Genomic DNA, 57,671 nt, shown 5'->3' with positions numbered 1-57,671 from the left:
AACCATAACGACAGGTGTCAATAAATACGCAGAAGGATCGGTTCTCATCGAGGTTGGAGAGACGAAGGTCATTTGTACAGCGAGCGTGGAGGATAGAGTACCTCCATTTATGAAAGGGCAAGGCAAAGGCTGGATTACAGCTGAATATGCAATGCTGCCTCGCGCAACACATACACGCAATATTCGTGAAGCGGCTAAAGGTAAGCTGACAGGACGGACGATGGAAATTCAGCGCCTCATTGGCCGTGCTTTGCGTTCGGTCATTGATTTGCAAGCACTAGGCGAGCGGACTATTACGCTTGATTGCGATGTCATTCAAGCCGATGGCGGTACTCGTACGACATCTATTACGGGTGCGTTTATCGCGCTTTCCATTGCAATTAACAAAATTTCCGAGAAGGTTCAATTTGCAAAATATCCGATTACAGATTTTTTGGCGTCGGTAAGTGTAGGCGTCATCCAAGAGAGAGCGCTGCTGGATCTGAACTACGAGGAAGATTCCAAAGCTAAGGTAGATATGAACGTTGTTATGACGGGCAGCGGCAAGTTTGTTGAGGTGCAAGGAACTGGCGAGGAAGCACCATTTTCGCGCGATGAGCTTAACCAATTGCTACAACTTGGAGAAGAGGGTATTCACGAGTTGATCAGCAAGCAAAAGGATGTTCTCGGTCCTTTGGCGGCGCGAATCGGAGGTTAGTATTCTGATGAAGCATTCCATATTAAATCATGCTGTTATTGTTGTAGCTACAAAAAATGCAGGTAAGGTGAAGGAATTCGCGCATGCGCTTCAGAAGCTTGATAAATCAGTAGAAAGCTTGCTGGATTATCCGCAAATTCCGGATATCGTGGAAGATGGCGATACGTTTGCCGCCAATGCTCGCATCAAAGCTAAGACGACGGGAGACATCCTTGGCGTTCCTGTACTGGCTGATGATTCAGGTTTGCGCGTTGCAGCGCTGAATGGTGATCCAGGCGTCTATTCCGCTCGTTATGCAGGTGAGAATGCGACTGATGGTGAAAACAATGCCAAGCTCATTCAGGAGCTTCATCAACTAGCTGAACATGCAGAACGAGAAGAATTGCAAGACGGGTCCAAAATACTGAGCAAAGCGCAGTTCGTATGCGCGTTAGCGCTGTATGATCCTGCGACCGGTTTGTTTCTGGAATCGGAGGGTACAGTGGATGGCGTTATCACGGATAATCCTCACGGCAATGGAGGCTTCGGTTATGATCCGCTGTTTTGGCTTCCTAGCTTGAATCGCGGGATGGCCGAGCTGTCTAAGGAAGAGAAGCAGCAGATCAGCCATCGCGGCGATGCATTAAGAAAGCTCCTTCCCTTGCTTGAGCAAGCATAATAAGTGAAAAAGCAACCCTATCCACGAGCAGCTGAATGCAGCGGCTTTTAGCGGATGGGGTTGCTTTTTTTGTGATGAGAACAAAAACAATAAGCCTTGTCACCTTATGATATGACGACCTTATATTCCTTCAACCATAAATTCACCTGATACAAATAAGCGAATAGCTGCGGACCGGACATCAATTGACCAAACCAAGGGGTATTCGAGCTTGCAGATTCCGACTCGGTTAGCGCTCTAACCTTTTCTACATTTATTAATGGAAGGATCGGAGAGCTGGAATCGTTCAGTACATCTAACAAAAGCCCTTTGACTGCGGCCAAATAGTTCGGATTATGCGTTTTAGGATAAGGGCTTTTTTTACGAGTCAATACGTCCTCTGGCAATACACCGCGCAGCGCCTTGCGCAATATTCCTTTTTCGCGATCGCCGGATGTTTTGATCTCCCATGGGATATTCCAAACATATTCAACTAACCGATGATCACAGAAAGGGACACGGACCTCAAGGCCCGCTGCCATGCTCATTCGATCCTTGCGGTCTAGAAGCGTTGGCATGAAGCGGGTAATGTTCAAATACGACATTTGCCGCATCTTACGCAGCTGCTCAGATTCGCCATCTAGATGAGGAACCTCTGCTATCGCTTGGGAATAACGATCCCCAATGTAGTCAAGCGGTTTAATCCAAGCGGCAACGTCAGGTGCGAGCAGATCAGCACGCATAACTGAAGCAAGCGACCAAGGGAAGGTATTGGCATTTAAAGCCTCTTCGCGATGAAACCAAGGATAGCCGCCAAAAATTTCATCGGCAGCTTCGCCTGATATTGCTACGGTTGCATCTTTTTTTATTTCATGGCAAAAGAGCAGCAACGAAGCATCAACATCGGCCATGCCCGGAAGATCGCGAGCGAAGGTGGCTGCTTTTAATGCGCCGACCAAATCAGGTGTATCAAACTGTATAGGATGATGAATTGTGCCTAGATGCGTCGTCATTCTTTCGATCCATGGCGCATCACTATTAGGCTGGAAGGCATGTGCCTTAAAATGTTTATCGTTGTCCGCATAATCAACAGAGTACGTGTGGACATTCCCTTGCCCGTTCTCGTTGTAATAATTGACAGCGAGTGTAGTTAGCGCACTGGAATCAAGGCCGCCAGACAGCAGGGTACATACTGGAACGTCTGAAACGAGCTGCCGCTCAACGGTATCTTTTAGCAGCGCTCCTACTTGTTCAGCTGTTTCTTCAATATTTTGCCCATGGGGGCTGCTCTCAAGCTGCCAGTACGTAATCGTCTTCACGCCAGCGTGATTGACAGTCATACACTTGCCAGGTTTAAGCTCATTGATTTGCTTATATACACCATGGCCTGGAGTGCGTGCTGGTCCTAAAATAAAAATCTCAGCAAGCCCTTCCGCTCCAACCTCCGGCTTCACGGCAGGGTGTGCCAATATACATTTTTGTTCGGAGCCAAAAATAAACAAACCGTCCTGTGTGCTATAGAACAGCGGTTTGACGCCAAGCCGATCACGCGCCAGAAATAGTTCTTGCTCTAATACGTTCCATATGGCAAAAGCAAATATTCCGTTAAAACGCTCTACGCAAGACTTGCCCCACTCCATAAAAGCGACCAGCAGCACTTCTGTATCACAATTTGTCGTAAAGATTCTGCCCCTGCTTTCAAGCTCCTTGCGAAGTTCTGGTGCATTATACAATTCCCCGTTATAGACAACGACATATTTGTCGTCGCCGGTATGGCGAATCATTGGCTGTGCCCCGTTCTCCGGATCAATGACGGATAAACGTCGATGGCCTAAAGCGCAATGAGCTGATATCCACGTACCGGAAGCGTCGGGACCGCGCGGTGCAAGGGTGTCTGTCATCTTCTCTAAGCTTTCACTTTGCTTAGTCAGATCACGGTTCCAGTCGATCCAGCCGGTAATTCCACACATTGATCTCATTCCTCTCTTTTGCTGGTCTCAAAGTAGCGATAATATCAGTTATATGCAGAATAAGGGATAAAATGTCTGTCCGACGGGGGATGCTAGAAGTGGCTGTGAAAAGTAATAAATGCAGGAAGGAGTGTGCGATTGATGGCAGAGCAAGAAGCAGGCAGTGAAGAACGTAAGCATTATTTCGTTTCTGTTCAGGCGGGACAAATATTAGAGGATCCGCAGGCAGCAGCGTATGAGCTTGAGATTATAATGAACGAAAATGAGCATACGAAGCTTAGAGAGCTGTTTGATGAGCTGTCCAGCATGGATGAAGCGGAGATGTTTCATTTCTCGTACAGTCCGTTTGGCTCAGCAAGCGATGGCGAAATCAATGCTGGCTACGATCAGTTGATTGAGCGTATTTACAGGCAATTGTATGAGTTAGGAACGGACACGACGAAGCAGCATATCGAATCGATGCAGTTTTTTTAATAAGCGGATAAGTAAGCATGAACAGGGTGTTGCAGAAGCTGAATAACAGCGGCAACATCTTGTTTTTTTTATAAAACAATAAATAAATATAAGATGATTGATACTATAAAAATGAATATGAGTGTTTTTTCTAAATAATATCGCTGCTTTTACGTAATCATTTCTATTATATTGCTGCAAAAAATGATATACTTCTACAAAAAATAGTGGAGGGTTTTCGTTTTGCAAAAGTTAGTTTTTTTTGTCGGAGTAGCGGGGACGGGCAAAACAACGGTAGCTAGAAAGTTGTCTGCTCGCATTCCAGCTGCTTTTCTTGACCGGGATACGATAGGCGGTCGTTTTGTTGAGGCTATATTGGAGTTAAACGGCCTGGATAAAAGAGATCGGGATTCTGATTATTACAAAAAGCATTTGCGTGATTTGGAATATGATACGGCGAAGGACGTATGTATTGAAAATTTGGCTGCTGGTCAAAACGTATTTATGATTTCACCTTTTACGGCAGAACTGAAAAATAAACAGTGGATTGAAGAGGTTGTTGAAGCAGCAGGCCTCACGATGAGTGAGGTAGACGTTAAAGTGGTTGTTGTCACGCTGCTGGATATGGAGCTGCAAAAAAATCGGATCATCGGGCGTCAAACAGAGCGCGATCAGTGGAAACTGGACAACTGGGGCGACTTTGAGAAGCGGATTGAGTTTGTTCCGCAAATCAACTGGGATATTCCTAACTCATCCATCCTCGTGTTTGATAATAGTGGAGAGCTAACGGAAGAGAAAGCCGAGCAATTATTCCAATTTGTTAATGAAAAGCAGGCAACATTATCCGTTTAGTATAATAAGAAAAGGCGGCTTCATTTGGGGAATTTCCCTATGAAGCCGCCTTTTTATTTGTGGTTTTGTGATTCAACGGTTTTCAAAAATGATTTCAAACGCTGGATAAAGGCTTGTGCTGCAGCTTTAGGCTCACGTGCTTTATGTGTAATAATGCCATGCGTTAATAGAAGCTCTTGGTTCAAAGGCAATGACAGCAGCGTACCTGCGGCCACCTCTTTAGCTACATTTGATTCTGGTACGAATGAGATGCCCATTCCGCAAGCAACCGTCTGTTTAATGAGCTCAACACTAGAGAAAGACAAATGATCAGCAAGCTCAACATCAACTTCTCTCAGCATATCGCGTCCATAAGTGTGGTAGATACACTGATCCCCGAAGCTAATGAAGGCGTTGTCGTGCAACGCTTGCCATCCGAGCTGCGCGAAGCGCTCTTCCAGCGCAGGAGCACAGATCAGCAAGAGCTTCTCTTCTATTAAAGGTGCAAATAGAAGGTCGTCACGTTCCGGAGCCTTGGGGACGATGCCGAGGTCAGCGCGATGGTTTACGACTTGTGCGGTAATATCATGCTGCAGACCAGGCGTTAAATGCAGCTTGATCTTGGTGTATTGCTGGAGAAAGCCGGTTAAAAAATGCGGTAGATGAGAGATGGCAMACGACTCTAGAGCTCCAATTCGAACGATACCAGACGGCATGCCAGGCTCCGAGAACGCATCCTGAAGCGAATGTCCAAGCTGGATAAATTGATACGCATAGGGAGCTAGCCGCAAGCCTGCTTCTGTTGGCTCTACGCCGCGAGGCAAACGGTGAAAGAGCTTTTTGCCGCTTGCTGTTTCCAAATGTCGAATATGTGAGGTTACCGTCGATTGAACGTAACCGAGACGATCAGCGGCACCGCTGAAGCTTTTTTCCTCCAGCACAGCAGTAAATGTAATAAAAAAACGTCCTTCCCAAGACTCCAGCATGTTAACTCCCCTTAGGTATCGGAATTTGAAATAGGTTCAATTGTAAACATTCAATTCTCGAATGATTTCTCTTATGATAGCATGATGTCATAATAAGAGAAACGGGGAATGAGAAATGCTGAGAAATAAAAATTGGAAGACGCTGGCGGCAGCGGTTGTTGGCACCATTGTTATCGCACTGCTGCTGACCATGGGCGATTTAATGTCGATTACGCTGATGATGGCTCCATTTGGGGCCAGCTGTGTTATCGTGTTTGTGTTGCCAGATAGTCCGCTTGCCAAAGCCAGAAATGTTGTAGGAGGCCATTTGATCAGCACTGGAGCAGGTCTTGTGATGCTGCATCTCTTCGGAGATTCAACATGGTTCATTGCACTATCTGTTGGATTGTCCATCCTTCTGATGCAGCTCACAAGAACCGTTCATCCACCCGCAGGTGCTGATCCGCTTGTTGTCATGCTAAGCCATGCGGGTTGGTCCTATCTGTTTACTCCGGTCCTATTCGGAGCGGTGCTGATCGCGCTTGCCGCTTATGGTTATAGGAAATTATTAGCGACAAAGTCAGCAGCTTTGAAGTCATAGAAATAAAAAAAGGGCTGATCCAGTTGGTAAATACCGGGATCAGCCTCTTTTAAATAGTTCAGTATATAATAAAAAAACCACCTGAATAGGCGGCGTTAATGGATAATAATATGGCGTCCCGGAAGAGATTCGAACTCCCGACCGACGCCTTAGAAGGGCGTTGCTCTATCCAGCTGAGCTACCGGGACACAAGAAATAATATAGCACACATCATTAAATTATTGCAAGCACTTTTTTGAATTTATATTCTTTTTATTATAAAATAAGATTTATGAGTTGTCGGAATACTACATTTGTTTTTTCTTTTGATTGTACATGGTATAATCGTACGCAAGATTGTCCGAATGAACAAAAGGCGCGACCATAAGGCGGTGTTATCATTACAACTCCCAATGACACACAAGGCGACAACAAGGATAACGTTTACTTGTTCCCTAGCATGCTGGACCATTATCAGGTACAGTTAACCCGTATGCTGGAAGCGGAACAATACGGGGAGGCCAAGGAGTTGCTGCGCTTTTTGCTGCAATGCCAGGGCGAGGATGCTCGCCATTATGAAGAGTGGGACAGCTTACTTACGTGGCTTGACATGGCTTTTCCTGGAGAAGGAAATGATGGAGAAGATTCGGGATTCCTATCGGCCAAGCGAGAGAAGGAAGAGGACGAGGCGACTATGCGCGAGCAGCTTCTTAATCCTCCTGATCAAGATGAAGCTTATGTGAACCAAGTGCTCTACATCATGCAAAATCATCCGATGATCGATCAGCAAATTCTTGCTCTTGAACGCGCTGCTTATATTCAGACTCCAGAAGTGGATGATTCCATTAAAAATTGGCTGGTAACCCAGCAGGTTCACCCTGTCGTTCAGTTTAAGGCACTGCAATGCTTGCGCAAGCGAGGAGCTGCCGGTTTACTGACACTGGAGAGACTTGGTGAAACCGTAGAGCTTGATTTGGAAGCGACGCCTCTTTCTATGGATGAATTCCCTTCACCAATTATTAGGATATTGGAGCGAACAGAGCAGGTTGCCGAGGTCGATGATCCCACATTGCCGCATTTTGCTAGAGAGCTTTGGAAGGAAAGTTTACAGTTTTTGTATGGTACGGCTGCTTATCATTGGATGTTGAGAGAAGACGAGGATACAGTTGATTATTTTGCAGCTGCGCTGCATTTGACGCTGCTTCTTACCGTTTACGGCTCGGCAAACGATGACGATATTCGTGATACATACGGCATTACCGAAGGTTTAAGGTTCCGTTATGAGCAAGCATGCAAGGCGCTTAGACAGGTTGCCGTTTTGCAGCAATCGGGAGAAGATGAGCCAGAGTCTTGATAATCTGGGCTAGCTTGTTTATAATAGAATGGTTTATGAAACGTGATAACTACTGATGCATGAGCATTTTCGGAGGGGAAGGCATAAAATGAAAGCAACTTGGGAAAAAATAGACAAGAACATCGTGTCGATCGACGTGGAGGTAGGGGCGGAGAAAGTCACTGTTGCTCTTGATCAAGCATTTAAGAAAGTCGTTCAAAAAGTAAACGTACCTGGATTCCGTAAAGGTAAAGTGCCTCGCGGCATGTTCGAATCCCGTTTCGGTATTGAGAGCCTGTACCAGGATGCAATTGACATTCTGTTGCCAGATGCTTATTCCGATGCGATCAAAGAAACTAATCTTGAGCCGGTTGACCGTCCTGAGATTGAAGTTGAGCAATTCGCAAAAGGCGAAACATTCAAATTCAAAGCAAAAGTTATCGTTAAGCCAGAAGTTACACTTGGTGAATACAAAGGCTTGGAAGTTGAATCCGTTGTTTCTGAAGTTACAGAAGAGGAAATCGCAGCTGAACTTGAGCGTTTGCAACAGCGTCATGCTGAGCTTACTGTTGTTGAAGAGGGCGCAGCGGCTAACGGCGACATCACAGTTATCGATTTCGACGGTTATGTAGACGGCGAAGCGTTTGAAGGCGGAGCAAGCGAGCGTTATTCACTAGAGCTTGGTTCGAATTCCTTTATTCCAGGTTTCGAAGAGCAAGTGGTTGGCATGCAAATCGGAGATTTCAAGGACATTGAAGTTAATTTCCCTGAGAGCTACCATGCAGAGCACCTTGCAGGCAAACCAGCTGTTTTCAAAGTGAAGCTTCACGAAATCAAACGCAAAAGCTTGCCAACGCTAGACGATGAGTTTGCAAAAGACGTAAGCGAGTTCGATACGCTTGAAGAGTACAAGCAGGATCTCGTTAGCAAACTAAAAGAGCGCAAAGATCAAGAAGGCGAACAAGCTCGCGAAACAGCAGTTGTTGACAAAGCTACGGCTGCAGCAGATGTTGAAATTCCAGAGCCAATGATCGTGACTGAAACGGATTACATGATCAAAGATTTCGAAAACCGTCTTAAAATGCAAGGCATGAACATGGACCTATACTTCCAATTCTCCGGTCAAAACGAATCTGTTCTTCGCGATCAAATGCGCGCAGATGCTGAGAAACGCGTTCGCAACAACCTTGTGCTTGATGCAATTGCTAAAGCAGAAAACATCGTTGCTGACGACGAAGATTTGAACGAAGAGCTTGAGAAGCTGTCCAAATCATACAACCGTCCTTCTGCTGAGCTTCGCGACATTTTTGAGAAAAACGGAAATCTTAGCAACTTGCAGGAAGATATTGCACTTCGCAAAACAATTAAGTTCTTGCTTGAAAACAGCAAAGCTGTTTAATAGCCACATACGAATAATTGAATAAATGCTTCACTCAGGATAAGGCACGTCGTTGATACGTGCCTTATTTTGACCCTACATATGGAAATGTGCTTGTTTTGGAGGCTAAACTCCGTACATATCGAACGGCCGGCGTCGTATAATGTATTAGTGGAAAAATGACATGAATACGATGACGTGTTACAATAAGTAAGTAACCAAAGTCATAAACGAAAAGAGGTTGGTCGCATGAATCTAGTACCGATCGTAGTCGAACAAACGAATCGCGGGGAACGTTCTTACGATATTTACTCCCGTTTGCTGAAGGACCGTATCATTTTCCTTGGGAGCGCAATCGATGATGATGTTGCAAACTCCATCATTGCACAGCTGCTGTTTCTGGCGGCCGACGACCCAGAGAAAGACATTCATCTATACATTAACTCTCCCGGCGGCTCCGTGACTGCGGGAATGGGTATTTTTGATACGATGCAATATATTAAGCCTGAGGTGTCCACGATTTGTATGGGCATGGCAGCAAGCATGGGTTCGCTGCTTCTTACAGCGGGCGCGAAGGGCAAGCGTTTTGCGCTTCCTAACGCTGAGGTTATGATCCATCAACCACTTGGCGGCGTACGCGGTCAAGCATCTGATATCAAAATCCATGCTGATTGGATTTTGAAAACGAAACAAAAGCTAAACCAAATTTACGTAGACCGCACCGGACAGCCTTATGAAAAAATCGACCGAGATACCGACCGTGACAACTTCATGAGCGCGGAAGAGGCTCTTGCCTACGGTTTGATTGACAAGGTGATTACAGCACCGGTATCGACGATTTAATCGAAGGGGTGATTACATGTTTAAATTCAACGACGAAAAAGGCCAGTTGAAATGTTCTTTCTGCGGCAAATCGCAGGATCAAGTACGTAAATTGGTTGCCGGTCCTGGCGTCTATATATGCGATGAGTGCATTGAGCTTTGTACCGAAATTGTTGAGGAAGAACTCGGCAATGAGGAAGAGCTTGATCTTAAGGATATTCCGAAACCGAAAGATATCCGGGCTATTCTGGATTCTTATGTCATCGGTCAAGAGTTTGCGAAAAAATCGTTGTCTGTAGCGGTTTATAACCATTACAAACGGATTAATTCCGGAAGCAAAATCGAAGACGTAGAATTGCAAAAGAGTAACATTTTGCTGCTAGGTCCTACGGGCTCAGGTAAAACGCTGCTAGCTCAAACGATGGCTAAAATTTTGAATGTTCCATTTGCAATTGCAGATGCAACTTCGCTAACAGAAGCAGGTTATGTGGGCGAAGACGTTGAGAACATTTTGCTTAAGCTCATTCAAGCTGCCGATTATGATGTGGAAAAAGCGGAACGCGGCATTATTTATATCGATGAGATCGATAAAGTAGCTCGCAAATCGGAAAACCCATCCATTACGCGCGATGTTTCTGGCGAAGGTGTTCAGCAAGCATTGCTCAAAATATTGGAAGGTACAGTTGCATCCGTTCCTCCGCAAGGTGGACGCAAGCATCCGCATCAAGAATTCATTCAAATCGATACAACGAATATTTTGTTCATTTGCGGCGGCGCATTCGATGGCCTCGAATCATTGATCAAACGTCGTATCGGTAAGAAAGTAATCGGCTTTAGCTCTACAGGCGAATTGCAGAAGGATCTTAAAGCTGGTGAATACCTCACGATGGTATTGCCAGAGGATCTGCTCAAATTCGGTTTGATTCCGGAGTTTGTAGGCCGTCTGCCTATCATTTCGACGCTTGAGCCGCTTGATGAGCCTGCACTCGTTCGGATTTTATCCGAGCCGAAGAATGCGCTTGTGAAGCAATACCAGAAGCTGCTTGAAATGGACAATGTGAAGCTTGATTTCGAACCGGCTGCACTTGATGCAATCGCGAAAGAAGCAATCAAGCGCAACACCGGAGCTCGCGGCTTGCGTGCGATTATTGAAAGCATTATGCTGGAAGTTATGTACGAGGTACCATCACGCGATGATCTAAGTACATGTCTAATCACAGAGCAAACCGTTCAAGAAAAAATCATGCCTGAGCTTACCGCTAAGAAAAGCAAGAAGAAAGAAGAGAGTGCGTAAGCCAGCACTCCAATATAAGAAGCTATAAGTTCAGGCTTATAACTAAACTTATATATGACCGCGAAACGAGCTGTTTCCGCTACATTGTAATGGAATGGAAGCAGCCGTTTTCGCTTGACTACCGTCATTGTTTCCACCCAGCCGCGCGGTTTCAAAAACCGCCAGTCAAAGGGTGGACTTTGCCGTTCATGGGAGAGATAAGCTTATGTACTTACGTCAAGATACGGTACCGGTTAAAGTCGGCAATCTAACGATTGGCGGCAGTAACGAAGTGATTATTCAAAGTATGTGTACGACGAAGACTGCTGATGTCGAAGCTACTGTTGCGGAAATACTAGGGCTTGAAGAAGCTGGCTGCCAGCTTGTCCGGGTTACTGTCAACAACAAGGAAGCGGCGGAAGCGATTAAGGAAATCAAGAAACGCATTCATATTCCGCTAGTTGCGGATATTCATTTTGACTATCGCTTGGCACTGCTAGCTATCGAGAACGGCATCGACAAAGTACGGATTAATCCGGGCAATATCGGTCGCCGCGAACGTGTAGAAGCGGTTGTTAAGGCTTGTAAGGAAAAAGGCATTCCGATCCGAATTGGCGTCAACGCCGGTTCATTAGAAAATCATCTGTTAGAAAAGTACGGTTACCCGACGCCGGAAGCAATGGTAGAGAGCGCGTTGTTCCATATCGGTATTTTGGAGGAGCTCGATTTCCACGATATTATCGTATCTCTCAAAGCATCGGATGTTCCGATGGCCATTGCTGCGTACTCGATGGCGGCAAAAGTCATTAAGTATCCGCTCCACCTAGGCATTACAGAAGCTGGAACGCTGCACACAGGCACGATAAAGAGCTCCGCTGGTATTGGTGCTTTGCTCGCACTTGGCATTGGCAACACGCTGCGTATCAGCCTTAGCGCTGACACAGTAGAGGAAGTCAAGGTTGCCCGTGAGCTTCTTAAAACCTTTGGTCTAATTACAAATGCTGCAACACTCGTTTCCTGTCCTACTTGCGGTCGTCTAGATATCGATCTGTTTTCGATTGCAAATGAGGTAGAAGATTATATTTCAAAAATTAAAGTGCCAATCAAAGTTTCTGTGCTTGGTTGTGCGGTCAATGGTCCAGGCGAGGCTCGTGAAGCGGATATCGGTATCGCTGGCGCTAGAGGCGAGGGCATGCTTTTCCGTTACGGGGAGCTTATTCGCAAGGTGCCAGAAGCTGAATTGCTGTCTGAGCTAAAGAAGGAAATTGACGAAATCGTACGCGTTTTTGAAGCGACGGGTGAAATACCTGGCCGCAAGCATCATACACCTGCATAATCATTTATGAAAAGGTTTATTTACGTCAATTGCAGACGTGAGTAAGCCTTTTTTTGTTGATAAAAAGGAGGGAAGTTTTGTTTAACGCTTCCTATGATGAATGTGATGGTAGGCTTATATTGTACTTTATACATTACGTGATAATAGGATATTCCTCTAAGTAACGAGCTTCGCTAAAGTAATTTCCCCTTTCCCAACCCGAGGTTTCAAAATAAAGAGAATTGCTTGTGAAAAATAACAGCATTTACGGTTATTACCACATCGTAGAGGCAATACTATTTTATACGCATGTTTATAAAGGTTAGCTATGTACATTGAAATCAACGAAGCAGGTCTAAGTTCTTCTCTTAAGCCTTCATGTAGTTGCATGATTAGCTAGAAAGGTATGAAAATGAAGCAAGATAATTAATTATTATTTCCATTTAAGGATTATATTCCTGCGGAAATGATCGTCACTATTCAAATGGATACAGCCGTTTACGCTTGAAATATAAGAATGAAAATAGCTGATCATTTTCATAAAAAGCTTATATTTCTACGCGAAACGAGCTTTCACCATTTCATCGGCTACAGCCGTTTACGCTTGAAATATAAGGATGAAAATAGATGATTATTTTCATAAGAATCTTATATTTCTACGCGAAACGAGCTTTCACCATTTCATCGGCTACAGCCGTTTACGCTTGAAAGGAGCGGATTACTAATGAGTTTAAGTGTTGTATTAATGTTGATTCAAGTGTTTTTTGCAGTTGTTATCGGCTTGTATTTCTGGAATTTGCTGCGCAATCAGAAGACGAACCGCTCGGCCGTTGATCGCGAGTCTCGCAAAGAGATGGACAAGCTCAGAAAGCTTAGGAGTGTATCGCTTACGAAGCCCTTATCGGAGAAGACAAGGCCGCAAGCGATGCAGGACATCGTTGGCCAGCGTGACGGTCTGCGTGCCTTAAAGGCTGCGCTGTGCAGCGCAAACCCGCAGCATGTTATCATTTATGGTCCTCCAGGTGTCGGGAAGACCGCTGCGGCGCGTGTCGTGCTGGAGGAAGCCAAAAAAAATCCTTCCTCGCCGTTTTTGCCTGAGGCAAAATTTACAGAGATCGATGCGACAACCGCTAGGTTTGATGAGCGCGGAATAGCTGATCCGTTAATCGGCTCGGTTCATGATCCAATTTATCAAGGTGCAGGTGCGATGGGTGTAGCAGGTATCCCTCAACCTAAGCCAGGCGCTGTGACGAAGGCGCATGGCGGGATCTTGTTTATTGACGAAATAGGTGAATTGCATCCGATTCAAATGAATAAATTGTTAAAGGTACTGGAAGATCGCAAAGTGTTTCTGGAGAGCGCGTATTATAATTCGGAGGATTCGAATATACCGGTGTATATTCATGATATTTTCCAAAACGGCCTGCCTGCAGATTTCCGTCTAGTCGGTGCAACAACGCGGTCGCCGCAGGAAATTCCGCCAGCAATCCGTTCGCGCTGCATGGAGGTGTTTTTTCGTCCGCTGCTTGCTGAAGAAATTGGTTTAGTGGCTGAAAACGCAGTGAAAAAAATCGGCTTTGCACCTTGTCCTGAAGCGATCGATGTCGTCAAGCGATATGCGACGAACGGACGTGAAGCTGTTAACGTCATTCAACTGGCTGCGGGTGTAGCTCTATCCGAAAAAAGGGACAGCATCGCTGCAGGCGATATTGAATGGGTTGTAAACAGCAGTCAAATTCCACCGCGCCCTGATCGCAAGGTGCCGGATGTGCCGCAAATCGGTTTCGTAAATGGCCTTGCTGTATATGGTCCAAATATGGGCACGCTGCTCGAAATCGAAGTAAGCGCAATTCCTGCTGCTTCTGGCAAAGGTTTGTTTACAATTACAGGCGTTGTAGACGAGGAGGAGCTTGGCGGAGGATCGCGGACGCTTAGAAGAAAAAGTATGGCAAAGGGTTCAGTCGAAAACGTAATTACGGTTTTGAGACGTATCGGGCTTAATCCGCAGGATTTTGACTTGCATATCAACTTCCCTGGCGGTACGCCGATTGATGGCCCTTCTGCCGGTATTGCGATGGCAACAGCTATTACATCAGCAATAAAAGGCATTCCAATTGACAATAAACTGGCCATGACAGGTGAAGTTGGCATACATGGAAACGTAAAACCTGTTGGCGGCGTATTAGCTAAAGTTGAGGCAGCTTTCCAAGCTGGTGCTAAAACAGTCATTATCCCAAGGGAGAACTGGCAAGCGATTTTTGCAGACTTGGAAGGTCTTAAGGTCATTCCTGTCGAAAAGGTGGAAGAAGTGTTCAAGTTTGTGTTCCCAAATACTGAAGTGTCCCCTGTACGGGTCGAAGCTCCGCTTGGAACCGATCTTTTTATCGCTTCAGCCGTTCCGTATTTGCAGGCTGATTCCGTAGAATGATAAACTAGGGTAGACGTTAACAATTGGAGGTGCTGGTGTGGGACCTAGTAAATCGAAAGGTCGTCGGCTGCCCTTGCTTCCGCTTAGAGGGCTACTCGTTTATCCCAGCATGGTGCTCCACCTTGATGTGGGTAGGGACAAATCGGTTCGAGCGTTAGAACGCTCGATGGTCGAAGATCATATGATATTGCTTTGTTCACAGTCTGAAGTGAACATTGAGGAGCCGACTGAGGAAGATATATATAAAGTTGGCACCATAGCAAAAGTAAGGCAAATGCTGAAGCTGCCTAACGGCACGATCCGTGTGCTGGTGGAAGGCGTATCGCGTGCTGAGATTTTGGATTATTTGCCGAACGACGAGTTTTATGAAGTATCTGTAAAAGAATTGCCGGAGCAGGAGACGGATGATCCAGAAGTCGATGCGCTTATGCGCTCGGTCTTGAACCAATTCGAGCATTATATTTCATTATCGAAGAAGGTTACGCCTGAAACCTATGCGGCGGTTTCCGACATTGATGATCCGGGCCGCCTTGCGGATGTCATTACGAGCCATCTTTCGCTGAAAATCAAGGATAAGCAGGATATTCTTGAAACCGTAGATGTCGGAGCTCGACTAGAGAAGCTGCTCGACATCTTGAACAACGAGCGCGAAGTGCTGGAGCTTGAGCGCAAAATAAACCAACGCGTCAAGAAACAGATGGAAAAGACGCAAAAGGAATATTATTTGCGCGAGCAAATGAAGGCGATCCAGAAAGAGCTCGGAGAGAAGGAAGGCCGTGCTGGCGAGGTCGAGGAGTTGCGTGCGCAGCTGGCCGAGGCAGGCGTGCCTGATCTCGTGAAAGAGAAGATCGAGAAGGAAATTGATCGACTCGAGAAAATGCCGTCCACCTCTGCAGAAGGCGGCGTCATTCGCAATTATATCGATTGGCTGCTTTCTTTGCCTTGGAGCAAAACGACCGAAGATGATTTAAGCCTAAGCAAAGCAGAAGCGATTCTGAATGATGACCATTATGGCCTAGAAAAGCCGAAAGAGCGGGTGCTTGAATATTTGGCGGTTCAGAAGCTAGTCAAGCAGCTAAAGGGTCCAATCCTTTGCTTGGTAGGCCCGCCGGGTGTTGGTAAAACTTCGCTTGCCCGTTCGATTGCCAAATCGCTTGGTCGTAAGTTTGTGCGTATCTCGCTTGGCGGGGTGCGAGACGAAGCGGAGATCCGCGGTCACAGGCGGACTTATGTTGGTGCTATGCCAGGAAGAATTATTCAAGGCATGAAGACAGCAGGTTCTTCAAACCCTGTATTTTTGCTGGATGAGATTGACAAAATGGCGATGGATTTCCGTGGAGATCCAGCTTCAGCGCTTCTTGAAGTGCTCGATCCGGAACAAAACAACACGTTCAGCGATCATTATGTAGAAGTGCCATTTGATCTATCTAATGTGATGTTCGTAACGACCGCGAATGCGATGCACAATATTCCTCGTCCGCTGCTCGATAGGATGGAGGTCTTGTATATTCCAGGATATACGGAGCTTGAGAAGCTGCAAATCGGAAATCGCTATCTGTTGCCGAAGCAGAAAAAGGAACATGGCTTGACCGAGGAACAGCTCATTATTTCGGAAGAGGTATTGCTCCAGCTGATTAGGGAATATACGAGAGAATCCGGCGTTCGTAATTTAGAGCAGCAAATTGCAGCAGTGTGCCGTAAGGCAGCGAAACGATTTGTTGCAAATGAGCAGACAGAATCCACCGAGCCATTTGAAGTTACGAGTGAGGAGCTCAAGGAATTGCTGGGGCCTTCGAAGTTCCGTTATGGCCTAGCTGAGAGCGAGAATCAGATCGGAGCGGTGACTGGTCTTGCGTGGACTGAGGTAGGTGGAGATACGCTTGTCATTGAAGTCACAGTCATGCCGGGTAGCGGAAAACTAACGTTAACTGGTAAACTAGGTGATGTCATGAAGGAATCTGCTCAAGCGGCATTCAGTTACACTCGCTCGAAAGCGATTGAGCTGGGCATTGACCCAAGCTTTCATGAGAAAAATGATATTCATATTCATATTCCGGAGGGTGCGATTCCAAAGGATGGTCCATCAGCCGGCATTACGATTGCAACAGCGCTTATCTCCGCGCTTACAAACCGCTATGTGGATAAGGAAGTAGCGATGACGGGCGAAATTACGCTCAGAGGCCGCGTGCTTCCGATTGGCGGTTTGAAGGAAAAATCGCTGGCAGCGCATCGTGCAGGCATTCGCAAAATATTGTTGCCGAAAGAAAATGAACGGGATTTAGGGGATATTCCCGATAGCGTACGACATGATATGCAATTTTTTCCTGTCAGTCATATGGATGAAGTGCTGCAGCATGCGTTGCTTCCGGTTCAAACGGAAGAGAAAGCAGGTACAACGATTTTATGAAAATTACACAAGCAGAATTCATCATCAGCGCAGTAAAACCACATCAATACCCAGAGGACGCCTTGCCAGAGATAGCTCTGGCAGGGCGTTCGAATGTCGGAAAATCTTCATTGATTAATAAACTTATTTTACGCAAAAACTTAGCTAGAACGAGCTCGCAGCCCGGCAAAACGCAGCAGCTTAATTACTACCGCGTAAATGACCTTATTTATTTGGTTGATTTTCCGGGGTATGGCTATGCTAAGGTTTCCAAAACTCAGCGCTTGCAGTTTGGCGAAATGATCGAACGTTATATCCGTGACCGTGAGCCGCTTAAGCTTCAGCTGCTGGTCATCGATATTCGTCATGAGCCGTCTCTGCTCGATCAGCAAATGTACAAATGGCTGAAGCATTATGAAATCCCAACATGCGTCGTTGCGACCAAGGCGGATAAAATTCCAAAGTCAAAATGGGACAAGCATATTAAAATGATCAAAAAAACGCTTGAAGTCGACCCAAGCGATTCCGTCGTATTATTCTCGTCTGAATTAGGACTTGGACGCGAGCAACTATGGGACATCATAACCGAAGCGATTGCTACATGAGGTAGCAAGACCAGCAAGTTAATCTATAAAGCAGAGGATTTAGTGAAATAGTCGGCTTTCCTCGTGAATTCTTCCGTTATTTTGTGGAATATGCGAGAATATCGGGGATGAACGACAGGAATAAAATGATAAGATCACGTATAATATACTTAAGCAACAAGACCAAAGTTAAAGACCAAAGCGTGCAAGTTCAAAGAATTGAGGAGATTTTTATGGCTAAGCGGCTAGCCACAGAGTATGTAAATGCCAAACTGCAATTGACGAATGAAGAGATGGCTGAGTTTATCCGTTCATTTGAAGAGCAACAAATACACCTTCAGGTGTTGGTGCTTGACAATGGGAATCAGGAGCTCGTTCTCGAAGATGTAGCAGGGAGGGAAGAAGTCCGACTGACCTTTGAACGTCAACAAGACTATTACGTGTGCGTATTATCTTGCCGTCTTGTGCAACCGAGGCTGACCAATGCTATGCGAAAAGCTCTTTCAGCTTTCCGCGGCAACGCGATCGTCAACCGAATCTACAGTCATTATACGATGATCTATCATTATAAGAATGGTTCCGTTCACCAAATTGTCGAAAGCTCGAGCACAGGGGAGCGCATTGTATTCGAATTCAAGGATACACTTGGCCAACTGGAGCGTGTGTTCCAAAGTCGTTTGATCGAGCGGGAAATCGGATTGTTAAGCAATGCAGTCAATGAATTGCTAGATCTTCGCAACCAAACGAAGGATGCTGAAGAAATTAGCAAAATCGATGAGCGTTTAACCGATCTGACTCGCAAGCTCTTCATCCTTGAAGCTTAATACAAGTAGGAAATCTTGATGAAAGAGGCTGCTTTTGCAGCCTCTTTTTTTTGTTTTCAAAATATTGCATCTATGAATTTTGCAACATTTTGCGTGTTTAAGCAGTTAGTATTAGGGTAAGGCAAGTGAATGGCATCTTAGTATTTTTATACAACAAGGGGATGAATAGGAATGAATCAAACCAAACGATTTAAACAGTTTGCTATCGGAATATCATTTGCGATCGCCTTATCTTTAACAGCGTGCAGCAATAAGGATACAGGAGCAGATCTAGTGCCGCCGCCGGCAACAGAGATGCCGAGCAATCAGCCAGAGACAAGTACACCGGCCTCACCGGACACGAAGCCAAGCGTCCCTCCTTCTGAACAGCCTAATGAGCAACCAGGCGGCAAAGGCGCTGAGGAGCCGTCTAGCGGCTCTGAGGCCGGAGAAACGATCAGCTCAGTCTATGCGCTTGCGAAGGAAGGCAAAGTTCCAGGCTCCGATTATGCTGCCCATATCGCATTATATGATGATATAGAGAAAAAATGGGGCAAGCCTGATACCAACGAATCCGCTGGGAAAGGGATGTATGCTGCCTACAAAGATAAAGGGATTACATTTGGATACAACAAAGGCATGCTTGTTTATGATGTAAGATCTTATTCGAAAAAGCTTCAAGGCATTACATTGAAAGACATAGAGATCGCGCTTGGGTCTGCTGATCAAAAAACGGTTAACGGTACGGATGACATTTATACGTATGAGGTCAATAAACAATATCAGCTTAAATTTATTTTGGCTGAAGCAACCGGCAAGGTGGATCACATCTCGGTATACAGTCCGCAGGACGCAAAAAATAATATGGCGGGATGATCGCACAGCCCATTGCGAGATAAGCTTCAACGTCATACATTGAAAACGGGGCTGGCAATGAAAGGTTATTTCCATCCTTTAGAAAAAAAGTATTGCAATTATCCCGGATAGATGTTATTTTTATTCTCGTTGAAAAGATTGTTGAAGTTAATAATAGGAACCAGGATTCACTCAGGACATTGTTATGTTGCGAGAGATTAATCCCTCGAGAAGTGAATGACGTAGGTCCTAGCGGATGAAATTTTTCAAACATTTTATTCCTAGGAAGGGGGAACCGGAAGATGGAATACTCAACTTTCGGAAGACACGTTGCTGTTGATACTTGGGGTGTAGACTTTGATCTACTGAACAGCGCTGAATTTTTGCAATCACACATGGTAGAGGCTGCAGAGGCTTGTGGTGCTACTGTATTGTCGGTTCAAGCCAAACAATTCGATCCTCAAGGCGCAACTGTGCTCGTGCTGCTGTCGGAGAGTCACCTCTCGATTCATACGTATCCTGAGAGAGGTTTTGCTGCGCTTGATTGTTATACTTGCGGCGAAACTGTAGATCCTCAGCTTGCGATCGACTACATGCTCGCTGTACTGAAGCCAAAAGCGACGTATGCGAAGAAGCTTGTACGCGGTATGGGCGAACTGCAAGTAGAAGAGCCAAAAATGAAACAAACTGAGCTCGTTTAAGAGCTTTAAAACTTATTGCTCATAGCGAAATAACCATGGATGGTATCCATGGTTATTTCTTTGTAGTAAAAGGGAATAATGAGTCTGTACTTTTCAAATATTATTCATAAATGAACATTATCTGAATGTTTTACTATGCTATAATTATCGATAACATCAATGCTTGATCGCTTAAAGAGAAGGAGGCAGGTGACCGCGCATGCACATTATCGCAGTAGGACTGAATTACCGAACGGCTCCCGTAGAAGTAAGAGAACAATTTGCGTTCGCAGAACGGGATTTGCCGGAAGCATTAATACAGCTCATTCAGACACAAAGCATAATGGAATGTGTCATTGTAGCGACCTGCAATCGGACGGAGCTTTATGCAGTTGTAGACAGGCACCATCTATGCGGGCATTACATTCGAAGCTTTATGGAGAAGTGGTTTAAGCTGCCTAGGCAGAACTTCACCAACCATTTATATATGTATGAGGACGAGAAAGCGATTGATCATTTATTCCGTGTAACGAGCGGACTTGATTCCATGGTCATCGGCGAGACTCAAATTTTGGGACAAGTAAAAACAGCTTTTCAGCTCGCGCAGCAGCAGAAGACGACGGGAACTGTTTTTAATATGCTGTTTAAACAGGCAGTTACAATGGCCAAGCGTGCTCATTCCGAAACGTCAATTGGTGAATCTGCAGTTTCTGTGAGCTATGCTGCCGTTGAGCTTGGGAAACGGATTTTCGGACAATTCAACAAAAAAACAGTTATGGTCATTGGTGCGGGTGAAACGGGCGAACTGACTGCCAAGCATCTGTACACGAATGGCGCAGATCGCGTCGTTGTTGTAAATCGCACCTATGAGCGGGCAACACAGCTGGCAGACAAGTTTAACGGAATCGCATGGTCGATGGAAGAAGCAGTGGATAAGCTTCATGAAGCAGACATTATTATCAGCTCCACTGGCTCGAAAGAATATGTGTTAACGCGCAAACAGGTTGCAGAAGCTATGCAGCGTAGAAAAGCGAAGCCGCTCTTTATGATTGATATTGCGGTACCGCGTGATTTGGACCCTTCGATTGCTGCCGTTGATAATGTATTCTTGTATGATATTGATGATTTAGAGGGCATCGTGGAAAGCAATCTCGCGCATAGGCGTCAAGAGGCTGCCAAAATTGAAGCGATGATTACCGAAGAAATTGAAGTGTTCGAGCAGTGGTACAAAACGCTTGGCGTTGTTCCCCTTATTCGTACTTTGCAATCCAAAGCAGCAGGCATTCACGAGGAAACGATGAACAGCTTGACGAATAAATTGCCTGATCTCGGCGAGCATGAGCTTAAAGTCATCCGTAAGCTTACAAAAAGCATCGTTAACCAAATGATGCAGGATCCTATTTTACGAATTAAAGAAATGGCTGGCGAGAAGCGGGCAGACGAAGCGATGGATATGTTCGTTAAGCTGTTTGCACTCGAGGAAGATCTTGCTAAAGCGCGTCAAGCGGAGCTTGAAGCGGCAACAGATACTGTCGCTGCTGCAAAAAAGAAAAATGTTCAACCCCATGCAGCTGCGGCGGTATTAGCACCTATTACAAGGTAGAGGGCTGCTAGGTGGAGGAGCTATGGAGACGCAAAACTTTTTATATGATGCGATACTTTATATTTACGCCCTGAGCCTGCTGTTTTATTTCTCCGACTTCATGAATGCAAGTCGGAGAGCGAAACGGATGGGTACAGGGCTGCTTATTTTTGTTTGGGTATTACAGACTGGTTACCTTGTTACTCGCATCGTATCTCATTTGCAAATGACGGAAGTATCAACCTTTGAATACTGGTTAGGCTTTTCTTGGCTTTTAGTTACCATTTCGCTAGTGATCAGTCGATTTATTAAAATTGATTTCATTGTGTTTTTTGTAAATGTTGTTGGTTTTGCGGTGTTGGCGCTTAACCTGTATAGTGACCCTGGAAATGGCGAGTCGCTTAAAGTTTGGGAAACAACAAGAGAGCTATTATACATTCATATCAGTCTCGTTTTGCTTGCGTATGCTGCATTAACCATAGGCGCTTTGTTCGCCGGCATGTATTTGTTTTTGCATAATCAGCTGAAACGAAAGCGCTGGTCAAACTTTGTGCGCAGATTGCCTAGCCTCGATATGATTGAGCGTTATGGAGATCGAGCAGTCATTGTTGGCGTTCCATTGTTTGCAATGTCGCTTGCGATTGCGGTGACGTCTATACTTGTCGAAAGACGGTTTGCGTTGTTGATTGACTGGAAGGTACTGTCTTCCTTTGGAACCTTGGTCATGTACATTATTTATGTGTACCAGAGAGCGATGCTCAAACGTCCCGGATTGCAATTGGCCCGCTTTTATATTATTTCGTTTGGTTTGCTGCTTCTGAATTTGTTTACTAATTATTTCTCCTCCTTTCATTAACGAGAATTGACTGCTGGAGGCAAAGACGGCAATGAATGGTTTATATCCAATTTTCATGCAGCTTAAAGGCAGACGCTGCGTTATTATCGGCGGCGGAAGCGTGGCGCAGCGAAAGCTGCAAGGGCTGCTGGCTGCTGGAGCGGATGAAATATGGGTCATCAGCCCGTCATTAACTCCTCAAATCGTGTGTTTGGCTTCCGAAGGGAAAATCCGCTGGTTTCAGCGAGAGTACAATGATGGCGATCTTGCTGGTGCATCGTTGGTATTTGCGGCAACAAACGATAAACGTTTAAATGCGGAGATTGCGGCTGCCGCCGATCGGCTTCGTATTTTAGTAAACGCGGTGGATAATGCGGACAAAGGCTCGTTTATTTCACCTTCGATTGTCAGGCGTGGAGATTTGCTGCTGGCGGTTACTGCTTCAGGCGCAAGCCCGGCATTGTCTCAGCAAATAAAGAAAGAGCTTGCAGCGCTTTATGGCCCGGAATACGAAGAAATAACGATAGTATTGCGTCGCTTCCGGGAGAAAGTGTTAAACAGCTTGCATGATGAACAGGAGAGACAATCCGTGCTGAAGCTTGCGGCCGAAGAGGCAGCGTCGCTAAAGCGGATCAATATTGATATGGATGAATGGCTGCAAAGCCTGCTTCATCGGATAGACAGGGGGCTTACATAATGGCAACAACTAACCAAGGACAACGAATTATCGTCGTAGGAACAAGGCAAAGCGCACTTGCGCTTACACAAACGGGTCAAGTGATCGATGAACTGACACGCATAAGTGAGAAGCATGGGTTTGATTATAAGTTTGAAGTGAAAAAAATAGTAACAAAAGGTGATCGCATACTTGATGTTACGCTGTCTAAAGTAGGTGGAAAAGGGCTGTTCGTTAAGGAAATCGAACAAGCACTTGCAGACGGTGTAATTGATTTGGCCGTTCACAGCATGAAGGACATGCCTTATGAGCTTCCGGAAGGGTTAATAAATGGAGCGATTCCAAGGCGCGTCGATCCGAGAGATTGCCTTATCACTCGTGAAGGCGGCGGATTGTCTGAATTGCCTCTAGGAGCGAGAGTGGGAACGAGCAGCCTGCGCAGATCCTGCCAGCTTAAAAACGCGAGACCTGATCTTCAGCTTGAGTCTATAAGGGGCAATATAGATTCCCGTATTCGCAAATTAGAAACCGAAGGTTTCGATGCGGTTGTACTTGCTGCAGCTGGTCTGAAGCGCATGGGATGGGAAGATCGCATATCTGCGAACATTCCTGTTGATGTATGTTTGCCTGCTGTAGGACAAGGCGCACTCGGCATTGAATGCCGGGAGAATGATGAACAAGTTCGAGAGCTGCTTTCCCTTCTTAACGATGATGAAACCGAGGTTACGGTACGAGCTGAGCGAAGCTTCCTTGGTTCACTAAATGGTGGATGCCAGGTGCCGATAGGCGCATATTGCACATTAGGTGATGAGCTCCCGGGCCAAAGCGGGAAACATGAGCTTATCCTGACGGGCATGGTCGGATCGCCGGACGGAGCTACGCTGTTGAAAGAAGTGATGAAGGGAATTGATCCTGAACAGCTTGGCCGTGATGTTGCAGATGCACTCATTGCACGCGGCGCAGACCGTATTTTAGCTGAAATTGGGGGATGACGGGCTTGGACAAGGGGAAGGTATATTTAGTTGGCGCCGGACCGGGAGATCCGAAGCTGATTACGGTGCGCGGACTGCAATGCTTGGAGGAATGTGAGGTTGTCGTTTACGATCGCTTGGCAAGCCCGAGATTACTCCGGTATGTGAAGCCGGGTGCGGAGAGAATCTACGTCGGCAAGCTGCCGGACCGTCATACGATGAAGCAGGAGGAAATCAATCAGCTTCTTGTCGATTTGGCGCTGCAAGGCAAGATCGTTACTCGTCTGAAAGGCGGAGACCCTACGATTTTTGGACGAGTTGGAGAAGAAGCCGAGCTTCTTTATGATAACGGAATCGAGTTCGAAATCGTGCCAGGCATTACCTCGGCAATCGCTGTTCCCGCTTACGCAGGCATTCCAGTCACACATCGTGATATGGCATCATCCTTGTCCATTATTACGGGTCATGAGAGTCCGGATAAGCTTGACCGCTCCATTCATTGGGATAAAGTAACGAATGCTACGGGAACCCTTATTTTTCTAATGGGTGTCGCCAAAATAGGATATATTTCTGATCAGCTCATGAAGCATGGCAAGCCGCCGCAAACGCCAGTTGCACTTATTCGCTGGGGAACGAGAGTTGAACAGCGTACCATTGTTGGCACGCTGGAAACCATTGAGGGGATTGTCAAAGCAGCGAATTTTCAGCCGCCTGCCGTCATTGTGGTAGGCGACGTTGTACTGCAGAGAGAGAAGCTGAAATGGTATGAGAACAAGCCGCTATTTGGCTTGCGTATACTCGTTACACGAGCTAGAGCACAGGCAAGCGAGCTAGTTGAACAGATTGAAACGCTTGGCGGGGAGCCTTGCGAGTTTCCAGTCATTGAAACGATTGAACCAACGGACCCCGTTGTTGTTGCTAACTTGAAGGAACAGTTGGAGCAGGCAGAACAATATGAATGGCTAATGTTTACGAGTGTAAACGGCGTGGAGTACTTTTTTGGATGGCTGCGTAAATTTAATATCGATATTAGGAGATTTTTTGGTGCGAGAATTGCAGCAGTTGGTCCTAAGACAGCTGAGGCGCTTGCAAAGCGCGGCTTAGTGGTTGATGAGCTCCCTGTGAAGTTCCATGCGGAAGGCTTGCTGGACAAGCTGGCGCCGCAGCTGAAGGCTGGAGAGCGAGTGCTGCTGCCTCGAGGAGATCTTGCACGCGAGGTATTGCCCCGTGAGCTGAAGGCAATGGGACTTGTGCCAACGGAAATCGATGTTTATGAAACGGTCATTGTCGATGAGCAGGATGAGCTTGCCCTCGAATGGATTCGCGAAAAAGAAATTCACATGATTACATTCACTAGTTCATCGACGGTGACCAATTTGCTTGAGGTATTGAGACGCAAGGGCATTTCAGATCCAGTACAACTATTAGCAGACATTCCCATTGCGAGTATTGGCCCGCTTACAACGAAGACTGCACTAGAAGCAGGCTTGAAGGTTGCAATTGAGCCAGAAGATTCAACGCTGGATAGCATGCTTAAAGCGATCGTTGATTATCAGCAAAAACAACTTGCTAAGCTAGTCGAGGAGGAATACTAAGTGATGAGTTTCCCAACAGTAAGAAATCGCAGATTACGCAAAACGTCTGCTCTTCGGAGCATGGTAAGAGAAACCGTGCTGAGTGTAAATGATTTTATATATCCGATCTTCGTTACGCATGGTGTAAATATAAAAGAAGAAATTCCATCTATGCCGGGTGTATACCATCTGTCGATGGATCTTTTGGAGCAGGAGATTCGTGAAGTGGTTGCTTGCGGCATTCAATCGGTGCTGCTGTTCGGCCTTCCGGAATATAAAGATGCTTTAGGGTCTTCGGCTTATGATGCGAACGGTATCGTTCAACAAGCGATAAAAGCAGTGAAGAAGTGGGCGCCGGAGCTTGTTGTTGTCGCTGATACTTGTTTATGCCAATTTACCGACCACGGTCATTGCGGCATCGTACATTTGCATGAGGAAACAGGCGTAGCGGAAGTGGATAATGACTCCTCGCTTGATCTGCTCGTACAAACGGCGGTATCGCAAGCGGAAGCAGGAGCAGACATTATCGCACCTTCCAATATGATGGACGGCTTTGTGCTTGCTATTCGTGAAGGGCTAGATGATGCTGGCTTTAGTGACGTTCCAATTATGTCTTACTCTGTTAAATTTTCTTCGGCTTACTACGGCCCTTTCCGTGATGCCGCACATTCGGCTCCGCAATTCGGCGACCGCAAAACATACCAGATGGATCCAGCTAACGTACGCGAGGCGCTTCGCGAAGCAGAGTCAGATATTGCTGAGGGCGCCGATATGCTAATGGTCAAGCCTGCTCTAGCTTACTTGGATATTTTGAGACTGCTTAAGGATAAATATAATTTACCGGTTGTCGCTTATAACGTAAGCGCAGAATACTCGATGGTGAAAGCCGCTGCAGCTAATGGCTGGATTGATGAGCAATCGATCGTTCTTGAAACCTTGCTAGGCATGAAGCGTGCTGGTGCTGATCTTATTATTACGTACCATGCAAAGGATGCGGCACGTTGGTTGAAGGGAGAGGGGTAAGCAGATGAGTGAACAGTCGAACCTTAGAAATGATGCGCGCTCAGTAGAAGCTTTCGAAAGAGCGAAAAAAGTAATGCCAGGCGGTGTAAACAGCCCGGTTAGAGCATTCAAATCAGTGGGCTTGAACCCTGTCTATATGGAGCGGGGAGAAGGCAGTCGCATTTATGATATCGATGGCAACAGCTATATCGATTATGTAGCATCATGGGGCCCTCTCATTATGGGTCATGCCCATCCTGAAGTTATCGAAGCGATTAAACGTACAGCAGAGAAGGGGACAAGCTTCGGCGCCCCAACAGAGCTTGAAACATTGATGGCTGAGCTTGTTTGCGAGCGAGTACCTTCAGTTGATATCGTTCGCATGGTTAACTCCGGTACGGAAGCGACGATGAGCGCCATTCGGCTTGCTCGCGGTTATACGAAACGAAGCAGGATTTTGAAATTCGAAGGCTCATATCATGGTCATGCGGATAGCTTGCTCATTAAAGCAGGCTCAGGTGTTGCGACGCTTGGCCTGCCTGACAGCCCGGGTGTACCGGAGCATGTAGCTTCGCATACGATTACGGTACCATACAACGATATTGAATCGGTAAAGCTTGCTTTCGAAAAATTTGGTGAGGAAATTGCTTGTGTCATCGTTGAACCGGTAGCTGGCAACATGGGCGTTGTTCCGCCATTGCCTGGTTTCTTGCAAGGATTGCGCGACATTACAACGCAGTACGGTACGGTTCTTATTTTTGACGAGGTAATGACGGGCTTCCGTGTTGGTTATAACTGCGCGCAGGGACTTTACGGTATTACGCCAGACCTTACTTGCTTCGGCAAAGTAATTGGCGGCGGATTGCCAGTCGGTGCATACGGCGGCAAACGGGAGCTTATGGAGATGATTGCACCGAGCGGACCTATCTATCAAGCGGGAACCTTATCAGGCAATCCGCTTGCGATGGCGGCAGGTTATGCAACATTGAATCTGCTAACCCCTGAAGTGTATGAGAATATGGAGCGTCAAGCAGTTAGGCTGCAGCTTGGTTTTGAAGCGAATGCGCGCAAACATGGCATTGCAAATACGATTAACCGTGTTGGATCGATGGTTTGTCCGTTCTTCACGGATACGTTTGTCATCAATTTCGAAACGGCAAAAACATCCGATCTAGAGCGCTTTAAGGCTTATTTTGCGGCGATGCTTGATTTGGGTGTAAGCATTGCTCCTTCACAATTTGAAGGCATGTTTGTTTCCGGGGTTCATTCGAATGAGGACATAGATGCGACAATCGAAGCGCATGATATTGCGTTTAGCCGCTTGTAATATCGCTGTATTTTGAAATGAAGGCAAGAGGCTCGTAAGGAAGCGAAGTTGTTTTTGCTTCGTTTACGATTGGGAGGAACGTTATATGATTGATGGTCAGATGAAGAGGAATGGACAATGGCTGGAGCTAGACTGGCTTGCTCTTGGCGCTGCGTCCTCTGATACCATTAATCCTGAATCGGAAAAGGATCCGGCGGCAACGCCGGAGCTTGCGCAGCCGCGGGCTGGCAGTCATCCGCACCTTGTGCGTCAGTGGCTGCTGGCCCGTTCCTTTTTTCCGCAGAAGTGGATTAATCGGTTGTTTTCAATTGGAGGCATTCAGTGGAACGGGGAGCAGCTGCAGCTGCTTGCTTTCCCGCCAGTAGATCCGCGCAGTGATGCTTCATATCGTCACCTGCGCAGGGATACTAAACTAAAAATGCCAGATGTGTTGTATGAAGACGATTTCTGCGTTGTATTTGACAAGCCTGCTGGCATGGCAGTGCATGGGTCATCTCCCGGTCAAAGCGGAACGCTGGATGAGGCGGCGGCATGGCATCTTTTGAGCCAAGGCGATCCGCTGAATATACGTCATATCCACAGGCTGGATGATGATACGTCTGGTCCCGTTTTATATGCAAAAAATGATTTGGCCCAGTGGAAGCTTGATGAGGCGATGAGAGCGAAAGCGATAGACAGACAATATATGGCTGTCGTTCAAGGCCGAATGTCAAAGCTTTCGGGTACAATCAATATGCCAATAGGGAAGGATCGACATCACCCGGCAAGGCGCAGAGTTTCAGAAAACGGCGATCTAGCAATTAGCCATTACGAGGTTGTGGCAGCAAATTCTCGATCGTCACTAATACGTGTAAAGCTTGAGACGGGACGAACGCATCAAATTCGGGTTCACTTAAGTCATATTGGACATCCGCTGCTTGGAGACGGTCTGTATGGAGGCAGCACAGCACAGTTGAAGCATCAAGCGCTGCATGGGGAAAAGCTTGTTTTTCCTCATCCTCTGACCGACTCGCTAATAGAAGCAGCCTCGCCTTGGCCTGATTGGCTGATGCAGCTTTCAGAAGAGATGGAGTTCCGTTCAAAATGATAGTCATGCTCCTGCCCAACCTACCATATAGATAAGTAGTGAATGTAACGTTAGACCAAGCATTCAGTATGAGAGGGGAGGATTTAGGCGTGTCGGATCAAACGAACGGATTACGTTTTGATGTGTATGAGCGCGTCCACTTGCCCGATGATGTTGCGGCAATTGACGAGTTGGAGGAAATTGAGCTTGTTCCTCGTATTCAAGTTATCGATCAAGGGGACCATGCCGTGCTTAGAGGGCAGCTTCTGCTTAGCGGGGTATATAGGAGTCAAACTGATTCCGAAAACTCCCTGACGCTGGAGCACTGGATACCGGTCGAAATAACGCTGCCAATGAACCGCATATCACGGCTGGATGATATTTCGATTGAAATTGACAATTTTGACGTCGATCTTTTGTCTGCTCGCACATTGAACATTACGGGTGTTCTTTCTTTGCGCGGTATTTCTGCTCAGCCTATTCAGGAGCCGGAGGACATTTGGCGAGAAGAACCTTTTACTGTCATTCATCAACGGGAAGTTTATGATGAACGAGCCGTGGAAGCTTTTAATGGTCAAAATACCGCTAATGAACAATCGTACATAGCGGAAGAACTTGAGCTTGCTGCGCAAGAGGAGATTTCAAACGAGCAAAAAGCCGATGCATCGGATGAGCCTGAGGAAGCAACCGTAACCATCTCTTCCTCATCTTCAGGCGGAGGCTGGTCATCTTCGCAGTTATTCGCATCTCCTGCTCCGCAGGAAGAGGATGTGGAGAGCCAAGAAGATGAGAGAGAAATTCCACTATCTTCTCAGCAAACAAGCAACGAGGGCTGGTTAGCAACATCCTCGCCGTTTGCAAATGATTCCGCAGTGATTCCACCAGTTGAAGCAGCAAGCGAGCAAGTACTGGCGGAGGAACGTGAAGAGCCGGTACAAATCGATGTTCCAATAACTCCAATAGCTCCAATAGCTCCAGTAGCAGAGGCTTTCCCGCAGCAGAGTCCTGTTCCAGAGCAGGAAAAGCAGGAGCCGCGTATCGCAATTACAAACAAGCAGCCGCAAGAGGGTTCTGGTTTGGCAGGAGATGTCGGCATTCTCACGCTGCTTCAGACAAGTCGGCGTGAACAAGCAGCACGTCAGGCGGCAGAACAGGTAGTCGCTCAGCAGCGGGCAGATGAGGAAGCTAGAGTACAGGCTTCCGGCGATGAGATTGAGTGGAAAAACTTATTTCTGGGCAAACGCTCGGAAGATAAGGAATTTAAGAAAATTCGGATGTGTATTGTGCAGCGGGACGAGACGCTTGATGTCATCGCTACACGCTATAGCATGAATCCGAGAGAAATTGTAATGTATAACCGTTTGGACGACTCAAGTGTGTCGGAAGGACAGCTGTTATACATTCCATAGAGGCTTCTGTAACGAAAATGCCCTTATTGCTCATTAATTTGAGCGATAGGGGCATTTCTTGCTTCTGCCGAGGTTGACTCAAGTGAGCAACAAAGGTATGATAAAAGTATATATGTGTTATAACGACATTGATGGGGAATAGTAGGCAGCAAAGCCTTCAGAGAGTGGAACCGTTACGCTGAGAGGTTCTGCAGGAAGTGACTGCTACGAGTCGCCCCGGAGTTGCCTGAGCCAAGTAGGAGCAACCTGTGCTCTACCGAAGTCAGGCCGGCCGCAGCCGTTATCTGTTTGAGTGCCATGCGGATACATTTCGCGTGGAACAAAGGTGGTACCACGGAAGCTTAACCTTTCGTCCTTTATGATAAGGGCGGCAGGTTTTTTTTGTTTTTGTAGATCGATTTATGGAGGATGGACGAATGTCAGAAAATCAAACGACAACTGCAATGCCGACAACTTATGATCCTAAGGCAGCTGAGCAGAAATGGTACGATTACTGGATGCAGGGAAAATTTTTCGAGGCAGGCAAACGACCGGATGCACAGACGTATACGATTGTTATTCCGCCTCCTAACGTTACCGGAATGCTGCATATCGGGCATGCGTTAGATTTTACCCTACAAGATATTTTAATTAGAACGAAGCGTATGCAAGGATTCGACACGCTATGGGTGCCAGGAACTGACCATGCGGGCATCGCGACGCAAACAAGAGTTGAGCAGAAGCTGCGTGAGCAAGGAATTTCGCGCTACGACCTAGGTCGTGAAGCATTCCTAGAGAAAGTATGGGAGTGGAAGGATGAGTACGCAAGTACGATTCGCGATCAATGGTCGAAGATGGGACTTTCCCTCGATTATTCGAGAGAGCGGTTCACTTTGGATGAAGGCCTCTCCAAGGCTGTACGCGAGGTTTTTGTTAAGCTCTATGATAAGGGCTTGATCTATCGCGGCAAAAAAATCATCAACTGGGACCCTGCTGCCCGCACAGCTCTTTCAGATATTGAGGTAGAGCACAAGGAAATCAATGGTCATTTGTATCACTTGAAATATCCTCTTAAGGACGGTTCAGGCTTTATAACGGTTGCAACGACACGTCCAGAAACGATGCTCGGCGATACAGCTGTAGCGGTTCATCCAGAGGATGATCGTTACAAGCACTTGATTGGGCAAATGATCGTGCTTCCAGTCGTTGGGCGCGAAATTCCGATTATTGCAGATGAGTACGTCGATAAGGAATTTGGTTCAGGTGCCGTAAAAATTACGCCTGCACATGATCCAAATGACTTTGAAGTTGGCGAGCGCCACAGTCTGCCGCAAATCATTGTGATGGATGAGACAGGTACAATGAACGCTGAAGCTGGTCCTTATCAAGGTCTCGACCGTGCGGATTGCCGCAAGCAGCTCGTTAAGGATTTGCAGGAGCAAGGCGTATGCGTGGAAATCGAAGATCATGTGCATCAAGTTGGTCACAGTGAGCGCAGCGGCGCCGTTGTTGAGCCCTATTTGTCTACACAATGGTTCGTTGCTATGAAACCTCTAGCTGAGGCTGCAATCGCAGCTCAAAAGGCTGGCAAAGGTGTCAACTTCGTACCTGAGAGATTCGAGAAAATATATTTGCACTGGATCGAGAACGTACGCGATTGGTGTATTTCTAGGCAGCTATGGTGGGGTCACCGCATACCGGCTTGGTATGATGAGACGACAGGTGAAACACATGTATCCCGTGAGAATATGGAAGGCGATCACCTTACTCAAGATAATGACGTGCTTGATACGTGGTTCAGCTCCGCATTATGGCCGTTCTCAACACTAGGCTGGCCGGATGAAACGAATGACCTGAAACGTTATTACCCAACGGATGTACTCGTAACGGGTTATGACATCATTTATTTCTGGGTATCCCGAATGATCTTCACAGCTCTTGAGTTTACAGAGCAATCTCCGTTCAAGGATGTGCTGATGCACGGACTTGTTCGTGACTCCGAAGGACAAAAGATGTCCAAGTCGAAGGGCAATGGTGTCGATCCGCTTGAGGTTATCGAGAAATATGGTGCAGATGCTATGCGTTATATGATCTCGACAAGCAGCACGCCGGGGCAGGATTTGCGTTTCCGCTGGGAGAAGGTTGAGCAATCGCGCAACTTTGCGAACAAAATTTGGAATGCATCACGCTTCGCGCTGATGAATCTTGAAGGGGTTGAAGCAGCTGATATTGATATCACTGTTAATCTCGGAACAGCGGATCGCTGGATTTTGCATCGCCTGAATGAAACGGTTCGTGATGTAACTCGATTAATTGACAGCTATGAGTTCGGTGAAACTGGACGTCTATTGTATAATTTCATTTGGGACGATCTTTGCGACTGGTACATTGAATTCGCTAAGCTTAGCCTTTACAGCACGGATGAAGCAGCTAAAAAAGCTACGCAATCGGTACTTGCTTATGTGCTAGACCGTACGCAGCGTCTTATTCACCCGTTCATGCCATATATCAGCGAAGAGATTTGGCAGCATCTGCCTCATGTTGGCGATACGATCACTTTGGCAGAATGGCCGGTTTATGATACTGCGCTTGAAGCGCCGGACGCTGTGAAAGAGATGGAGCTTCTGATGGAGATGATCCGTTCAGTTCGTAATATCCGAGCAGAAGTAAATGTTCCGATGAGCAAAAAGATTGAAATGCTAATTAAGCCTGCTAGCGAGGCTGAAGCTGCTATTATGTCCCGCAACGAAGAATTTATTAAACGTTTCTGCGGTACGTCAAGTTTGGAGACTGGCCTCCACATTAGTGCGCCGGACAAAGCAATGACTGCGATTTTAACTGGTGCTGAGATTTATTTGCCGCTTGCCGGCTTAATCGATATTGCTCAGGAGATTGCTCGTTTAGAGAAGGAACATCAGCATTTGAATACCGAGGTAGAGCGGATTGAGAAGAAGCTCAGCAATGAAGGCTTTGTGGCAAAAGCGCCAGCTAAGGTTATCGATGAAGAACGCGCCAAAATGAACGATTATGCAGACAAACGCGACAAGGTACTAGCTAGAATTGCGGAATTGCGCGGATAACGCTGCAAAACGGAAGAAGGACGATTAGTATGACAGATCAACAAATAGAGCAGCGGCCTGCAGGGCCGCTGCAATCCTACCGGGAAGCGGTAGATTGGATTACTGGGCTAATTCCATTCGGTATTCGTCCAGGTCTTGATCGGATCGAGCAATTGATGGAACGGCTGGATAACCCGCATCGCAGATTAAAGTTTATCCACATTGCCGGGACAAATGGGAAAGGGTCTACTTGTGCCTATTTGACGAGCGTTTTGCTGCGCGGCGGATATGATGTAGGCACATTTACATCGCCATATATAACGAAGTTTACGAATCGTTTTCAATATAACGGGATCGATATCGAAGAAGAGACGCTGCTTAGACTTGCCAATGAGCTAAAACCTCATGTTGATGAGCTTGCTCAGACAGAACTTGGCTCGCCTACGATGTTTGAAGTATCAACAGCGCTGGCTATTCTTTTTTATGCGAAGGTCACTTACCCCGATTATGTCGTGTGGGAGACAGGACTTGGCGGCAGGCTTGATGTGACGAATATCGTTCAACCGGTTGTTTCCGTCATTACGAATATTGGCCATGACCATATGGATAAACTCGGTGATACGATTGCTGCAGTTGCGAGCGAAAAAGCTGGCATTATTAAAGCAGGAATACCGGTCATTAGTGCGGTTACTCAGCCAGAGGCAATTGAGGTTATTAAGCAAGCAGCTGAAGGCAAAAAAAGCACGCTTTATTTGTTAGGCGAACAGTTCCATGAAACGGCAATCTCGGTTCGCGAGAATGAGCAAACTTTCCGCTTCGACAATTTATTCCGCAGCATCGAGCCTTTGACAATCACGCTTAATGGTGCCCATCAACGGACGAATGCAGCGGTTGCCGTCATGACGCTTGAGATACTTCGCCAATATAATGCACTGGTCATCGAAGATGATGTACTGGCGGAAGGACTTCAAAAGGCAGCGTGGCCGGGACGACTTGAGATGGTTTCTGATCAGCCTCGTATTTTGGTCGATGGCGCACATAATCCAGAAGGTGCAGAGTCACTCGTGGACGCTTTGAAAAATACTTACAAATATGATCGGTTACATCTTATGATGGGTATGCTGGAGAATAAGAATCATCAGGATGTTCTTAAGCATATACTACCAATAGTGGATACGCTTATTGTGACCGAGCCTGACTATCGAATGAAAAAAGATGCCTCTGCTTTGGCTGATTTGGTACGTGAAATGCGTCAGCAACAGCCAGATCAGTACGCTTTCGAGCTTGTAGTGGAATCAAACTGGCAAGCAGCATTACAAAAACTACAACAGTTAACCGGGGAAACAGACCTTGGAGTCGTGACAGGCACGCTATATTTAATTGCTGACGTTCGCTCCCGCATTTTGTATGACTCGGATTCTGAAAAAGGTTGGTGAACCGTCTTTGAATACGGCAGAACACGTTCATTTCATCGGAATCGGCGGTTACGGAATGAGTGCCATTGCCCGCGTTATGCTGGAAATGGGCTATAAGGTGACCGGGTCCGATGTCGCACGTCAAGAATTAACAGAGAAGCTTGCAGCAAATGGTGCCAGCATTTATATCGGTCATCAGCCCGAGCATGTGAATGGAGCGGATTTGGTCGTATACTCTACGGCACTTTCCAAAGATAATGTTGAACGGAAAGCAGCTGAAGAGCTCAACATCCCAGTTTTGCATCGGTCGCAAATGCTGGCTAGATTGATGAACGCAGGCAAAGGAATCGCAGTAGCCGGCGCACATGGCAAGACGACGACCTCTTCAATGATCGCGCTTGTTATGGAATCTTGCGGTGCGGATCCAACCTATATTATCGGTGGCGAAATCGTTAATGTAGGTACAAACGCAAAAGCGGGCAAAGGTGAATACGTCGTAGCGGAAGCGGACGAGAGTGATGGTTCATTCCTTCATTATCACCCTACGCTTGCTATCGTGACGAATATTGAGCCGGATCATCTTGAAAATTATGATGGCGATTTCGGCAAGCTGAAGGCTGCTTATGTGCAGTTTTTGCAGCAGGTGAAAGCGGACGGCAAGGCGATTGTATGCGCAGATGACGAGACGGTTAACGAATTGATACCGCAAGTATATCAAGGCAATATGAATTCATCGCAGCTAGTGACTTATGGCATTGACGGCGATGCAGACTATAAAGCTCAAAATGTTGTACTCGGAGACCGGAAGGTAACCTTTACAATGACGCATAAAGGGGCATTGCTTGGAGATGTGGAGCTGTCCGTTCCAGGTCTTCATAATGTGTACAATGCAATGGCTACTGTTATTACTTGTCTCGAAGCAGGCTTGTCCTTTGACAAAATTGCTGTTGCGATTCAATCATTTAGAGGCGCGAAACGCCGCTTCCAGGTGCTTGGGGAAGTTAATGACATATTGGTCATTGATGACTATGCGCATCATCCAACGGAGATCAGAGCGACAATCAGCGCTGCAAAAGCAACAGGTAAGCGTATTATTGCTGTGTTTCAACCACAGCGTTATACGCGGACGTTTTTCTTATTCGAGCAATTCAGCCGCGCATTCCCAGAGGCCGATGAGGTAATCATTACCGACATCTACTCGCCGGCAGGCGAACTGCAAATCGAAGGAGTAACATCCCGCAAGCTGGTGGAGCTGATCAAAAGCAACAGCAACGCGAACTCCGAGTATATTCCAACCAAAGAAGAAGTGATCGCATACTTGACTGAGCGGGTCGCACCAGGCGATCTTGTTATCACCATGGGAGCAGGCGACATTTGGAAGGTAGCGGATTCGTTAGCGAAATCGTTAAAATCAAACCAATAAGCAGCTAATGCCCGGGATTCCATATCAGAATCACCGGGCATTTTGTATAAGCACGGGACTTTTCGTATGAAAGGCTCTAAATAAGCCTACATAAAATTAATTTCAATACTCGATGTAGGTAAATCCCACTAGCCCAACTCACAGTCCCCCAATTCAATGGCTTGTACTCACTACCTAATAAACCTCTCACTCTATACCTCACTTACTCACTCACTGATCTAATCAACCCACTTAAACTAGCACTAGCTCAATATCCTCATAATTCAACAACCCAATAACCTATGCTTTAAAAAGCCTCCACAGCCTCCCAGCGGGACGGAGTGCACTAAACCTCATAATCTACAATCAAAATTTACGGACCCTTAATAATCCGCGTACGGGTCTCAGAATACGCATCAAGATTTTATGAAACGCCGAGCATGTCAAAGCGGGACAGGCTTTTGTTAGTCCAATTGCGAGTCTTAGTGGATGCAGCAAGGTATGAAGAAACTTCCAGCGGGTCCCAGAGGGACAAAGCGCTCCTACGCCGCATGAATAGATGGACGTCTGTTGTGGTTATACGTTAGTTGAGTTGCGGGTGTCCAGAGGGTGCAACCCTTGGGGCCCTCCCTTGGAAGGGAGGGTTTGGGTGGGTTCGAAAATCATTTAATCTTTAATTTTGAAATGGTAATCTCTTTAATTTAAAACCTTTGAAGGTTTTGGTAGACAACCCTCTAAGGGCATGGGTCTAAATCTCTCAAATGTCTCATAGATTAATACTAGATGAAAGGGACAAGGAGTGGATCAAATGACTCAGAAAAACCGTATTACTTATCGTTTTGACCGTAATGGCAATGGACAGTCCGTTAACGAAGAAAGCCGCAGCAATGACAATCAACAAGAGGCTCTCGATCATAAAGCAGCATCACCCAACAACTCTAATAACAATGCGAATAAAATGATTTCCAAGAAAGTTGTTCCTCTATACCCATCTACAGATAAGCATTCCGTCAGCGAAGTGAGTCCATGGAACAGTCCGTTCCAAGAGGATATTGGCGCATTGGAGCAGCTTATTAGAGATGCTGATTCGAAGCCAGTATCCGCTCCAAAGCAGGCTCAGCCCAATCCTCCAAAAGAGAAGAAAAAAACGATAAAACCAACTTTTATGGATGATCCCTATGAGCAGCCTGAGGATCAACAGACATATGCGGAAAGGTATTCAGATAGGGAATACATGCAGGAGCCGATTCAAGCGTATGAGGAAGAGTTCGTAGAAGACGAAATCAGTATAAAAAGAGTGAACTATGCACGAATGAAACGTAAGGCGGGAGCGCCATCATGGTTTAATGTGTTTTTGTCAGTGACAGCTGCGCTAGCTACTGGAGCGCTGTTTGGTTATTTATTGTTGTCATTGTTTACGGGGGCAAGCATTTGGCCTGGAGGAGGAACTGGCAATAAGCCTGAATCAGTACCCGTAATTGGTGATTCTGTCCAAGGAGGAACAGGGAAAGAACCGGTTGCAGGTGTTGGTGAGGAAAGCAAGGAAGCGGGAGTTGAAAATAAAAATGACCCTGCAGCAAAACCAGATTCAAATACTGCGATGGCTGCACTTAAGGGGCTGGATCGTTCTTATTATTTGCTGCAATTTGGCGTGTTTAGCAATACAGAGGGCAGGGATGCCGCAATGGCGCAATTGGCCGAGAAAGGGCTTGCTGGCGCTGCTATGACAAGTGCTGCTGATTATCGCGTATATGTTGGCATGGGTACAGATCGAAAAGGAGCTCAGGTTATTCGGAATATGATGCCGGAAATCGATCTTTATATCAAAGAAGTAAATATAGTAAATCCAGGAAAAATACCGTTTAAAGGCGATCAAAAAGCAGCACAATCTTTCTTCAATCAAACGGCTGTAGTCGTCCAAATGTTGGATGAATTAACATTAGCCCAATTGGAACAGCCGACCTTATCGCCGCTTGGCGATGCTGCAGCAAATTCGTGGAAAGCCGAGCATCAAAAATGGACAGAAAACGCAGAAACGCTGCGAATAGGTATAGTAGATGCGGAAGGTAAGGCATATTTGGATAAAATCAATCAAGCGATGAATGCGGCAGCAAAGACGATGGCAGAGTACGATAAAAAGCCTTCTCAAGCACAATTGTGGAAGACACAAGCGGAAGTTATGGAAGTGATCATTACGCAAAAAGAATGGTTTGAGAAGATCAGCGCATTGTAAACGAATAGGTTCATGCGTATAATAGTCTTAGGTGTCATTTCATGGCGAGAGGCGTTGAAAGATGAAGAAAAACGGCTGGATTCTTCTCATTTTTATCATATTTGGATTGTTGGCTGGTGCTCTAGTAGCGCGATGGCTGACTCCAGTTCCAGGCATCTCTTTTTTAACGAAACCAATCGAAACATCATGGTCACCTGCTGTCGATCTATATGTGCTCAGTTTCAACCTAACGCTTCATCTGCAATTCAGCTTGTTTAGCTTGATTGGAGCCGTAATTGCAATATGGTTATACCGCAAAATGTAGAGCAGCAGACATTGACGCATGAAGGAAAGCATGAAGGAGCGCAGCATTCAATTTATGGAATATAAAAAATTACGCAACGAAGCGATTAGCCAGCTCGTACTGGCCTCTTCGTCACCGCGCCGGAAGGAACTGGTCGCATCGCTGGACCTTTCTTTGCCGGTTTATATTTTGTCTACTGATACGGATGAAACGATTGAAGCAGGCTGGTCGCCATCGGAAGTTGTAGAGCAGCTCAGCCTGCGCAAAGCAAAAGCAGCTATACCCCTGCTGCAACAAAAGCAGGAGGTACCAACGTCTTTAATTATTGGTGCGGACACCATTGTCGTGCTTGACGGAGATGTGCTTGGAAAGCCTGCTGACGACGAAGAGGCAAAGTCTATGCTTAGACGCCTTCAAGGCCGCTCCCATGAAGTGTATTCAGGAGTTGCTTGTGTTCTCTCTGCAAGCGGGGAAGCATTGGTTGCCCATCGCAAAACGAAGGTAATGATGAAGCCGCTTAGCGAGGATCAAATTGCTAGGTACGTTGCTACCGGCGAGCCGAGGGACAAGGCGGGCTCTTATGGCATACAAGGACTTGGAGCGACGATTGTAGAGCAAATTGACGGCTGTTATTTTAATGTCGTTGGCTTGCCGTTATCGCTTCTCTCAGACATGCTCGCTTCCTATGACATTGCTGTTTTTTAAAAGGCAACTTAATTGATTTCAATCGGATTTTTTTTCATGAATGTGGCAGGATATGAATAATTCATTTTTTCGAAGAGGCGGGATTGGGACATGTTGCCGCAACCTATGATTTTGCGTGAAGTCCCCCATGAAGAACGTCCAAGAGAGCGCATGATGAAATATGGGGCAGAAGCACTTAGCCATACCGAATTGTTAGCCATACTGCTGCGCACAGGTACGAAGCGGCAATCCGCCGTACATTTGGCAGGAACGGTTCTTAAGCAATGCGGCAGCCTGCGTAATTTAATGGATATGAGCATGGAACAATTAACAGCCATTCGAGGAATTGGACCAGCAAAGGCGATTCAGCTTCGTGCTGGCATTGAACTGGGAAGAAGAATTTCCCGGAGTCAGCTTGGTGAGACGGTTATTGTGCGCAAGCCGCAGGATGCTGCGGAATATGTGATGGAAGAGCTCCGCTATTTGAAGAAGGAGCACTTCGTATGTTTGTTTTTAAACACAAAAAACCATATTATTGCCCGCGAAACCTTATCTGTCGGTACGCTTAATGCATCGCTAGTACATCCTCGAGAAGTATTTCGTGCAGCTATTTCACGTAACAGCGCATCTATCATTTGTGTTCATAATCACCCAAGCGGCGATCCTACGCCAAGCCCGGAAGACATTGCGTTAACGGGACGTCTAGCGGAAGCTGGACAGCTAGTCGGAATAGAAGTTCTTGACCATTTGGTAATCGGTGACGGAAGATTCGTAAGTTTGAAGGAACAAGGTCATATGTAATATAATAAAGTGATGTGGCAATTAGAAGGGAGCAAGAACATGTTTGGTGGTTTTTCGAAAGATTTGGGTATTGATTTAGGAACAGCGAATACGTTGGTATTCGTCAAGGGAAAAGGAATTGTGGTAAGGGAGCCTTCCGTGGTGGCCCTTCGTACAGATACAAAAACAATTGAAGCAGTAGGCGAGCAAGCCAAAAAAATGATCGGTAGAACGCCTGGCAACATTCGTGCTGTTCGTCCGATGAAAGATGGCGTTATCGCTGATTTTGAAACAACTGCTACGATGATTAAATATTTTATTCGCCAAGCCCAGAAGCAGCGTTCTTTATTTCCTCGTCATCCAAACGTTATGGTTTGTGTGCCGTCAGGCATTACAGCGGTTGAGAAACGCGCAGTTGAGGATGCGACTAAGCAAGCTGGAGCTCGTGAGGCCTATACGATTGAAGAACCATTCGCAGCAGCGATTGGCGCTGATTTGCCTGTATGGGAGCCGACAGGCAGCATGGTAGTTGATATTGGCGGAGGTACAACAGAGGTTGCTGTTATTTCATTAGGCGGAATCGTTACGGCGAGATCCATTCGTGTAGCTGGCGACGAGATGGATGAAGCGGTTATTCAATATATTAAAAGACAATACAATCTCATGATCGGGGAACGTACATCCGAGCAGCTGAAGATGGAAATTGGTTCAGCGCTTCCACTGGATCGTCCGGAAACGATTGAAATTCGTGGACGCGATCTCGTATCGGGATTGCCTAAGACACTAGCGATTACATCCGATGAGATTACAGAAGCATTAGCAGATACCGTTAATGCCATTGTTGACGCGGTGAAAGTAACGCTGGAGAAATGCCCGCCGGAGTTGTCTGCGGACATTATGGACCGGGGTATCGTCCTCACAGGCGGCGGCGCCTTGCTGCGCAACCTGGACAAGCTGCTTCAAAGAGAGACAGGCATGCCGGTTATTGTTGCCGACAATCCGCTTGATTGTGTTGCGATCGGTACTGGCCGCTCGCTCGATAATATTCATTTATTTAAAGCAAGAAGCTCATCTCGTTCGAGACGCTAAGTTAGGTCCGATGGGGAAACGGATATGAAATGGGCAGGTGGTCGAGCTGTTTAAGCTAATGAGAAATAAGCGAATGTTTATGCTTATGATCGGGTTTATTTTATTCATAGCGGTCATCGGCTTCTCGCTAAGCGACCGCAAGGAATTATCGTGGCCGGAGAAATTTTTGAAGGATTCGGCAGCATACGTGCAGCAATGGTTCTACAAGCCCGCTGGTTATATAGCGGGCTTCTTCGAGGATATTAGTAATTTACGTACGATTTATGAAGAAAATGAGCAGCTGCGCCTTACAGCTGCAGCTTATTCTCGTGACAAGATTAATTACAATTTCGTAGAAAAAGAGAATGAACGTTTAAAGGCAGAACTCTCGTTCACACAGCGTCAGAAAGAGATGTACAATTATAATTATTTGATCGCACAGGTTATATCGATCAGCAACGATGCGAATAACCGCACGATGACGATTAACTTAGGCTCCAATAATGGTATAAAACCAAATATGGCTGTGACGACCATTGACGGTTTAATCGGTATTGTCAGCTCGGTAACTTCTTTTACAGCAGCGGTTACGCCGATTACAGAGCTTAATGAAGCATCTCCAACCTTCAACTTAATATCGGCTACTGTCATGGGACGCGAAAATGACTCATTTGGTATTTTAAGCAGCTACAACAAGGAAACATCCAGAGTTATTATGACGAAAATTGCAGAAGACGATAAAATGGATATTCAAGATACAGTTATTACATCTGGCCTAGGCGGAATTTATCCAAGAGGACTCGTTGTCGGAACGGTTGAAAACAAGCAGCTTGGCGACTTCGGCCTTACATACACGGCATCGGTCAAGCTATCAGCAAGTTTTGATCATCTGACTGAGGTATTCGTTGTTCAGGTCCCTGAAATGGAGGAAGCCGAGAAATGAGCTTGAACCGAATCATCCTGCTCATGTTGCTCTTGTTTGTTGTCGAGGGAGCAGTGATGCCGTGGATTATTCCAGCCGGCTTCGGTCAACGGATCATTCCTCACTTTGTATTTGTAATGGTCATCTTCTCAGGCCTATATAGCAGAAGGCATCTTGCACTCATGCTTGGTATAAGCTTCGGATTGCTTCAGGATATTGTATACTTTGGTCATCTGCTTGGAATTAATGCTTTTATTATGGGTTTAATGGGTTACTTTACTGGCGTATTGCTGGAGCATCGCCGTTCAACGCTTATGATGGCGATTTCTGTTGTGGGTTTTGCCTGCATCCTATATGACAGCGCCATATATTTCATTTACAAAGCATTTCGAATTACGAATGAAAGTTATGCATGGGCTCTTATCGATCATATCCTTCCTAGTTTATTTTTACAGCTGGCGTTTGCACTCTTGTGTTATGTACCGGCGCGAAAATGGTTTGAAGGGCAGACATTGGTCAAAGCAGAGAAGGATGAGGAATAAAATATTGCTGCAGGCAGGATTTTGCCCAGCTTAGCAAGAATCCATTAGGTTGGGGAGGGACGAACGTGACCGATAAGCAGCATATTATTATTAAGGGTGTAAAAGAAGGTCTCGTGTTCCTTCTCGACGATAAATGTGAATTTGCGACGCTTCTAGATGAATTGCAATACAAGCTGGAGAAGACGCATCAGCAGTTGCTCACAGGTCCCCTTGTTCACGTTCAGGTGAAGCTTGGATCCAGGCAGATTTCTGATGATGATAAAGATCGCATCAAAAACGTGATACGTTCACAAGGAAACCTAATGGTTCAATCTGTTGAGTCTGAAGCGCCTAAGATCGATCCTCAGCTCGGACAGCAACCTAATCTGCAAGTGCTCACGTCTATTATACGCTCAGGCCAAACTTATGAGCATGATGGGGATTTACTTTTAATCGGCGATTTGAATCCGGGCGGTACTTTAATGTGTACAGGTGACATCTATGTGCTGGGTGCATTGCGCGGAACCGCGCATGCTGGGATTGGCGGGAGGACGGACGTGATTATAGCGACTTCACTCATGCGGCCAACTCAGCTCCGCATTGCGGATGTAATCAGCAGGCCGCCAGAGGAATGGATGACCGGCGATGCCTCTATGGAGTTCGCCTTCTTAAGCGAAGGTAGAATGCAAATTGATAAGCTAGCGCAATTATTCCGCATACGGCATAATCCTATAATGTTTAAAGGAGTGTAGAATATGGGAGAAGCGATTGTTGTAACATCAGGAAAAGGCGGCGTCGGCAAGACGACCACTTCGGCGAACCTGGGTACCGCGCTAGCTTTACTTGGTAAGAAGGTTTGCATGGTTGATACAGATATTGGACTTCGCAATCTGGATGTGGTTATGGGACTTGAGAACCGAATCATTTATGATTTGGTTGATGTTGCCGAGGGCCGCTGCCGCTTGAATCAGGCGCTCGTAAAGGACAAGCGCTTTGAAGAGCTGTACATGCTTCCTGCCGCACAGACGAAGGATAAGGATTCTGTTACGCCTGAACAAGTTCGAAATATGATTTTAGAGCTCAAGAAAGAGCATGACTATGTTATTATTGATTGCCCAGCGGGGATTGAACATGGCTTTCGAAACGCAATTGCAGGTGCCGATCGGGCTATCGTGATTACTACACCTGAGAACGCTGCGGTGCGGGATGCCGATCGTGTAATCGGACTGCTGGAGCAGGAGAAAATACCGAGTAAGCTGATCATTAACCGGATTCGTCAAAATATGATGAAAACCGGTGAAATGTTGGATATCGATGAAATTTGTCAAGTGCTGGCAGTCGATTTGATCGGAATCGTACCTGATGATGAGAAAGTTATTTCTGCTGCAAACAGCGGAGAGCCGACAGTTATGAATCCGGCTTCACGTGCCGCAATCGCCTACCGGAACATCGCACGCCGCATACTTGGCGACATGGTTCCTCTCATGCTGCTTGATGAGAAGGCGGGAGCGTTCAAACGTTTCCGTAAGTTCCTCGGAATAGGATGATTACGACTTGCTTAACAAATTAAAAAAGCTGGATTGGGGAATTTTGATAATCTTAGTTTTCCTTATGATTATCAGTATCGTACTTGTCTATAGTGCAACTGCAAATAATCCAAAGTACGCCGGTCATGAGATCAAACAGCTGAAGTTTTACGGCTTAGGCTTTTTTGTAGCTATCGCAGCCACCTTATTTGATTATCGTATCGTTCTCAAGAGCTGGCATGTCCTTTATGGCATAGGGGTTACATTGTTGATTCTTGTTTATTTCTTTGGAGCGGTAATCAATGGGGCTAGAGGATGGTTTCAGTTTGGAGCCTTATCGTTTCAGCCTGCGGAAATGGTCAAAATTATACTCATTATCGGTATCGCTTATATTATGGGACGACGGCAAGGCGATCGGCTGACGTTCACACAAGATTTGCTTCCGATTGCAGCATTTGCTTTATTGCCGTTTATGCTCGTAATGATTCAGCCGGATCTCGGCAATGCGATCATATACGTAGTCATCGTGTTAGGGATGTTATGGATTGGGAATGTCAAATATTCTCATGTCATTACAGGGATTACCGTCGTTGTTGTAAGTCTTGTCCTTTTTGTTTCTCTGTTCAACACATTCAATCAAGAAATTTATAATTACTTGAAAGAGAATGAAATGGGACATTGGCATAAAAGGATTAATACATTCATTAATCCGGAGACGGCAACTGCAGATGACAAACATCAATCGGAAAATGCACAAATTGCAATCGGTTCAGGCGGTTTAAACGGTGACGGTTATATGCAAGGCGATATGAAAAATGGCGGTTTTGTACCTTATCCGTATTCTGACTCGATTTTTGTTGTTATTGGCGAGGAATTTGGTTTTCAAGGCGCAGCCATCTTATTGCTTCTGTATTTCCTGCTCATATATCGGATGATTATTATTGCTTTTAAATGTTATGATTTGCGAGCCTCGTACATTATTATTGGCATCGTGTCCATGTATGTGTTCCAGGTGTTCCAAAACATCGGAATGATGATTGGAATTATGCCAATTACGGGAATTACGCTGCCGTTTATTAGTTATGGAGGCACATCACTACTGCTTAATATGCTGTCAATCGGACTTGTATTCAGCATTAAGGCACATCAAGAAAAATATGAGATGGCTGACTAAAGGTTAGCCAAGCTAGAAAGCTGCTTCTGAGACGGATGTTATCCGATCTTGGGGTGGCTTTTTTTTATGATCAGCTGCGCTCGCATACTTGTCTCAATCCCCACATATCCATGTATAAAGGAACAAGCTGTCCCAAGGACGATGGAAGCGGGGGAAAAATGAGATGTTAATGAAGGATAATGAGAAGCGGCGCAATCAGCAAAAAAATCAAAATACAGGGGATCGGAACTCTGTCCCTTTACAAGAAGAGGACATATATTCAAACCCTCGCATGCCATACAAGCACGAATATTTTGATGAAGACGAGGCCGAGGAGCTTGATCCAGAGGTCGTTTGGAAAACCAATCCTAATCCATGGGCAAATTGGAAAGAGGACAAAGGGTATGTTGATAATAGAAGATTTGTAAAAGGGCCAGTTCTATCGAATGAGAACGATCCGGGATCAGGCGGCGGGAAAAATAATTATACTTTCGACAAGGAGCTGAAATGGAAGCTAGCAGTAGCATTGCTGTTATTTGGCGCGGTATGGGCTATGTTTCGATATGATACGGAATACACGCTCAAGGGACAAGCGCTCGTGAAACAAGCGCTTACGGATGAGATTGATTTTGCAGCTGCGGCTGCTTGGTATAAGGAAACGTTTGCCGGGGCTCCATCCTTTATTCCTATTTTTCAGGACAATCCTGAACCTGCAGTAGGCGCGGATGGAACGGTAAAGCTGCCTATCGTAACCCCATTGGAAGGAGGCTCGCTTGTTCGAACGTTTGCGGAGATGCTAAATGGTATAGAGCTTGCTGGAAGCTCTGAAGCAGAGGTTGTTGCGGCAGAAACGGGGCGCGTATTGCTATTATCAGATCAGAGCACGCAAGGTTCGACTATTGTTATCCAGCATGTCAACCAGCGCGTAACCGTATATGGGATGCTTGGGAAAACGAATGTTAAAGTAAACGACTGGGTTGAGGCAGGGGATTCTATCGGCAACCTGCTGAAAGCTGAAGGTACGCAGCCAAGCCTGCTATATTTTGCTGTTAAACAAAATGATTTGTATATCGATCCCGTGGGCGTGATACCGATTGATTAAATGGAAAGGAATCCTATGGTCGGTCCATCCGTTGTTCGTTATCATTATGCTTGTGTCGGTCATGACAGGATATTTTGCCGAGCTGATTACCTTGTTTTTACTCGTGCTTGTTCATGAACTCGGCCATGTTATTGTTGCTCGGGGCTATGGCTGGACGATAAAGGAAGTAAAGCTGCTTCCTTTTGGCGGTGTGGTAGAGGTTGAGGAAGCCGGAGGTGTACCTGCAAAAGAAGAAGCAATTGTAGCGATTGCGGGTCCCTTGCAAAACGTTTGGATGGGACTAGCTGCTTGGGGCTGCGGGCAGCTTGGCATATGGGACTTGGCATGGGCGGAGTATGTATGGAAAGCAAATCTAATGATCGGCTTGTTCAACCTGCTGCCTATTCACCCGCTTGACGGAGGGAAGCTGCTGCAGGCGGCATTAAGCTATACGGTTAACTATTATAAAATGCTTATTTGGAGCGCGCGAGTCAGCTTGTTTTTTAGTGTGCTGATGATCATCGTCTCCTTGCTTCCATGGTTAGTATATAAGGATGGCATTCAACTCAATCTGCTCATTGTCGGCATATTTCTTGTGATGACGAACTGGACTTATTATCGTAATGTTCCATATTTGTTTTATCGTTTTCTGATGTACCGGGAAAGGATCACGCTGCAGGCGCTGAGGCTCGGTCACATTGCAAGTCCTATAATCGTAAGCGGCAAGCAGTCAATCATCTCGGTAGCAAGACTCTTTCAAAGGGAGCGATATCATTTGATATACATGGTGGAGTCGCACAGCAAGGAGGTCAGAGTGCTGCCGGAGCAGAAAATTGTAGAAGGCTGTTTGTCCGAAAATAATCCGAATCGTGCAGTATCGGAACTTTTCAGTTAAAATAGATGAAAAGCGTACGGGCAGGTGATATTCAGGAATGAAGCAAATGTTGATGCACGTTAACGGTGAAATGCTGCAAACCGCTGTACTGGAAAATGGCCGCCTAGTCGAATTTTTTATGGAAAAATCAAAAGCAAGCAGTTTGGTTGGCAATGTTTATAAAGGTCGTGTCGTGAACGTGCTGCCTGGCATGCAGGCGGCTTTCGTAGATGTAGGACTAGCTAAAAATGCATTTTTGTACATTGATGAGCTGCTCCACCCTCATTTGGAAAAACAGCCAGCTGAAAAGCCGCTCATTCAAAATATAATCAAGCCTGGACAGGAATTGCTCGTACAAGTTATGAAGGAGCCGCTGGGTGGCAAAGGCGCCCGTGTCACTACACATTTTTCACTGCCTGGCCGGTTTCTTGTTTATATGCCAAATGCCGATTATATAGGCGTTTCCAAAAAAATCAGTTCCGAAAGCGAGCGGTCGAGATTGCGAGCCATCGGCGAGAAGCTGCGTGAGCTGGAGGAAGGCATTATTTTACGAACGGCGGCTGGCGCTGAAAGCGAGCTGTCTTTGCATGCCGATGTCGCTGGGTTAAGAGAGATTTGGCAAAGCATCTCGGAACGAAGCGTGGAAGCGACTGCGCCAAGCGAGCTGCATAGGGAGGCAGGTCTCATGCGGCGGGCTGTACGAGACACGCTTACGATGGATATGGATGAAATATGGATAGACAATGCGGAGAGGTTTCAGGAAGCGTCAGCACTGCTGGAGGAAATGACCCCTCAGCTTCGTGAGCGGTTAAAATGTTTTGAATCAAGGCAAGGCAATTCTTTATTTGATACGTATCGTGTGACGGAGCAGGTAACGAGAGCGTTCGAGCGCAAAATTCAGCTTACCTGCGGGGGGCATCTCATATGGGAAGAGACGGAAGCTCTTACGGTTATAGATGTGAACACAGGCAGATTTATTGGGACATCCGGCCTTGAGGACACTGTGTTCCGCACGAATATGGAAGCAGCAGACGAGATTGCAAGATTGCTCCGAGTTCGAGATGTAGGCGGCATTATTATTATTGATTTTATTGATATGGAGCAGGACAACCATCGCGAGCAGGTTATGCAAAGACTCGTAGAGAAAGCGCGCAATGATCAAACCAAATGTACGATTTTGGGCTGGACAAAGCTCGGATTAATTGAAATGACGCGTAAAAAGGCTCGTGAGAATGCTGTCCATCAACTGATCGAGCGCTGTGAGAGCTGCGGAGCGCAAATAAAATGATCAGAGTTGTATAAATAGTTTAAATTTTCTTGTTGGATGAATTGATATAGCTTGCATAGTATGGTACAATCTTTGGGTGTGTGTCTCGTACCTCATTGGAATGGGACGTACAAGTACCGCTCCGATTGGGTAAACAAGCGTTTGCGGCGCATGCCGTGAGCCACCTGAATTAGGCGAGTCTTCGAAAATAAGGAGGTGCACCAACAATGTTCGCAATTATCGTAACTGGCGGCAAGCAATACAAAGTTCAGGAAGGCGATGTAATCTACATCGAAAAACTGGATTCTGAAGCAGGCGAAAGCGTAACGTTTGATCGTGTTTTGGCGGTTTCTAAAGGTGACGGTCTTGTAACTGGAACTCCGGTTGTTTCCGGCGCTACAGTAACAGGCAAAGTCGAGAAACAAGGCAAAGGCCAAAAAATCATCGTTTACAAATACAAAGCCAAAAAGAACTATCGTCGTAAGCAAGGTCATCGTCAACCGTTCACAAAAGTAACAATCGAGAAAATCCAAGCGTAAGAGGAATTTCTATGATAACAGTTACCTTTGTACGAAGAGCCGCTGACAGACGTATCGTATCATTTGCGGTCGAAGGACATGCTAAATATGCGAAGCCCGGCAAAGATATCGTTTGTGCGGGTGTATCAGCCATATCGGTTGGTACCGTTAACGCGATTGAAGCTCTAGCGGGAGAGGAGCTCCCTGCCAAGATGAAGAACGGCTGGCTATCGTCGGATATTCCGACGCTTGCAGACGAGGCTTCAGACGGCCGGATGCAGCTGCTGCTGGAATCGATGGCGGTTATGCTTGACACTATTGCAAAATCATACGGCAAGCATGTCGTTATTCATGAACATCTTAATGCGTAGGCATTCGGTGCAGGTTTGTTTTACAAGCCTCTAGTTCATGCTTACGGTGCAGCTTTGCTCACCAATCCTTTAGAAGGAGGGAATAACTATGTTGAAACTGAATCTTCAGCTCTTCGCTTCGAAGAAAGGTGTAGGTTCCACTAGAAACGGACGTGACTCACAGTCGAAACGCCTTGGCGCTAAACGTGCTGACGGTCAAACCGTATCTGCTGGAAGCATCTTGTTTCGTCAACGCGGAACAAAAATTCACCCAGGAACTAACGTAGGCATCGGGAAAGACGATACGCTTTTTGCATTAGTAGAAGGCGTAGTGAAGTTCGAACGTTGGGGACGCGACCGCAAAAAAGTGAGCGTGTATCCAGCTGTTCTTGCTCCGGTAGCTGCAGCAGTAGAAGCTTAATACAACCTTATATATGCAACAAGCCCCGGCCTGCATCGCTTGGCCGGGTTTTTTTATTCCATGGCTGATGACCGTAGGACGGCTGCGTGATATACTGGATAAGCAAGCAAAAATGCCTAAGGCGTCTTGGACGCTGAAGCAGCTTTGACGGGAAAATATAATGTATACGTTGTTATATTTTCGGGAAATACGAAGAAAGTAGGTTTAATCGATGGGACGCTTAACAACGGTGAAATATTACGCGGGGGCAACCATTTTGTTGCCATGCGCCGCTGTATTTATTTGGCCCAATCAAGTGTGGTTAACTGCTGTCTTTCTCGTTTGGCTTATAGCTGTTGCGACTTACTGGATACGAACGGAACGGAAAGAGCACGCAGAGCGGACTGCGCGAACGATTCAATCGTTGCAAAACTCTGCAATACGAACTCTCAATCATCATCGTCATGACTGGATGAACGACCTGCAAGTCGTGTTTGGCTATATTAGGCTCAAAAAGCTGGATAAAGCCGCCGAGTATGTGGAGAAAATAAGTGAACGGATGGCTGTGGAGAGCAGTATATCCAAGCTAGGTGTTCCATCACTGATTAGTTATATTCAATCGTTTCGTACGATATCGAATTCGCTGGAGTTACAAATTGTAATTAAAGGCGACATTCATTTAAACGAAATAACGGCAGATGCCGATCAAATAGCCGAAACGCTCATTCATACGATTAACGCATATCGGTTTGCGGCTAAGCCTGGCTATGGTAATGCTGCTGTTCTTACGCTTACGCTATCGCTGGATGAGGATGCACTGTATGCAGCCTTCTATTATGATGGCGAACTAATCAATGAACAGCAATGGAAGCAAAAAATACAACAGCAGTTGGAAGGCGCGCCAATGCAGCCGATCAACTTCGAGCAGCCGTATGCAAAGGTGTTGCTGAGGGCGGAAATGCGCGCATGAACGGGGGCACATCATGTTTGTCGATAAAGCGAAGATATTTGTAAAAGGCGGCGACGGAGGCGATGGTATCGTTTCTTTTCGCCGTGAGAAGTATGTAGAGCAGGGCGGTCCTGCAGGTGGCGACGGAGGCCGAGGCGGCGACTTGATATTTCAAGTTGACGAGGGTCTGCGTACACTGATGGACTTCCGCTATCAGAAGCATTTCAAGGCTGATCGCGGCGAGCGCGGAAAAGTAAAAAGCATGCACGGAGCGGGTGCTGATGATACAATCGTACGGATTCCGCCCGGTACAATAATCGTTGATGACGATACGCAAGAAATTATTGCGGATATGACTCGTCACGGTCAACAAATCGTTATTGCAAAAGGCGGACGCGGCGGACGCGGCAACATTCGCTTCGCTACGCAAAACAATCCAGCTCCTTATATTTCGGAGAACGGTGAAGAAGGACAAGAGCGCTGGGTTGTTCTTGAGCTAAAAGTAATGGCAGATGTAGGCCTTGTTGGTTTCCCAAGCGTAGGCAAATCAACCCTGCTATCTGTCGTTTCTGGCGCTAAGCCGAAGATCGGCGCTTATCACTTTACGACCATTACACCGAATCTAGGTGTCGTTGACGTTGGGGATAGTCGCAGCTTTGTAATGGCTGACTTGCCTGGGCTTATCGAAGGAGCGCATGAAGGCGTTGGTCTGGGTCATGAGTTTCTTCGTCACGTAGAGCGGACGAGGGTTATCGTTCATGTCATCGACATGTCAGCGTCTGAAGGCCGCGATCCTTTTGATGATTGGGTGAAAATCAACGAGGAGCTTGTTCTCTATAATGAGAAGTTAGCAGATCGTCCACAAATTATTGCTGCAAACAAAATGGACATGCCGGATTCTGAGGAGCAGCTTGAGTTGTTCAAGCAAAAGCTCGCAGAAGTTAGCGGTGAACGTCAATATGAAATTTTGCCAATCTCCTCGCTAACGAAAAAAGGCGTACAGGAGCTACTATATAAAGCGGCTGATATTCTTGATACGGTTTCAGAGGAAGTTGAAATCGCGGATGTGAAAGATGTTGCTGAGCGTAAAGTTTATACGTATGAGAAGCGCGAAGAAACGACTTTCACCATCCATAAGGAAGATGAAGTGTTCGTTATTGTTAGTGCTGGCATTAGCAACTACATGAAACGGATGAATTTGACTTCTTATGATGCTGTTATGCGTTTTGCACGCACGATGCGCAAAATGGGTGTCGATGCCGAGCTTCGCAAGATGGGGGCAAAAGACGGCGATATGGTTCAAATCGGCGACTTTGCTTTTGAATTCTTCGAGGGCAGCGACTATAATCCGAATGGCTAGAGCATTCGCATATATTAACAAATGAAGACGGCGAAAGCCGTCTTTTCTTGTTTTGCCTATTGCCCCAAACTGTATATTTCGATATAATGTCCACTATAGGTGAACAATTGTCTTTTTGAGGAGGACGTATAGTGACGAAACGCTATTATGTCGTTCGAGAGGATATTTTACCGGAAGCGATTATGAAGACGATACAAGTGAAGGAGATGCTTGGCCGAGGTGATGCGGCAACCGTACATGAGGCGGTTGAACGTGTTGGACTTAGCCGAAGCGCTTTTTATAAGTATAAAGATGGTGTCTACGCGCTAAATGAGCTGGAACGAGAACGTATTGCGACCATTTCTATGGATTTGGAGCATCGTTCAGGCGTACTCTCCAACGTACTTAGCATGGTGGCGAGCCAAGATGGCAATGTGCTGACGATGAATCAGTCCATTCCGCTCCAAGGTTTCGCTAATGTCGTCATTTCGGTCGATATTTCGCAGCTTTCCGGAGAACTGTCATCGCTGGTTGAAATGCTTCGCAGTCAACCAGGCGTGCGTAAAGCTTCGGTCATCGGACAAGGATAACAGAATTGATAATGGAGGGTATATATGAAGCCGGTTAAAGTTGGTTTATTAGGTCTTGGTACAGTTGGTACAGGTGTAGTTCGAATTGTTGAGGGGCATCAGGATGATTTGGCTAGTCAGGTCGGTTCGCCGATCGTAATTGAGAAGGTGCTCGTTCAAGATAAAAGCAAATCGCGTAATATTGCTGTGGATGCAAGCAAGCTGACTGAGGATCCTTGGGAAGTCATCCGCCATCCTGAAATTGATGTTATCGTTGAGGTTATGGGTGGAATTGGGCTTACGAAAGAATATATACTAGAAGCGCTGTCCCTCGGCAAACATGTCGTAACGGCAAATAAAGATTTGATGGCAATGCACGGTCCAGAAATATTGGCCAAAGCCAAAGAAAACCGCTGCGATGTTTTGTATGAAGCGAGCGTAGCCGGCGGTATTCCGATTATTCGTACACTTGTCGAAGGTTTCGCCTCCGACCGCATTAATAAAATTATGGGCATTGTGAACGGCACAACGAATTTTATTTTGACAAAGATGAGTCAAGAAGGCGCTTCGTATCTAGATGTGCTTAAAGAAGCGCAGGAGCTTGGTTATGCGGAGTCAGACCCGACATCAGATGTCGAAGGACTTGATGCAGCGCGCAAAATGACAATTCTTGCTACGATCGGATTCCGTGCCAATGTTGCGCTTGAGGATGTATCCGTTCAAGGCATTTCTTCGGTATCCAAAGAAGATATTTTGTACGCGAAGCGTCTTGGCTATGAAGTGAAGCTGCTTGGTATCGCAGAGCGTCAGGATGATTTGATCAGCATCAGCGTTCAACCAACGATGGTGAAGCAATCGCATCCTATCGCATCGGTAAACGGCGTGTTTAACGCGGTTTATGTATATGGCGAAGCTGTTGGTGAAACGATGTTCTACGGTGCAGGCGCAGGTGAGCTTCCGACTGCTACGTCGATCGTATCCGATTTGGTGGCTGTTGTAAAAAACCTGAAGCTTGGTGTGAACGGCATGCAAGGAAGCCTTGCTTATAAAGAGAAGAAGCTCAAGACTGACGAGCAGATCTCATCTAAATATTTCATTTTGCTTAAAGTGGCAGATCGTGCCGGTGTACTAGCGCGCATAACGCAAGTATTCGCTGACTTTGAGGTCAGCTTGGAGTCGGTATTGCAGCAGCCGACACCGTCTAATCCGGAAGCTGAGATCATCATCATCACTCATGACGCGAACAAAGCAGCTATCCAGAAGGTGCTTGCTAAGTTTGACTCGCTGGATGTCGTTCATAAAGTGAAAAGCGTCTATCGCGTAGAAGGATAAATCTTATGAACAATCGCAGAGTAATCGTAAAAATACCAGCAAGTACAGCAAATCTCGGACCAGGATTTGATACGCTTGGGATGGCTCTTTCGCTATACGCTTGGATTGAAATGAGCATCTCTGAACAAACGAAATTCCAGTTTTACGGTGATCAAATGAATGGATTGCCAAAGGACAAAACGAATTTAATCTATAAGGTTGCACAGCTTGTGTTCAAAGAAGCTGGCGTATCCGTGCCAGAGCTCTCGATTTCGATGCACAGCGATATTCCGCTCACTCGTGGACTAGGCAGCAGCGCGTCTGCAATCGTAGGCGCCCTGGTTGCTGCGAACGCATTGATTGGCAGTCCGCTCACGGATGACAAGCTGTTCCAAATGGCAACAGCGCTGGAAGGCCATCCGGACAATGTCGGCGCGTCACTATACGGCGGCATTGTCGTCTCGGCTTGGGATGGGGAGCGAGCAGATTATGTGAGAATTGAGCCGCATCAAAGGCTGAAGACGCTTGTCGCGATTCCAGCCTTTCAGCTGTCGACGGAGAAGGCGCGTCATGCGCTTCCGTCTTCAATCAGTATGGCTGACGCCATATTTAACGTCAGCCGCAGCTCTTTGCTCGTCGCAGCGCTTGCTGGCGGCGAGCTAGGTATGATTCGCCATGCGATGAAGGATCGGCTGCACCAGCCTTACCGTGCAGCCCTGATTCCCGGCATGGCAACTATACTGGAGCGCGCGGTAGAGCACGGCGCGCTTGGTGCTGCGCTAAGCGGAGCAGGGCCGACGCTGATTGCATTTGTTGAGGATACGGAAGCCGGTGCTGCACACAGCTCGGGCGAATCCATGCTTGAAACATTTCTGCTTGATACGCTGAAGCAGGAGGGCATTGAAGCGAATACGCTATGGCTGTCGCCAAGCGCTCAAGGTCCTCAAATTACGATAGAGGAAATTTCTTCGCAGCCTGCGATTCCTCTTCCGGATCGAATTAAAGGAGATATGAAGCGATGAAGACGATAGCGGTTTTACCTGCTGGCTCCGTATCGGATGAGGCAGCAAGACATTTATTCCGCGGTGAAGAAATAAACTGGAAGCATCACCGGCTAATATCCGATGTGTTCCTGTCTACTGTCAATGGAATAAGTGATTACAGCATCATTCCGATCGAGAATACGATTGAGGGTTCTGTTAGCCTTCATATGGATTGGCTTGTACATGAGGTTGATATTCCGATTCAAGCGGAGTGGGTGTACCCCTCCATTCAAAATTTGATCGGCCGGCAATCTGAGCTGTTAAACGATAATGGGGAAATGGACTACTCACGTATTACTAAAGTGATCAGCCATCCTGTAGCGATCGCACAGTGCTTGCAATTTCTGCGTACACATCTTCCGCATGCGGTTACAGAACATGTCAGCAGTACAGCTGAGGGCGTTAGAATCGTTCAAAACAACCCGAATGCCGGTTTGGCAGCTATTGGTACGATGACAGCTGCTGCGAACGAGAAGCTTGATGTTCTTGCGAGTGAGATTACAGATCATGATAATAATTACACTCGTTTTTTGCTGGTCGGATCAGAGCCCTATACCGATCGTAAATCCGATAAAATAAAAACGAGCATCTTAATTACATTGCCAGAGGATTACCCGGGAGCGCTACACCAGGTTCTTTCTGCTTTTGCATGGCGCAAAATCAACTTGACCCGAATTGAATCGCGCCCGACGAAGAAGAAGCTCGGCAATTATTATTTCTTCATCGACATTGATATGGCTCTTGATACCGTTCTGCTTCCTTCAGCCATTCAAGAAATTGAAGCAATCGGATGTCAGGTTCGCGTATTAGGAAGCTATCCAAGCTTTACTGAATTCAAGAAATAAGCATAGCTGGTTGCTCTAAAGCGTAGAATGAAACGATACATGAATAGAAAGCCGAGTTCACTCTGATGGGTGAACTCGGCTTTTTACTATTTTTTTTGTGAAAGTGGAGACACCTGCCCATATTCTGCATAGGATGTAAGGATTGATAATAGGCATTAGCAGTGCCTGGTTATTCAGAACGTGACAGGAGGTTAACAACGAGTGAAAATCCATATTGTGAAGAAGGGCGAGTCGTTATACTTTATCGGCCAAAAGTATAATGTATCGCTCGAAGAGCTTTTGAAGCTGAACCCGGGTATTACGAATCCGGACGCCATTGATGTTGGCATGAAGCTGAAAATTCCTTCAAGCCAAACGGGCGGCGCAGGAGGTGGAATGGACATCATGCATCAGCATATTGTGAAACAAGGTGATACCCTTTGGAAGCTCTCGAAAGCTTGGGGCGTGCCGCTCGCGGATATGATTAAAGCGAATCCGCAGCTCAAAAATCCGAATGTATTGCTTACTGGTGAAGTTGTGAATATTCCTAAAGTAGGCGAAACCATGACTGAAGGAACTGGTGGCCAAAGTACTGGAGGTACTGGACAACAAGCTGGACAGAGCGTGGCACAAAACACGGGAGGTCATCACGCCCTTCACCCAAGCTCAATCATGCAAGGGGTACAGGGCTGGGTCGGAAAGCTTTCTACAGCGCCTATTATTGGAAAAACACCAACAGCTCCAATTGCAGGCAAGACGCCAACTGCGCCTATTGCACCAGCACCGGTAGCCCCTGCTCCTGAAACGCCTGTTGCACCTGTTCAAGAGAAAAAACCAACAGCACCTATTGTGAAGCCAGTAGAACCAGCTCCTCTTCCTGCCCCTAAGGCGGCAGCAGTTGAGCCAGCCAAAAAGGCGCTGCCGATCGAAAAGCCTGTTGAGAAAAAGCTAAAACCGATTCATTCCGAATACAAGCCAAATGTTGATTTATTCAAGCAATATGGCATCCCAGCAACCGAAGCATTATCCTTGTATGATTTGCCAAAAGCACCTGAAGCAATCTCGCCAGCTGCACAGCAGCCTACTTACGGAGGATATGGGCATCATCAGCCAATGATGACTATGCCGGCTCAGATGGGATATGGTTACGGTCAACCGATGACCATGCCAATTCAGTCGGGGTATGGATTTGGTCAACCAATGACCATGCCTGCTCACATGGAACATGGCTACGGTTACGGAGATTGGCATCAACCTGTGCCATTCGGAAGTACGGTAAGCCCAATGCATGAAGGCATCGAGGCGCCATTTGAGTGTCCGCCGGGGATGGTATTTGTCGGCAGTTACCCATCTCCATCCAGCATGCCTATGGGCGTTGGCCCTGAATGGGGCTATGGTTATCCCATGATAAATCCACTCCAGCATGGCATGCAGGAAAATGGTCAAATGGTAGCCGGAACTTCTGCTTTCCCGAACCAAAGCATGGTATCGCCGCTGGCAACACAGCCAAACCAGGGCATGGTATCGCCGCTGGCAACACAGCCGAACCAAGGGGTGGTATCGCCGCTGGCAACACAGCCGAACCAAGGCATGGTATCGCCGCTGGCAACACAGCCGAACCAAGGCATGGTATCGCCGCTGGCAACACAGCCGAACCAAGGCATGGTATCGCCGCTGGCAACACAGCCG

53 protein-coding genes, 1 tRNA gene and 1 other annotated feature (1 of these 55 running past the window's edge) are annotated in these 57,671 nt (G+C 46.4%); of the genes, 51 read left to right on the top strand and 3 right to left on the bottom strand.

The window, feature by feature from the left end; all coding sequences use genetic code 11:
• Together rph and rdgB are read left to right on the top strand one after the other, a co-directional pair.
• Nucleotides 1-697 carry the 3' portion of a ribonuclease PH gene (gene rph, locus AB4Z45_RS29220; RefSeq protein ID WP_076271641.1) on the top strand. It extends 41 nt beyond the left edge of the window, so the window shows 697 of its 738 coding nt (coding positions 42-738); its start codon lies beyond the left edge, outside the window; it ends in the stop codon at nucleotides 695-697.
• 7 nt (nucleotides 698-704) lie between these two features.
• A complete protein-coding gene (gene rdgB / locus AB4Z45_RS29215; RefSeq protein ID WP_339207828.1) occupies nucleotides 705-1,355 on the top strand; it encodes an RdgB/HAM1 family non-canonical purine NTP pyrophosphatase in 651 nt (216 codons plus the stop codon).
• 104 nt (nucleotides 1,356-1,459) lie between these two features.
• Here the strand turns inward: rdgB and asnB are convergent, their stop codons facing one another.
• Nucleotides 1,460-3,304 (bottom strand): asparagine synthase (glutamine-hydrolyzing), encoded by a 1,845-nt coding sequence (gene asnB / locus AB4Z45_RS29210; protein ID WP_441912843.1) that lies wholly within the window; start codon nucleotides 3,302-3,304, stop codon nucleotides 1,460-1,462.
• Nucleotides 3,305-3,445: 141 nt separating this feature from the next.
• Here asnB and AB4Z45_RS29205 point away from each other — a divergent pair, with 141 nt between their 5' ends.
• Both AB4Z45_RS29205 and AB4Z45_RS29200 read left to right on the top strand, forming a co-directional pair.
• Entirely contained in the window at nucleotides 3,446-3,778 is a 333-nt protein-coding gene (locus tag AB4Z45_RS29205) for a hypothetical protein (protein WP_339207829.1), read from the top strand.
• A 222-nt stretch (nucleotides 3,779-4,000) separates the two neighbouring features.
• Nucleotides 4,001-4,609, top strand: a complete 609-nt coding sequence (locus tag AB4Z45_RS29200) for an AAA family ATPase (RefSeq protein WP_076271645.1) — start codon at nucleotides 4,001-4,003, stop codon at nucleotides 4,607-4,609.
• 53 nt (nucleotides 4,610-4,662) lie between these two features.
• On the opposite strand, the gene AB4Z45_RS29195 is transcribed toward AB4Z45_RS29200, so the two are convergent.
• Nucleotides 4,663-5,574, bottom strand: a complete 912-nt coding sequence (locus tag AB4Z45_RS29195; RefSeq protein ID WP_441912842.1) for a LysR family transcriptional regulator — start codon at nucleotides 5,572-5,574, stop codon at nucleotides 4,663-4,665.
• A 115-nt stretch (nucleotides 5,575-5,689) separates the two neighbouring features.
• Here AB4Z45_RS29195 and AB4Z45_RS29190 point away from each other — a divergent pair, with 115 nt between their 5' ends.
• Entirely contained in the window at nucleotides 5,690-6,154 is a 465-nt protein-coding gene (locus AB4Z45_RS29190; RefSeq protein WP_441912841.1) for an HPP family protein, read from the top strand.
• Nucleotides 6,155-6,265: 111 nt separating this feature from the next.
• On the opposite strand, the gene AB4Z45_RS29185 is transcribed toward AB4Z45_RS29190, so the two are convergent.
• Nucleotides 6,266-6,342, bottom strand: a tRNA-Arg gene (locus AB4Z45_RS29185).
• A gap of 239 nt (nucleotides 6,343-6,581) precedes the next feature.
• Here AB4Z45_RS29185 and AB4Z45_RS29180 point away from each other — a divergent pair.
• From AB4Z45_RS29180 to AB4Z45_RS28955, 46 genes are all read left to right on the top strand, one after another.
• Nucleotides 6,582-7,487, top strand: a complete 906-nt coding sequence (locus tag AB4Z45_RS29180; protein WP_256711093.1) for a hypothetical protein — start codon at nucleotides 6,582-6,584, stop codon at nucleotides 7,485-7,487.
• A gap of 88 nt (nucleotides 7,488-7,575) precedes the next feature.
• Nucleotides 7,576-8,865: a trigger factor gene (gene tig, locus AB4Z45_RS29175; RefSeq protein WP_441912840.1), complete on the top strand. Its 1,290-nt coding sequence runs from the start codon at nucleotides 7,576-7,578 to the stop codon at nucleotides 8,863-8,865.
• 228 nt (nucleotides 8,866-9,093) lie between these two features.
• Nucleotides 9,094-9,687: an ATP-dependent Clp endopeptidase proteolytic subunit ClpP gene (gene clpP, locus AB4Z45_RS29170; protein WP_053374767.1), complete on the top strand. Its 594-nt coding sequence runs from the start codon at nucleotides 9,094-9,096 to the stop codon at nucleotides 9,685-9,687.
• 16 nt (nucleotides 9,688-9,703) lie between these two features.
• Nucleotides 9,704-10,960 (top strand): ATP-dependent protease ATP-binding subunit ClpX, encoded by a 1,257-nt coding sequence (gene clpX, locus AB4Z45_RS29165; RefSeq protein WP_076271649.1) that lies wholly within the window; start codon nucleotides 9,704-9,706, stop codon nucleotides 10,958-10,960.
• A 205-nt stretch (nucleotides 10,961-11,165) separates the two neighbouring features.
• Nucleotides 11,166-12,275, top strand: coding sequence for a flavodoxin-dependent (E)-4-hydroxy-3-methylbut-2-enyl-diphosphate synthase (ispG, locus tag AB4Z45_RS29160; RefSeq protein ID WP_076271650.1), 1,110 nt, complete (start codon nucleotides 11,166-11,168; stop codon nucleotides 12,273-12,275).
• Between the two features lie 703 nt (nucleotides 12,276-12,978).
• Nucleotides 12,979-14,682 (top strand): ATP-dependent protease LonB, encoded by a 1,704-nt coding sequence (lonB, locus tag AB4Z45_RS29155; RefSeq protein ID WP_441912839.1) that lies wholly within the window; start codon nucleotides 12,979-12,981, stop codon nucleotides 14,680-14,682.
• 37 nt (nucleotides 14,683-14,719) lie between these two features.
• Nucleotides 14,720-17,089 carry an endopeptidase La gene (gene lon, locus AB4Z45_RS29150; RefSeq protein ID WP_441912838.1) on the top strand — a complete coding sequence of 790 codons (2,370 nt, stop codon included), beginning with the start codon at nucleotides 14,720-14,722 and terminating at the stop codon, nucleotides 17,087-17,089.
• Nucleotides 17,086-17,673: a ribosome biogenesis GTP-binding protein YihA/YsxC gene (gene yihA, locus AB4Z45_RS29145; RefSeq protein WP_076271653.1), complete on the top strand. Its 588-nt coding sequence runs from the start codon at nucleotides 17,086-17,088 to the stop codon at nucleotides 17,671-17,673. The genes lon and yihA overlap by 4 nt, the downstream gene beginning before the upstream one ends.
• Before the next feature lie 212 nt (nucleotides 17,674-17,885).
• Entirely contained in the window at nucleotides 17,886-18,476 is a 591-nt protein-coding gene (locus AB4Z45_RS29140) for a non-ribosomal peptide synthetase module (RefSeq protein ID WP_339207840.1), read from the top strand.
• Between the two features lie 171 nt (nucleotides 18,477-18,647).
• Complete coding sequence (locus AB4Z45_RS29135) at nucleotides 18,648-19,331, top strand: DUF4309 domain-containing protein (protein WP_441912837.1); 684 nt, start codon at nucleotides 18,648-18,650, stop codon at nucleotides 19,329-19,331.
• Nucleotides 19,332-19,612: 281 nt separating this feature from the next.
• Nucleotides 19,613-20,011 (top strand): adenosylmethionine decarboxylase, encoded by a 399-nt coding sequence (speD, locus tag AB4Z45_RS29130; protein ID WP_054027216.1) that lies wholly within the window; start codon nucleotides 19,613-19,615, stop codon nucleotides 20,009-20,011.
• A 199-nt stretch (nucleotides 20,012-20,210) separates the two neighbouring features.
• A complete protein-coding gene (gene hemA / locus AB4Z45_RS29125; protein ID WP_076271656.1) occupies nucleotides 20,211-21,593 on the top strand; it encodes a glutamyl-tRNA reductase in 1,383 nt (460 codons plus the stop codon).
• A 22-nt stretch (nucleotides 21,594-21,615) separates the two neighbouring features.
• Entirely contained in the window at nucleotides 21,616-22,428 is an 813-nt protein-coding gene (locus tag AB4Z45_RS29120; protein ID WP_076271657.1) for a cytochrome C assembly family protein, read from the top strand.
• A 31-nt stretch (nucleotides 22,429-22,459) separates the two neighbouring features.
• Complete coding sequence (locus tag AB4Z45_RS29115; RefSeq protein ID WP_441912836.1) at nucleotides 22,460-23,104, top strand: precorrin-2 dehydrogenase/sirohydrochlorin ferrochelatase family protein; 645 nt, start codon at nucleotides 22,460-22,462, stop codon at nucleotides 23,102-23,104.
• Nucleotides 23,104-24,075, top strand: coding sequence for a hydroxymethylbilane synthase (gene hemC / locus AB4Z45_RS29110; RefSeq protein ID WP_339207845.1), 972 nt, complete (start codon nucleotides 23,104-23,106; stop codon nucleotides 24,073-24,075). Before AB4Z45_RS29115 ends, hemC begins: the two co-directional genes overlap by 1 nt.
• 5 nt (nucleotides 24,076-24,080) lie before the next feature.
• Nucleotides 24,081-25,649 carry a uroporphyrinogen-III C-methyltransferase gene (gene cobA, locus AB4Z45_RS29105; RefSeq protein ID WP_441912835.1) on the top strand — a complete coding sequence of 523 codons (1,569 nt, stop codon included), beginning with the start codon at nucleotides 24,081-24,083 and terminating at the stop codon, nucleotides 25,647-25,649.
• 3 nt (nucleotides 25,650-25,652) lie between these two features.
• On the top strand, nucleotides 25,653-26,651 hold the full coding sequence (hemB, locus tag AB4Z45_RS29100; protein WP_441912834.1) for a porphobilinogen synthase: 999 nt from the start codon (nucleotides 25,653-25,655) through the stop codon (nucleotides 26,649-26,651).
• A gap of 4 nt (nucleotides 26,652-26,655) precedes the next feature.
• Complete coding sequence (gene hemL, locus AB4Z45_RS29095) at nucleotides 26,656-27,957, top strand: glutamate-1-semialdehyde 2,1-aminomutase (protein WP_441912833.1); 1,302 nt, start codon at nucleotides 26,656-26,658, stop codon at nucleotides 27,955-27,957.
• 85 nt (nucleotides 27,958-28,042) lie between these two features.
• Nucleotides 28,043-29,044 (top strand): RluA family pseudouridine synthase, encoded by a 1,002-nt coding sequence (locus tag AB4Z45_RS29090; protein WP_441912832.1) that lies wholly within the window; start codon nucleotides 28,043-28,045, stop codon nucleotides 29,042-29,044.
• Between the two features lie 89 nt (nucleotides 29,045-29,133).
• Entirely contained in the window at nucleotides 29,134-30,432 is a 1,299-nt protein-coding gene (locus AB4Z45_RS29085; protein WP_441912831.1) for a LysM peptidoglycan-binding domain-containing protein, read from the top strand.
• Between the two features lie 119 nt (nucleotides 30,433-30,551).
• Nucleotides 30,552-30,792, top strand: a binding site (T-box leader).
• A 56-nt stretch (nucleotides 30,793-30,848) separates the two neighbouring features.
• Entirely contained in the window at nucleotides 30,849-33,491 is a 2,643-nt protein-coding gene (locus AB4Z45_RS29080) for a valine--tRNA ligase (protein WP_076271664.1), read from the top strand.
• A 29-nt stretch (nucleotides 33,492-33,520) separates the two neighbouring features.
• Entirely contained in the window at nucleotides 33,521-34,906 is a 1,386-nt protein-coding gene (locus AB4Z45_RS29075) for a bifunctional folylpolyglutamate synthase/dihydrofolate synthase (protein ID WP_076271665.1), read from the top strand.
• A 7-nt stretch (nucleotides 34,907-34,913) separates the two neighbouring features.
• Nucleotides 34,914-36,308, top strand: coding sequence for a UDP-N-acetylmuramate--L-alanine ligase (gene murC, locus AB4Z45_RS29070; protein WP_076271666.1), 1,395 nt, complete (start codon nucleotides 34,914-34,916; stop codon nucleotides 36,306-36,308).
• A gap of 787 nt (nucleotides 36,309-37,095) precedes the next feature.
• Entirely contained in the window at nucleotides 37,096-38,520 is a 1,425-nt protein-coding gene (locus AB4Z45_RS29065; protein WP_441912830.1) for an SPOR domain-containing protein, read from the top strand.
• Nucleotides 38,521-38,581: 61 nt separating this feature from the next.
• On the top strand, nucleotides 38,582-38,824 hold the full coding sequence (locus tag AB4Z45_RS29060; RefSeq protein WP_076270861.1) for a DUF4321 domain-containing protein: 243 nt from the start codon (nucleotides 38,582-38,584) through the stop codon (nucleotides 38,822-38,824).
• Nucleotides 38,825-38,878: 54 nt separating this feature from the next.
• A complete protein-coding gene (locus AB4Z45_RS29055) occupies nucleotides 38,879-39,508 on the top strand; it encodes a Maf family protein (RefSeq protein ID WP_076270876.1) in 630 nt (209 codons plus the stop codon).
• A gap of 90 nt (nucleotides 39,509-39,598) precedes the next feature.
• A complete protein-coding gene (radC, locus tag AB4Z45_RS29050) occupies nucleotides 39,599-40,288 on the top strand; it encodes a RadC family protein (RefSeq protein ID WP_441912829.1) in 690 nt (229 codons plus the stop codon).
• Between the two features lie 39 nt (nucleotides 40,289-40,327).
• A complete protein-coding gene (locus AB4Z45_RS29045) occupies nucleotides 40,328-41,356 on the top strand; it encodes a rod shape-determining protein (RefSeq protein ID WP_076270859.1) in 1,029 nt (342 codons plus the stop codon).
• 73 nt (nucleotides 41,357-41,429) lie between these two features.
• On the top strand, nucleotides 41,430-42,278 hold the full coding sequence (gene mreC / locus AB4Z45_RS29040; protein WP_441912828.1) for a rod shape-determining protein MreC: 849 nt from the start codon (nucleotides 41,430-41,432) through the stop codon (nucleotides 42,276-42,278).
• On the top strand, nucleotides 42,275-42,799 hold the full coding sequence (mreD, locus tag AB4Z45_RS29035; RefSeq protein ID WP_441912827.1) for a rod shape-determining protein MreD: 525 nt from the start codon (nucleotides 42,275-42,277) through the stop codon (nucleotides 42,797-42,799). The genes mreC and mreD overlap by 4 nt, the downstream gene beginning before the upstream one ends.
• Before the next feature lie 65 nt (nucleotides 42,800-42,864).
• Entirely contained in the window at nucleotides 42,865-43,530 is a 666-nt protein-coding gene (locus tag AB4Z45_RS29030) for a septum site-determining protein MinC (protein ID WP_076270856.1), read from the top strand.
• A gap of 3 nt (nucleotides 43,531-43,533) precedes the next feature.
• Nucleotides 43,534-44,325 (top strand): septum site-determining protein MinD, encoded by a 792-nt coding sequence (gene minD / locus AB4Z45_RS29025; RefSeq protein ID WP_054027234.1) that lies wholly within the window; start codon nucleotides 43,534-43,536, stop codon nucleotides 44,323-44,325.
• Nucleotides 44,326-44,332: 7 nt separating this feature from the next.
• Nucleotides 44,333-45,478, top strand: a complete 1,146-nt coding sequence (locus tag AB4Z45_RS29020) for an FtsW/RodA/SpoVE family cell cycle protein (protein WP_441912826.1) — start codon at nucleotides 44,333-44,335, stop codon at nucleotides 45,476-45,478.
• Between the two features lie 163 nt (nucleotides 45,479-45,641).
• On the top strand, nucleotides 45,642-46,559 hold the full coding sequence (locus AB4Z45_RS29015) for a peptidoglycan DD-metalloendopeptidase family protein (protein ID WP_441912825.1): 918 nt from the start codon (nucleotides 45,642-45,644) through the stop codon (nucleotides 46,557-46,559).
• The gene (locus AB4Z45_RS29010; protein ID WP_441912824.1) at nucleotides 46,552-47,433 is read left to right on the top strand and encodes a M50 family metallopeptidase; all 882 of its coding nucleotides are present in this window, start codon (nucleotides 46,552-46,554) and stop codon (nucleotides 47,431-47,433) included. Before AB4Z45_RS29015 ends, AB4Z45_RS29010 begins: the two co-directional genes overlap by 8 nt.
• Before the next feature lie 37 nt (nucleotides 47,434-47,470).
• Nucleotides 47,471-48,700 carry an Rne/Rng family ribonuclease gene (locus AB4Z45_RS29005; RefSeq protein ID WP_441912823.1) on the top strand — a complete coding sequence of 410 codons (1,230 nt, stop codon included), beginning with the start codon at nucleotides 47,471-47,473 and terminating at the stop codon, nucleotides 48,698-48,700.
• A 206-nt stretch (nucleotides 48,701-48,906) separates the two neighbouring features.
• Nucleotides 48,907-49,218 (top strand): 50S ribosomal protein L21, encoded by a 312-nt coding sequence (rplU, locus tag AB4Z45_RS29000; protein WP_053374798.1) that lies wholly within the window; start codon nucleotides 48,907-48,909, stop codon nucleotides 49,216-49,218.
• Nucleotides 49,219-49,229: 11 nt separating this feature from the next.
• Entirely contained in the window at nucleotides 49,230-49,568 is a 339-nt protein-coding gene (locus tag AB4Z45_RS28995; RefSeq protein ID WP_054027239.1) for a ribosomal-processing cysteine protease Prp, read from the top strand.
• Between the two features lie 88 nt (nucleotides 49,569-49,656).
• The gene (gene rpmA, locus AB4Z45_RS28990; protein WP_076270851.1) at nucleotides 49,657-49,968 is read left to right on the top strand and encodes a 50S ribosomal protein L27; all 312 of its coding nucleotides are present in this window, start codon (nucleotides 49,657-49,659) and stop codon (nucleotides 49,966-49,968) included.
• A gap of 211 nt (nucleotides 49,969-50,179) precedes the next feature.
• Nucleotides 50,180-50,917, top strand: a complete 738-nt coding sequence (locus AB4Z45_RS28985; RefSeq protein WP_441912822.1) for a Spo0B domain-containing protein — start codon at nucleotides 50,180-50,182, stop codon at nucleotides 50,915-50,917.
• Nucleotides 50,918-50,930: 13 nt separating this feature from the next.
• Complete coding sequence (gene obgE / locus AB4Z45_RS28980) at nucleotides 50,931-52,256, top strand: GTPase ObgE (RefSeq protein WP_076270849.1); 1,326 nt, start codon at nucleotides 50,931-50,933, stop codon at nucleotides 52,254-52,256.
• Nucleotides 52,257-52,387: 131 nt separating this feature from the next.
• Nucleotides 52,388-52,825, top strand: a complete 438-nt coding sequence (locus AB4Z45_RS28975; protein WP_076270848.1) for an ACT domain-containing protein — start codon at nucleotides 52,388-52,390, stop codon at nucleotides 52,823-52,825.
• 24 nt (nucleotides 52,826-52,849) lie between these two features.
• On the top strand, nucleotides 52,850-54,136 hold the full coding sequence (locus AB4Z45_RS28970) for a homoserine dehydrogenase (protein WP_076270847.1): 1,287 nt from the start codon (nucleotides 52,850-52,852) through the stop codon (nucleotides 54,134-54,136).
• Between the two features lie 5 nt (nucleotides 54,137-54,141).
• The gene (gene thrB, locus AB4Z45_RS28965) at nucleotides 54,142-55,137 is read left to right on the top strand and encodes a homoserine kinase (RefSeq protein WP_441912821.1); all 996 of its coding nucleotides are present in this window, start codon (nucleotides 54,142-54,144) and stop codon (nucleotides 55,135-55,137) included.
• Nucleotides 55,134-56,003 carry a prephenate dehydratase gene (pheA, locus tag AB4Z45_RS28960; protein WP_430057746.1) on the top strand — a complete coding sequence of 290 codons (870 nt, stop codon included), beginning with the start codon at nucleotides 55,134-55,136 and terminating at the stop codon, nucleotides 56,001-56,003. The genes thrB and pheA overlap by 4 nt, the downstream gene beginning before the upstream one ends.
• 201 nt (nucleotides 56,004-56,204) lie before the next feature.
• On the top strand, nucleotides 56,205-57,671 hold a 1,467-nt coding region (locus tag AB4Z45_RS28955), incomplete at its 3' end, for a LysM peptidoglycan-binding domain-containing protein (protein ID WP_441912820.1).

Source organism: Paenibacillus sp. MCAF9 (genome assembly GCF_052114265.1).
Taxonomy (GTDB): Bacteria; Bacillota; Bacilli; order Paenibacillales; family Paenibacillaceae; genus Pristimantibacillus.
This window is presented reverse-complemented; position numbering and strand designations above follow the sequence as displayed.

Bases quoted from the DNA above. Each gene is read 5' to 3' on its own strand.
- AB4Z45_RS29055 (WP_076270876.1), top strand. From the start codon at position 38,879: ATGGAATATAAAAAATTACGCAACGAAGCGATTAGCCAGCTCGTACTG.
- hemB (WP_441912834.1), top strand. From the start codon at position 25,653: ATGAGTTTCCCAACAGTAAGAAATCGCAGATTACGCAAAACGTCTGCT.
- mreC (WP_441912828.1), top strand. From the start codon at position 41,430: ATGTTTATGCTTATGATCGGGTTTATTTTATTCATAGCGGTCATCGGC.
- AB4Z45_RS29065 (WP_441912830.1), top strand. From the start codon at position 37,096: ATGACTCAGAAAAACCGTATTACTTATCGTTTTGACCGTAATGGCAAT.
- tig (WP_441912840.1), top strand. From the start codon at position 7,576: ATGAAAGCAACTTGGGAAAAAATAGACAAGAACATCGTGTCGATCGAC.
- AB4Z45_RS29205 (WP_339207829.1), top strand. From the start codon at position 3,446: ATGGCAGAGCAAGAAGCAGGCAGTGAAGAACGTAAGCATTATTTCGTT.
- lonB (WP_441912839.1), top strand. From the start codon at position 12,979: ATGAGTTTAAGTGTTGTATTAATGTTGATTCAAGTGTTTTTTGCAGTT.
- obgE (WP_076270849.1), top strand. From the start codon at position 50,931: ATGTTTGTCGATAAAGCGAAGATATTTGTAAAAGGCGGCGACGGAGGC.
- AB4Z45_RS29120 (WP_076271657.1), top strand. From the start codon at position 21,616: ATGGAGACGCAAAACTTTTTATATGATGCGATACTTTATATTTACGCC.
- asnB (WP_441912843.1), bottom strand. From the start codon at position 3,304: ATGTGTGGAATTACCGGCTGGATCGACTGGAACCGTGATCTGACTAAG.
- AB4Z45_RS29075 (WP_076271665.1), top strand. From the start codon at position 33,521: ATGACAGATCAACAAATAGAGCAGCGGCCTGCAGGGCCGCTGCAATCC.
- rpmA (WP_076270851.1), top strand. From the start codon at position 49,657: ATGTTGAAACTGAATCTTCAGCTCTTCGCTTCGAAGAAAGGTGTAGGT.
- clpX (WP_076271649.1), top strand. From the start codon at position 9,704: ATGTTTAAATTCAACGACGAAAAAGGCCAGTTGAAATGTTCTTTCTGC.
- AB4Z45_RS29080 (WP_076271664.1), top strand. From the start codon at position 30,849: ATGTCAGAAAATCAAACGACAACTGCAATGCCGACAACTTATGATCCT.
- AB4Z45_RS29135 (WP_441912837.1), top strand. From the start codon at position 18,648: ATGAATCAAACCAAACGATTTAAACAGTTTGCTATCGGAATATCATTT.
- rplU (WP_053374798.1), top strand. From the start codon at position 48,907: ATGTTCGCAATTATCGTAACTGGCGGCAAGCAATACAAAGTTCAGGAA.
- AB4Z45_RS28970 (WP_076270847.1), top strand. From the start codon at position 52,850: ATGAAGCCGGTTAAAGTTGGTTTATTAGGTCTTGGTACAGTTGGTACA.
- hemL (WP_441912833.1), top strand. From the start codon at position 26,656: ATGAGTGAACAGTCGAACCTTAGAAATGATGCGCGCTCAGTAGAAGCT.
- minD (WP_054027234.1), top strand. From the start codon at position 43,534: ATGGGAGAAGCGATTGTTGTAACATCAGGAAAAGGCGGCGTCGGCAAG.
- hemA (WP_076271656.1), top strand. From the start codon at position 20,211: ATGCACATTATCGCAGTAGGACTGAATTACCGAACGGCTCCCGTAGAA.
- AB4Z45_RS29060 (WP_076270861.1), top strand. From the start codon at position 38,582: ATGAAGAAAAACGGCTGGATTCTTCTCATTTTTATCATATTTGGATTG.
- ispG (WP_076271650.1), top strand. From the start codon at position 11,166: ATGTACTTACGTCAAGATACGGTACCGGTTAAAGTCGGCAATCTAACG.
- AB4Z45_RS28985 (WP_441912822.1), top strand. From the start codon at position 50,180: ATGGGACGCTTAACAACGGTGAAATATTACGCGGGGGCAACCATTTTG.
- AB4Z45_RS29115 (WP_441912836.1), top strand. From the start codon at position 22,460: ATGAATGGTTTATATCCAATTTTCATGCAGCTTAAAGGCAGACGCTGC.
- mreD (WP_441912827.1), top strand. From the start codon at position 42,275: ATGAGCTTGAACCGAATCATCCTGCTCATGTTGCTCTTGTTTGTTGTC.
- thrB (WP_441912821.1), top strand. From the start codon at position 54,142: ATGAACAATCGCAGAGTAATCGTAAAAATACCAGCAAGTACAGCAAAT.
- rdgB (WP_339207828.1), top strand. From the start codon at position 705: ATGAAGCATTCCATATTAAATCATGCTGTTATTGTTGTAGCTACAAAA.
- yihA (WP_076271653.1), top strand. From the start codon at position 17,086: ATGAAAATTACACAAGCAGAATTCATCATCAGCGCAGTAAAACCACAT.
- AB4Z45_RS29140 (WP_339207840.1), top strand. From the start codon at position 17,886: ATGGCTAAGCGGCTAGCCACAGAGTATGTAAATGCCAAACTGCAATTG.
- AB4Z45_RS29090 (WP_441912832.1), top strand. From the start codon at position 28,043: ATGATTGATGGTCAGATGAAGAGGAATGGACAATGGCTGGAGCTAGAC.
- AB4Z45_RS29190 (WP_441912841.1), top strand. From the start codon at position 5,690: ATGCTGAGAAATAAAAATTGGAAGACGCTGGCGGCAGCGGTTGTTGGC.
- AB4Z45_RS29005 (WP_441912823.1), top strand. From the start codon at position 47,471: ATGAAGCAAATGTTGATGCACGTTAACGGTGAAATGCTGCAAACCGCT.
- speD (WP_054027216.1), top strand. From the start codon at position 19,613: ATGGAATACTCAACTTTCGGAAGACACGTTGCTGTTGATACTTGGGGT.
- clpP (WP_053374767.1), top strand. From the start codon at position 9,094: ATGAATCTAGTACCGATCGTAGTCGAACAAACGAATCGCGGGGAACGT.
- hemC (WP_339207845.1), top strand. From the start codon at position 23,104: ATGGCAACAACTAACCAAGGACAACGAATTATCGTCGTAGGAACAAGG.
- AB4Z45_RS28995 (WP_054027239.1), top strand. From the start codon at position 49,230: ATGATAACAGTTACCTTTGTACGAAGAGCCGCTGACAGACGTATCGTA.
- pheA (WP_430057746.1), top strand. From the start codon at position 55,134: ATGAAGACGATAGCGGTTTTACCTGCTGGCTCCGTATCGGATGAGGCA.
- radC (WP_441912829.1), top strand. From the start codon at position 39,599: ATGTTGCCGCAACCTATGATTTTGCGTGAAGTCCCCCATGAAGAACGT.
- AB4Z45_RS29015 (WP_441912825.1), top strand. From the start codon at position 45,642: ATGTTAATGAAGGATAATGAGAAGCGGCGCAATCAGCAAAAAAATCAA.
- AB4Z45_RS29045 (WP_076270859.1), top strand. From the start codon at position 40,328: ATGTTTGGTGGTTTTTCGAAAGATTTGGGTATTGATTTAGGAACAGCG.